Origin of the sequence: Pseudomonas sp. MAG002Y (assembly GCF_019400845.1) — a bacterium.
Taxonomy (GTDB): Bacteria; Pseudomonadota; Gammaproteobacteria; order Pseudomonadales; family Pseudomonadaceae; genus Chryseomonas; species Chryseomonas luteola.
Map to the genome: position 1 here is coordinate 343973 of NZ_WOEJ01000002.1, position 55349 is coordinate 399321.

At 56.6% G+C, this 55349-nt stretch carries 63 protein-coding genes, 1 tRNA gene and 1 riboswitch (2 of these 65 running past the window's edge); of the genes, 41 read left to right on the forward strand and 23 right to left on the reverse strand.

Features of this window, described 5'->3' with window-relative positions; genetic code table 11:
- From GM154_RS04465 to GM154_RS04535, 16 genes are all read left to right on the forward strand, one after another.
- Positions 1-27, forward strand: the 3' portion of a protein-coding gene (locus GM154_RS04465) for a CoA-acylating methylmalonate-semialdehyde dehydrogenase (RefSeq protein ID WP_219651116.1). 1476 nt of this gene lie to the left of the window's left edge; only the last 27 of its 1503 coding nucleotides appear in the window; its start codon lies beyond the left edge, outside the window; its stop codon occupies positions 25-27.
- A 50-nt stretch (positions 28-77) separates the two neighbouring features.
- Positions 78-920: a TIM barrel protein gene (locus GM154_RS04470; protein ID WP_219651117.1), complete on the forward strand. Its 843-nt coding sequence runs from the start codon at positions 78-80 to the stop codon at positions 918-920.
- A gap of 90 nt (positions 921-1010) precedes the next feature.
- The gene (iolD, locus tag GM154_RS04475; protein ID WP_219651118.1) at positions 1011-2948 is read left to right on the forward strand and encodes a 3D-(3,5/4)-trihydroxycyclohexane-1,2-dione acylhydrolase (decyclizing); all 1938 of its coding nucleotides are present in this window, start codon (positions 1011-1013) and stop codon (positions 2946-2948) included.
- Between the two features lie 95 nt (positions 2949-3043).
- On the forward strand, positions 3044-4054 hold the full coding sequence (locus GM154_RS04480) for a Gfo/Idh/MocA family protein (protein ID WP_219651119.1): 1011 nt from the start codon (positions 3044-3046) through the stop codon (positions 4052-4054).
- 62 nt (positions 4055-4116) lie between these two features.
- Complete coding sequence (locus GM154_RS04485) at positions 4117-4974, forward strand: sugar phosphate isomerase/epimerase family protein (RefSeq protein WP_219651120.1); 858 nt, start codon at positions 4117-4119, stop codon at positions 4972-4974.
- 139 nt (positions 4975-5113) lie between these two features.
- Complete coding sequence (locus tag GM154_RS04490) at positions 5114-6136, forward strand: Gfo/Idh/MocA family protein (RefSeq protein ID WP_219651121.1); 1023 nt, start codon at positions 5114-5116, stop codon at positions 6134-6136.
- A 225-nt stretch (positions 6137-6361) separates the two neighbouring features.
- Positions 6362-6487, forward strand: coding sequence for a hypothetical protein (locus tag GM154_RS25575; protein ID WP_258019713.1), 126 nt, complete (start codon positions 6362-6364; stop codon positions 6485-6487).
- Positions 6488-6587: 100 nt separating this feature from the next.
- A complete protein-coding gene (locus tag GM154_RS04495) occupies positions 6588-7523 on the forward strand; it encodes a sugar ABC transporter substrate-binding protein (protein WP_074822314.1) in 936 nt (311 codons plus the stop codon).
- Positions 7524-7659: 136 nt separating this feature from the next.
- A complete protein-coding gene (locus GM154_RS04500; RefSeq protein WP_219651122.1) occupies positions 7660-7812 on the forward strand; it encodes a hypothetical protein in 153 nt (50 codons plus the stop codon).
- A 187-nt stretch (positions 7813-7999) separates the two neighbouring features.
- On the forward strand, positions 8000-8140 hold the full coding sequence (locus tag GM154_RS04505; RefSeq protein ID WP_244322544.1) for a hypothetical protein: 141 nt from the start codon (positions 8000-8002) through the stop codon (positions 8138-8140).
- Positions 8141-8529: 389 nt separating this feature from the next.
- Positions 8530-9441, forward strand: a complete 912-nt coding sequence (locus GM154_RS04510) for a sugar ABC transporter substrate-binding protein (RefSeq protein ID WP_219651123.1) — start codon at positions 8530-8532, stop codon at positions 9439-9441.
- A 62-nt stretch (positions 9442-9503) separates the two neighbouring features.
- Complete coding sequence (locus GM154_RS04515) at positions 9504-11072, forward strand: sugar ABC transporter ATP-binding protein (RefSeq protein WP_219651124.1); 1569 nt, start codon at positions 9504-9506, stop codon at positions 11070-11072.
- Between the two features lie 101 nt (positions 11073-11173).
- Positions 11174-12196, forward strand: coding sequence for an ABC transporter permease (locus GM154_RS04520; RefSeq protein WP_219651125.1), 1023 nt, complete (start codon positions 11174-11176; stop codon positions 12194-12196).
- Between the two features lie 155 nt (positions 12197-12351).
- Positions 12352-12591: a hypothetical protein gene (locus GM154_RS04525; RefSeq protein ID WP_019364850.1), complete on the forward strand. Its 240-nt coding sequence runs from the start codon at positions 12352-12354 to the stop codon at positions 12589-12591.
- A 303-nt stretch (positions 12592-12894) separates the two neighbouring features.
- The gene (locus GM154_RS04530; protein WP_019364851.1) at positions 12895-13674 is read left to right on the forward strand and encodes a type IV pili methyl-accepting chemotaxis transducer N-terminal domain-containing protein; all 780 of its coding nucleotides are present in this window, start codon (positions 12895-12897) and stop codon (positions 13672-13674) included.
- Between the two features lie 246 nt (positions 13675-13920).
- Positions 13921-14097: a hypothetical protein gene (locus tag GM154_RS04535; protein ID WP_219651126.1), complete on the forward strand. Its 177-nt coding sequence runs from the start codon at positions 13921-13923 to the stop codon at positions 14095-14097.
- 79 nt (positions 14098-14176) lie between these two features.
- Here GM154_RS04535 and ychF read toward each other — a convergent pair whose 3' ends face one another.
- The 8 genes from ychF to GM154_RS04575 form a co-directional block, all read right to left on the reverse strand.
- Positions 14177-15277 carry a redox-regulated ATPase YchF gene (gene ychF / locus GM154_RS04540; RefSeq protein ID WP_010795625.1) on the reverse strand — a complete coding sequence of 367 codons (1101 nt, stop codon included), beginning with the start codon at positions 15275-15277 and terminating at the stop codon, positions 14177-14179.
- Positions 15278-15300: 23 nt separating this feature from the next.
- On the reverse strand, positions 15301-15885 hold the full coding sequence (pth, locus tag GM154_RS04545) for an aminoacyl-tRNA hydrolase (RefSeq protein WP_219651127.1): 585 nt from the start codon (positions 15883-15885) through the stop codon (positions 15301-15303).
- A gap of 152 nt (positions 15886-16037) precedes the next feature.
- Entirely contained in the window at positions 16038-16655 is a 618-nt protein-coding gene (locus tag GM154_RS04550; RefSeq protein WP_010795623.1) for a 50S ribosomal protein L25/general stress protein Ctc, read from the reverse strand.
- 107 nt (positions 16656-16762) lie between these two features.
- Complete coding sequence (locus GM154_RS04555; protein WP_019364854.1) at positions 16763-17704, reverse strand: ribose-phosphate pyrophosphokinase; 942 nt, start codon at positions 17702-17704, stop codon at positions 16763-16765.
- A 44-nt stretch (positions 17705-17748) separates the two neighbouring features.
- Positions 17749-17823: transfer RNA gene (locus GM154_RS04560), tRNA-Gln, on the reverse strand.
- 31 nt (positions 17824-17854) lie between these two features.
- Complete coding sequence (gene ispE / locus GM154_RS04565) at positions 17855-18703, reverse strand: 4-(cytidine 5'-diphospho)-2-C-methyl-D-erythritol kinase (protein ID WP_019364855.1); 849 nt, start codon at positions 18701-18703, stop codon at positions 17855-17857.
- Positions 18700-19311 carry a lipoprotein insertase outer membrane protein LolB gene (gene lolB, locus GM154_RS04570; protein WP_308460589.1) on the reverse strand — a complete coding sequence of 204 codons (612 nt, stop codon included), beginning with the start codon at positions 19309-19311 and terminating at the stop codon, positions 18700-18702. The genes ispE and lolB overlap by 4 nt, the downstream gene beginning before the upstream one ends.
- A gap of 8 nt (positions 19312-19319) precedes the next feature.
- Positions 19320-21050 (reverse strand): tetratricopeptide repeat protein, encoded by a 1731-nt coding sequence (locus GM154_RS04575; protein WP_219651129.1) that lies wholly within the window; start codon positions 21048-21050, stop codon positions 19320-19322.
- Between the two features lie 133 nt (positions 21051-21183).
- Between GM154_RS04575 and hemA the strand changes: the two genes are divergently transcribed.
- The 6 genes from hemA to GM154_RS04605 all read left to right on the forward strand — a co-directional run bounded on the left by hemA (position 21184) and on the right by GM154_RS04605 (position 26513).
- A complete protein-coding gene (gene hemA / locus GM154_RS04580; RefSeq protein ID WP_219651130.1) occupies positions 21184-22452 on the forward strand; it encodes a glutamyl-tRNA reductase in 1269 nt (422 codons plus the stop codon).
- A complete protein-coding gene (gene prfA, locus GM154_RS04585) occupies positions 22449-23531 on the forward strand; it encodes a peptide chain release factor 1 (RefSeq protein ID WP_122041743.1) in 1083 nt (360 codons plus the stop codon). The genes hemA and prfA overlap by 4 nt, the downstream gene beginning before the upstream one ends.
- A 1-nt stretch (position 23532) precedes the next feature.
- Entirely contained in the window at positions 23533-24363 is an 831-nt protein-coding gene (gene prmC / locus GM154_RS04590; RefSeq protein ID WP_219651131.1) for a peptide chain release factor N(5)-glutamine methyltransferase, read from the forward strand.
- On the forward strand, positions 24357-25115 hold the full coding sequence (locus GM154_RS04595) for a molybdopterin-synthase adenylyltransferase MoeB (protein ID WP_219651132.1): 759 nt from the start codon (positions 24357-24359) through the stop codon (positions 25113-25115). The genes prmC and GM154_RS04595 overlap by 7 nt, the downstream gene beginning before the upstream one ends.
- Positions 25105-25899 (forward strand): glutamate racemase, encoded by a 795-nt coding sequence (murI, locus tag GM154_RS04600; protein WP_010795614.1) that lies wholly within the window; start codon positions 25105-25107, stop codon positions 25897-25899. The genes GM154_RS04595 and murI overlap by 11 nt, the downstream gene beginning before the upstream one ends.
- An 89-nt stretch (positions 25900-25988) precedes the next feature.
- Positions 25989-26513 carry an acyloxyacyl hydrolase gene (locus GM154_RS04605; protein WP_019364858.1) on the forward strand — a complete coding sequence of 175 codons (525 nt, stop codon included), beginning with the start codon at positions 25989-25991 and terminating at the stop codon, positions 26511-26513.
- Between the two features lie 44 nt (positions 26514-26557).
- On the opposite strand, the gene phrB is transcribed toward GM154_RS04605, so the two are convergent.
- The 4 genes from phrB to GM154_RS04625 all read right to left on the reverse strand — a co-directional run bounded on the left by phrB (position 26558) and on the right by GM154_RS04625 (position 31059).
- Entirely contained in the window at positions 26558-27994 is a 1437-nt protein-coding gene (gene phrB / locus GM154_RS04610; RefSeq protein WP_219651133.1) for a deoxyribodipyrimidine photo-lyase, read from the reverse strand.
- The gene (locus GM154_RS04615) at positions 27991-28938 is read right to left on the reverse strand and encodes a MerR family transcriptional regulator (protein WP_258019714.1); all 948 of its coding nucleotides are present in this window, start codon (positions 28936-28938) and stop codon (positions 27991-27993) included. The genes phrB and GM154_RS04615 overlap by 4 nt, the downstream gene beginning before the upstream one ends.
- 1 nt (position 28939) lies before the next feature.
- Complete coding sequence (locus GM154_RS04620; protein WP_074822361.1) at positions 28940-29911, reverse strand: DUF523 and DUF1722 domain-containing protein; 972 nt, start codon at positions 29909-29911, stop codon at positions 28940-28942.
- Between the two features lie 161 nt (positions 29912-30072).
- Positions 30073-31059 (reverse strand): NAD(P)/FAD-dependent oxidoreductase, encoded by a 987-nt coding sequence (locus GM154_RS04625; RefSeq protein ID WP_219651134.1) that lies wholly within the window; start codon positions 31057-31059, stop codon positions 30073-30075.
- A 176-nt stretch (positions 31060-31235) separates the two neighbouring features.
- On the opposite strand from GM154_RS04625, the gene GM154_RS04630 reads away from it, so the two are divergent.
- Both GM154_RS04630 and hemH read left to right on the forward strand, forming a co-directional pair.
- A complete protein-coding gene (locus GM154_RS04630) occupies positions 31236-32144 on the forward strand; it encodes a TIGR01777 family oxidoreductase (protein WP_074822368.1) in 909 nt (302 codons plus the stop codon).
- Positions 32141-33166, forward strand: a complete 1026-nt coding sequence (hemH, locus tag GM154_RS04635; protein ID WP_074822371.1) for a ferrochelatase — start codon at positions 32141-32143, stop codon at positions 33164-33166. Before GM154_RS04630 ends, hemH begins: the two co-directional genes overlap by 4 nt.
- A gap of 46 nt (positions 33167-33212) precedes the next feature.
- Here hemH and GM154_RS04640 read toward each other — a convergent pair whose 3' ends face one another.
- A complete protein-coding gene (locus GM154_RS04640) occupies positions 33213-34478 on the reverse strand; it encodes a uracil-xanthine permease family protein (RefSeq protein WP_026003818.1) in 1266 nt (421 codons plus the stop codon).
- Between the two features lie 2 nt (positions 34479-34480).
- Positions 34481-35119: a uracil phosphoribosyltransferase gene (gene upp / locus GM154_RS04645; protein ID WP_010795605.1), complete on the reverse strand. Its 639-nt coding sequence runs from the start codon at positions 35117-35119 to the stop codon at positions 34481-34483.
- 175 nt (positions 35120-35294) lie between these two features.
- On the opposite strand from upp, the gene GM154_RS04650 reads away from it, so the two are divergent.
- The 3 genes from GM154_RS04650 to GM154_RS04660 all read left to right on the forward strand — a co-directional run bounded on the left by GM154_RS04650 (position 35295) and on the right by GM154_RS04660 (position 36708).
- Entirely contained in the window at positions 35295-35852 is a 558-nt protein-coding gene (locus GM154_RS04650; protein ID WP_010795604.1) for a hypoxanthine-guanine phosphoribosyltransferase, read from the forward strand.
- Position 35853: 1 nt separating this feature from the next.
- Entirely contained in the window at positions 35854-36330 is a 477-nt protein-coding gene (locus GM154_RS04655) for a WbuC family cupin fold metalloprotein (protein ID WP_219651135.1), read from the forward strand.
- A 90-nt stretch (positions 36331-36420) separates the two neighbouring features.
- Positions 36421-36708 (forward strand): PA4642 family protein, encoded by a 288-nt coding sequence (locus GM154_RS04660; RefSeq protein WP_010795602.1) that lies wholly within the window; start codon positions 36421-36423, stop codon positions 36706-36708.
- Positions 36709-36755: 47 nt separating this feature from the next.
- Here the strand turns inward: GM154_RS04660 and GM154_RS04665 are convergent, their stop codons facing one another.
- Positions 36756-37193, reverse strand: a complete 438-nt coding sequence (locus GM154_RS04665) for an acetyltransferase (RefSeq protein WP_219651136.1) — start codon at positions 37191-37193, stop codon at positions 36756-36758.
- Positions 37194-37346: 153 nt separating this feature from the next.
- Between GM154_RS04665 and GM154_RS04670 the strand changes: the two genes are divergently transcribed.
- Positions 37347-37931 carry a YajG family lipoprotein gene (locus tag GM154_RS04670; protein WP_074822384.1) on the forward strand — a complete coding sequence of 195 codons (585 nt, stop codon included), beginning with the start codon at positions 37347-37349 and terminating at the stop codon, positions 37929-37931.
- Positions 37932-37982: 51 nt separating this feature from the next.
- Here GM154_RS04670 and GM154_RS04675 read toward each other — a convergent pair whose 3' ends face one another.
- Positions 37983-39149 (reverse strand): 1-acyl-sn-glycerol-3-phosphate acyltransferase, encoded by a 1167-nt coding sequence (locus GM154_RS04675; RefSeq protein WP_010795599.1) that lies wholly within the window; start codon positions 39147-39149, stop codon positions 37983-37985.
- Between the two features lie 159 nt (positions 39150-39308).
- On the opposite strand from GM154_RS04675, the gene GM154_RS04680 reads away from it, so the two are divergent.
- The 4 genes from GM154_RS04680 to GM154_RS04695 all read left to right on the forward strand — a co-directional run bounded on the left by GM154_RS04680 (position 39309) and on the right by GM154_RS04695 (position 41375).
- A complete protein-coding gene (locus GM154_RS04680) occupies positions 39309-39491 on the forward strand; it encodes a CPXCG motif-containing cysteine-rich protein (RefSeq protein WP_010795598.1) in 183 nt (60 codons plus the stop codon).
- Positions 39491-39751, forward strand: coding sequence for a DUF2007 domain-containing protein (locus GM154_RS04685; protein WP_219651202.1), 261 nt, complete (start codon positions 39491-39493; stop codon positions 39749-39751). The genes GM154_RS04680 and GM154_RS04685 overlap by 1 nt, the downstream gene beginning before the upstream one ends.
- A 67-nt stretch (positions 39752-39818) precedes the next feature.
- Positions 39819-40436, forward strand: coding sequence for an SOS response-associated peptidase (locus GM154_RS04690; RefSeq protein ID WP_219651137.1), 618 nt, complete (start codon positions 39819-39821; stop codon positions 40434-40436).
- Between the two features lie 117 nt (positions 40437-40553).
- A complete protein-coding gene (locus tag GM154_RS04695; protein ID WP_219651138.1) occupies positions 40554-41375 on the forward strand; it encodes a M48 family metallopeptidase in 822 nt (273 codons plus the stop codon).
- 72 nt (positions 41376-41447) lie between these two features.
- Here the strand turns inward: GM154_RS04695 and GM154_RS04700 are convergent, their stop codons facing one another.
- The 3 genes from GM154_RS04700 to GM154_RS04710 all read right to left on the reverse strand — a co-directional run bounded on the left by GM154_RS04700 (position 41448) and on the right by GM154_RS04710 (position 44261).
- Positions 41448-42032, reverse strand: a complete 585-nt coding sequence (locus GM154_RS04700) for a TMEM165/GDT1 family protein (protein ID WP_010795594.1) — start codon at positions 42030-42032, stop codon at positions 41448-41450.
- A gap of 37 nt (positions 42033-42069) precedes the next feature.
- A riboswitch (yybP-ykoY riboswitch) is annotated at positions 42070-42215 on the reverse strand.
- A 56-nt stretch (positions 42216-42271) separates the two neighbouring features.
- Positions 42272-43267 carry a class I SAM-dependent methyltransferase gene (locus GM154_RS04705; RefSeq protein ID WP_219651139.1) on the reverse strand — a complete coding sequence of 332 codons (996 nt, stop codon included), beginning with the start codon at positions 43265-43267 and terminating at the stop codon, positions 42272-42274.
- A 28-nt stretch (positions 43268-43295) separates the two neighbouring features.
- Positions 43296-44261 carry a 2-hydroxyacid dehydrogenase gene (locus GM154_RS04710; RefSeq protein WP_219651140.1) on the reverse strand — a complete coding sequence of 322 codons (966 nt, stop codon included), beginning with the start codon at positions 44259-44261 and terminating at the stop codon, positions 43296-43298.
- Positions 44262-44343: 82 nt separating this feature from the next.
- On the opposite strand from GM154_RS04710, the gene GM154_RS04715 reads away from it, so the two are divergent.
- Entirely contained in the window at positions 44344-44928 is a 585-nt protein-coding gene (locus GM154_RS04715; protein ID WP_219651141.1) for an ACP phosphodiesterase, read from the forward strand.
- A gap of 63 nt (positions 44929-44991) precedes the next feature.
- Entirely contained in the window at positions 44992-45777 is a 786-nt protein-coding gene (locus GM154_RS04720; RefSeq protein WP_150346712.1) for an MBL fold metallo-hydrolase, read from the forward strand.
- Here the strand turns inward: GM154_RS04720 and GM154_RS04725 are convergent.
- On the reverse strand, positions 45759-46688 hold the full coding sequence (locus GM154_RS04725; protein ID WP_219651142.1) for an acyltransferase: 930 nt from the start codon (positions 46686-46688) through the stop codon (positions 45759-45761). The two genes, GM154_RS04720 and GM154_RS04725, sit on opposite strands and share 19 nt — an antisense overlap.
- A 109-nt stretch (positions 46689-46797) precedes the next feature.
- Positions 46798-47046 (reverse strand): DUF3565 domain-containing protein, encoded by a 249-nt coding sequence (locus tag GM154_RS04730; protein WP_219651204.1) that lies wholly within the window; start codon positions 47044-47046, stop codon positions 46798-46800.
- A 20-nt stretch (positions 47047-47066) separates the two neighbouring features.
- Between GM154_RS04730 and GM154_RS04735 the strand changes: the two genes are divergently transcribed.
- Together GM154_RS04735 and GM154_RS04740 are read left to right on the forward strand one after the other, a co-directional pair.
- The gene (locus GM154_RS04735; RefSeq protein WP_010795588.1) at positions 47067-47552 is read left to right on the forward strand and encodes a peptidylprolyl isomerase; all 486 of its coding nucleotides are present in this window, start codon (positions 47067-47069) and stop codon (positions 47550-47552) included.
- Positions 47553-47678: 126 nt separating this feature from the next.
- Entirely contained in the window at positions 47679-48161 is a 483-nt protein-coding gene (locus GM154_RS04740; protein WP_010795587.1) for a glutathione peroxidase, read from the forward strand.
- Positions 48162-48189: 28 nt separating this feature from the next.
- On the opposite strand, the gene cysZ is transcribed toward GM154_RS04740, so the two are convergent.
- The gene (gene cysZ, locus GM154_RS04745) at positions 48190-48960 is read right to left on the reverse strand and encodes a sulfate transporter CysZ (RefSeq protein ID WP_074822408.1); all 771 of its coding nucleotides are present in this window, start codon (positions 48958-48960) and stop codon (positions 48190-48192) included.
- Between the two features lie 236 nt (positions 48961-49196).
- Between cysZ and GM154_RS04750 the strand changes: the two genes are divergently transcribed.
- On the forward strand, positions 49197-49796 hold the full coding sequence (locus GM154_RS04750) for a peroxiredoxin (RefSeq protein ID WP_010795585.1): 600 nt from the start codon (positions 49197-49199) through the stop codon (positions 49794-49796).
- Between the two features lie 177 nt (positions 49797-49973).
- Positions 49974-50936: a thioredoxin-disulfide reductase gene (gene trxB / locus GM154_RS04755; RefSeq protein WP_219651143.1), complete on the forward strand. Its 963-nt coding sequence runs from the start codon at positions 49974-49976 to the stop codon at positions 50934-50936.
- 56 nt (positions 50937-50992) lie between these two features.
- On the opposite strand, the gene GM154_RS04760 is transcribed toward trxB, so the two are convergent.
- Complete coding sequence (locus GM154_RS04760) at positions 50993-52396, reverse strand: adenosylmethionine--8-amino-7-oxononanoate transaminase (protein WP_219651144.1); 1404 nt, start codon at positions 52394-52396, stop codon at positions 50993-50995.
- Between the two features lie 131 nt (positions 52397-52527).
- On the opposite strand from GM154_RS04760, the gene GM154_RS04765 reads away from it, so the two are divergent.
- The 3 genes from GM154_RS04765 to GM154_RS04775 form a co-directional block, all read left to right on the forward strand.
- Positions 52528-54102, forward strand: coding sequence for a flavin monoamine oxidase family protein (locus GM154_RS04765; RefSeq protein ID WP_219651145.1), 1575 nt, complete (start codon positions 52528-52530; stop codon positions 54100-54102).
- A 196-nt stretch (positions 54103-54298) separates the two neighbouring features.
- The gene (locus GM154_RS04770; RefSeq protein WP_074822414.1) at positions 54299-54847 is read left to right on the forward strand and encodes a cytochrome b; all 549 of its coding nucleotides are present in this window, start codon (positions 54299-54301) and stop codon (positions 54845-54847) included.
- Positions 54848-54877: 30 nt separating this feature from the next.
- Positions 54878-55349, forward strand: partial view of a YceI family protein gene (locus GM154_RS04775; protein ID WP_219651207.1) — the 5' portion only. The gene runs 107 nt beyond the window's last position; the window shows 472 of its 579 coding nt (coding positions 1-472); it begins with the start codon at positions 54878-54880; its stop codon lies off the right edge, out of view.

The window sequence follows — 55349 nt, forward strand, 5'->3', positions numbered from 1 at the left end:
GAATTCAGCATGCCGACTGCTAAATAACCCATACCCCAAACCAGCACTGCGTTTATCGAATCCTGGAGAACAACAAGATGAGCCAGCCCTTACGTTTTGCCCTTAACCGCATGGTTGCCCCACGCCTGCCGTTGGAAGAGTTCATTTCGCTTGCTATCACGCTTAACGCGGATGCCATTGAGATCCGCAACGACCTCAAAGGCATCGAAATAGAGGATGGCACTCCCGCTTCACGCGTACGTCAGCTGTGCCAGGAGAAGGGCATCCGTGTGCTGTCGATCAATGCGCTGTATCCCTTCGATGTGTGGAATGACGAGCGTCGTGCCCAGACGTTAAAGCTGGCCGCCTACGCCCGCGACTGCGGCGCCGAGGGGCTGGTGATGTGTCCGCTCAATGACCCCAAGGATCCACGCAGCGAAACCGAACGCGCTCGTGATCTGCGTACGGCGCTGACCGAGCTGGCGCCTATCCTGCGTGAGCACGGCATCCTGGGCTTTGTCGAACCGCTGGGCTTTGAGGAATGCTCGCTGCGCCGCAAGCGCGATGCCGTAGACGCTATCAATGCGGTTAGTGGGCGTGACGTGTTCCGTGTCGTGCATGACACCTTCCATCACCATCTGGCAGGCGAGCAGGAGTTCTTCCCTGAAATGACCGGCCTGGTACACATCTCGGGTGTGGAAGACGGTGCGTTGCCCTTGAATACCATCCGCGATGGCCACCGCGTGCTGGTGGGCGAGGCCGACATCCTGGGCAATGCCGCACAGGTTCGTGAGCTGCTCAAGCTGGGCTATAACGGCCACCTGTCGTTCGAGCCGTTCGCCGAAAGCGTCCATGCGCTGACGGATATTCAGCCGTCATTGCTAGCCAGCATGCAGCATCTGAAAGCACGTGTAGACGCTGCCGAAGGGCAGGCGGCCTAAGCAGAGACAGTACCTATAACAAAGGGCAAGGCAGGGCGGCACATGTCGCCCTGTACTCGACCCCAGGCGTGGAATTGAAAGGGTGACAACATGAGTACAACACGACTGACCATGGCCCAGGCGCTGGTGAAGTTTCTCGATAACCAGTACGTGAGCGTCGATGGGGTTGAAACCAAGTTCGTCAAAGGCATCTTTACCATCTTTGGGCACGGCAACGTGCTGGGGCTTGGGCAGGCGCTGGAGCAGGACGCTGGGGATCTAATCATCCATCAGGGCCGTAACGAGCAGGGCATGGTCCATGCCGCCGTAGGCTTTGCCAAGCAGAAGCTGCGTCGCCAGATTTATGCCTGCACCTCATCGGTCGGCCCAGGGGCTGCCAACATGATCACCGCGGCAGCCACTGCAACAGCCAACCGGATTCCAGTACTGCTCCTGCCGGGGGACGTCTACGCCAGTCGTCAGCCTGACCCCGTACTACAGCAGATCGAGCAGTCCCATGATCTCTCCATCAGCACCAACGATGCCTTCCGGGCCGTTAGTAAATACTGGGATCGCATCACCCGTCCCGAGCAATTGATGACCGCTGCCATCAATGCCATGCGTGTGCTGACCGACCCGGCCGAAACCGGTGCCGTAACCCTGGCCCTGCCGCAGGACGTGCAAGGCGAAGCCTACGATTACCCGAATTACTTTTTCCAGAAGCGCGTGCACCGCATCGACCGCCGCCCAGCCACTGAGGCCATGCTGGACGATGCCGTGGCGCTGCTCCAGGGCAAGCGCAAGCCGCTGCTGATTTGTGGCGGTGGGGTCAAGTACTCCGGCGCAGCCGAAGCCCTACAGCGCTTTGCCGAGCGCTTCGAAATTCCGTTCGCCGAGACCCAGGCGGGCAAGAGCGCCATCGTCTCGGCCCATGAATTGAACGTGGGGGGAATCGGCGAAACGGGTTGCCTTGCAGCGAATATGCTGGCCAAGGAAGCCGATCTGGTCATTGGTGTTGGCACGCGCTACACCGATTTCACCACTTCGTCCAAGTGGATCTTCCAGAACCCGGACGTCCAATTTATCAACCTCAACGCCAGTGCCTTCGATGCTTACAAACTCGATGCCGTGCAGGTCGTAGCGGATGCGAAGGTAGGGCTGGAAGCGCTAGGCGAAGCCCTGGGTCGTATCGGCTACAAGGCGCAATGGGGCGATGCACCGCAGCAGGCCCGCGCCAGGCTCAATGAGGAAATCGATCGCGTCTACAGCGTCGAGTACGGTACCGAAAACTTTGTGCCGGAGATCGACGATCACCTGCCACGTGCCGTGCTCGAAGAGTTTGTCGAGCTGACCGGCTCCAGCCTGACCCAAAGCCGCGTGCTGGGCGCGCTGAATGAAACCCTGGCCAACGAAGACATCATCGTTGCGGCTGCCGGCAGCCTGCCGGGCGATCTACAGCGGGCCTGGCGCAGCAAAGGCACCAACACCTATCACCTGGAGTATGGCTATTCCTGCATGGGCTATGAAATCAATGCAGCGCTGGGCGTGAAGATGGCCGAGCCCGCGCGAGAGGTTTATGCCCTGGTTGGGGACGGCTCCTACATGATGCTTCACTCCGAACTAGCAACGTCCATTCAGGAGCGCCAGAAGATCAACGTGATCCTGTTGGACAACATGACGTTCGGCTGCATCAACAACCTGCAGATGGAGCACGGCATGGACAGCTTTGGTACCGAGTTCCGCTATCGCAACCCAGAAACCGGCAAGCTCGATGGTGGTTTTGTCCCCGTGGATTTCGCCATGAGCGCCGCCGCCTATGGCTGCAAGACTTATCGTGTAAAAACGCTGGACGAACTGCACGCCGCGCTGGAAGACGCGCGTCGGCAGACGGTCTCCACGCTGATCGACATCAAGGTCCTGCCCAAGACCATGATTCACAAATATCTCTCCTGGTGGCGCGTCGGTGGTGCCGAAGTCTCCACCAGCGAGAAGGTCCAGGCAGTGTCACGCATGCTCAAGGAGAACACTGCCAAAGCACGACAGTATTGATTTGCAGGGCGGTGATGGGCTGAGTTCAGCGATGCCTATCACGCCCGGTATTACCCCAACGTTTTTCGAACAAGAATTCCAAACGGAGAATGACCATGACACTGCGTATCGGCGTAATCGGAACAGGGGCTATCGGACAGGATCATATTCGTCGGTGCAGTCATGCACTGGTGGGCAGTACAGTCGTGGCGGTCAACGACATCAATCAGGAGCAGGCCGCCAAGGTCGTCCAGCAGCAGGGCATTGAAGCCGAGGTTTATGCCAGCGGCCACGACCTGATCAATGCACCGGAAGTGGACGCCATTCTGGTTACCTCCTGGGGGCCAAGTCATGAAGAGTTCGTGCTGTCGGCCATCGCGGCCGGCAAGCCGGTCTTCTGCGAAAAACCGCTGGCCGTCACGGCAGAGGGCTGCAAGAAAATCGTCGAGGCTGAGATGGAGCATGGCAAGCGGCTGGTGCAGGTCGGTTTCATGCGTCCTTACGATCAAGGCTATCGCGCGCTCAAGGCCGTGATCGACAGCGACAAGATCGGTGAGCCGCTGATGATTCACGCGGCGCACCGCAACCCGACGGTAGGCGAGTCCTATACCACCGAGATGGCTATCGTCGACACGCTGATCCATGAGATTAATGTCTTGAGCTGGTTGCTGGATGACCAGTATGTGTCAGCCCAGGTCATTTATCCCCGCAAGACGTCCCAGGCCTTTGCTCACCTGAAAGACCCGCAGATCGTGCTGCTGGAAACTGCCAAGGGCACCCGCATCGACGTCGAAGTCTTTGTTAACTGCCAGTACGGCTACGACATTCAGTGCGAAGTTGTTGGCGAGCGTGGCATTGCCAAGCTGCCGGAGCCTGCTTCTGTGCAGATGCGCAGCGGCGCCAAGCTGTCCACCGAAATTCTCATGGACTGGAAGCAGCGCTTCATCGATGCCTATGACGTAGAGCTGCAAGCTTTTATCGACGGTATCAAGGCAGGCAAGATCACCGGACCGTCCTCTTGGGATGGTTACACTGCCGCCGTGACCGCCGATGCCTGCGTGGCTGCCCAGCGCAGCGGCGCCATCGAGCCGATCCGCCTGCCACAGCGTCCTGCCTTCTACGAGTAAGCCTTCCATAACAGATAAAAGGCCTCTTCTTCAGGGGAGGGGCCGCCACAGGAGAACAGATCATGCGTATTTGTCTGGACCCGAACATGTACCGTTTCCTGCCCATCCCCAAGATGGTAGATAAAGTAGCGGAGCTGGGTTACGAATACATCGAGCTGTCCCCACGGGACGATTTCCTGCCGTTCTACAAGTATCCACGCGTCGACAAGGCTCGGATCCGTGAATTCAGAAATGCACTGAGCGATACCGGTGTAAAGCTGTCCTCGCTGCTACCGGTCTATCATTGGGCTGCACCGGATGAGGAGCTGCGCAAGGCCGCGGTGCGTAACTGGAAGCGCGCTATCGAGATCTCCGTGGAAATGGACTGCGATCTCATGAACACTGAATTTAGCGGTCAGTCGGACCAGCCGCTGGTGTGCGAAAACCAGTTCATGAAGTCCATGGAAGAGCTCCTGCCAATCTTCGAACGCGAAGGCATCAAGCTCGACATCCAGGCGCATCCCTATGACTTCAGCGAGCGCAACAACGAGTCGGTCGACCTGATCCGTGGCCTCGACAAAGACTTCGTGAACTACCTGTACGCTGCGCCACACACCTTTTTCTACGATGACGGCAAGGGCGATATCGCCTCGATGCTGCATTACGCTGGGGACAAACTGACCCACGTGATCATTGCCGACACCTGGAATCATCGGGCTTCGTCGGGTCTGCGCTATATCGTCAACCCACCAGGCGTCAACGCCACCGTTCACCAGCACTTGGATATCGGGCAAGGCGAAGTGGACTGGGAGACCTTCTTCTCTACGTTGCGGGAAATGAAATTCGACGGTATCGCTACCGTCGCCGTCTTCGGCTTTGAAGACCGGGCCGATGAGTCGAGCCGCTTCATGCTGGAGCGCGTCAAGCAGGAACTCGGCTAATACGCCCTTCTGGCCGGGAGTGTTTGCAGGCTCCCGGCTTGCGCAGCCGTCATGCAAGACGGCTATTTCCCTACTAAAAAGGACCCTGACGCGCTTCGTGGTCGGACACAGGGTAGGCCTGTTATTGCTCGGAGGTTTTATGCGTGTTGGTTTGGTGGGTTATGGTAAGGGCGGACGGTTTTTCCATGCGCCCCTGATCACGTCAGTGTCACCTATCGCCCTGGTGGGTGTCGTGATACGTTCACCTGAGCGCCGCGCCGAATTGCAACAGGATTATCCCGGCGTACCCGCCTACGACACGCTAGCCGAGCTGATCGATGCCGGTGTTGATGCTGTGGTAATTTCCACGCCGCCCGAAATCCGGGAAGGCATGATTCTGGAGGCTGTCTCCAGAGGCGTTCCCGTCGTCAGCGACAAGCCGTTTGCCCTGGACGAATCGCGTGCTCAACTACTGATCTCAGCCGCCCGCGAAGGTGGCGTACCACTAACGGTTTACATGAACCGCCGTTGGGACTCGGACATCCGTACCGCTCGCCGGATGATTACGTCAGGCAAGTTGGGCGAAGTCCTTACATTCGAATCGCGTGTGGAAACCTTTGTATCCGGCACTCGGGGTAACGCCAGTGGTGGAGGTTTATTGCGGGATCTGGGCAGTCATCTGGTCGATCAAGCGCTCTGGCTGTTCGGATCGGTACGCTCGGTCTATGCCGAGGTCCGTTTCATGGATGAGCAGCAGCAACTCGATGAGGACTTCTTCCTGTCGCTTACCCATCAAAACGGTGTCATCTCACGTCTCTGGGGCAGTACGATTCAGCACAATCCAGGGCCTCGGCTCAAGGTTAACGGCACCGAAGGCTGCTATCGGATCGAGTGCCTGGATGGGCAGGATCAGGCACTCCTGGCGGGACGTTCACCCAAGACCGAGCGGGACCGCTGGGGCGTTGAGGACCACCTGCGCTGGGGCTGGATGCAGCATGGCGAAGAGCGTGAGCTGGTGCCCTCCGAGCGGGGCCGCTGGGACCTCTTCTATGAGCACCTGGCAGCTGCCCTGAGCGGAAAAGGCGAACTGCCTGTTTCGTTGGAAGACGCCCTGGAAACCACACGCATCCTTGATGCCGCCCGCCGCAGTGCTCAGCAGGGTCAGGTTATTACGCTGGGCTGATCATCTCGTTCTCATCCTTATAGAAGCCTGGAGCCGAGAATTGCTTCCCGGCTTTACAACGCCCTGCAAACTGCCATTTTCTACCACTGTTGCGATAAAAAAAGATAATTCTATATGCTGTTGCTTTGGAAATTAAATTCCAATACAGTCTGAATCAGATTGACGATTTCACGACCCGTACAGGGCTTGTACGGGCAGGCCGATAAAAACAAAAAGGTGCCGTCGATGAACGATAATCCTCTCTGCGCTCAAGCGGCCTTTCTGGCCGCGCCGCCTCGCTTTTCCTACCCGGTCTTTTGCCTGACTGGTTCCCGCTGCCTTCTGGCTTGCCTGGGTAATCGCCAAGAATGACGCGTTCCTGTTCGTAAGAAAGGGGAGTCCCGCCCTGGGGCTCTGCTTGATCGTGATGCACTTCCACCCATAACACTCACAATATCTGGAGTCATTCATCATGCAGATGAGCAAACGAATCGCCGCCGCAGCCCTGTCGCTGTTCATGGCTACAACCACTATGGCAGCCGATATCAAGGTCGGGGTCAGCATGGCGCAGTTTGACGACAACTGGCTGACGTACCTGCGCGAGTCGATGGCCAGGAAAGCCAAGGATGAAGGCGTTCAGTTACAGTTCGAGGATGCTCGCAGCGATGTGGTCAAGCAGCTCAACCAAGTACAAAGCTTTGTAAGCCAGAAGGTCGACGCCATTATCGTCAACCCGGTCGATACTGCAGCTACCCGCAATATCACCGAGGCGGCGACGAAAGCCGGGATTCCGCTGGTGTATGTCAATCGCCGCCCGGATGAGGAAAACCTGCCAAAAGGCGTGGTTACAGTGACATCCAACGACCTGGAAGCCGGACGCCTGCAGATGCAGTACCTGGCCGATAAAATGGGCGGTAAGGGGAATCTGGTCATCATGCTGGGCGATCTGGCCAACAACTCCACGCATAACCGCACCAAGGGGGTAAAGGAGGTTCTGGCCAAGTATCCCGAGATCAAAGTAGTAGAAGAGCAGACGGCCAATTACATGCGTGACAAGGGCATGGACCTGATGAGCAACTGGCTCCTGTCAGGTAAGGAGTTCGATGCAGTTTCGTCCAACAACGATGAAATGGCAATTGGCGCGGCCATGGCGCTACAGCAGGCCGGCAAGGCAAAGGGCTCGGTATTGATCGGAGGCGTTGACGGCACGCCGGATGGTCTAGCTGCGGTCAAGCGCGGCATGCTGGCGGCATCTGTCTTTCAGGATGCCAAAGGGCAGGCTGATGGCGCTGTGGAAGCGGCCGTAAAGCTGGCAAAAAAGGAGCCGGTTGAGCAAAACGTTTGGATTCCCTATGAGCTGATCACGCCCGAGAATGTGGATTCGTTCCAGAGCCGCATCAAGCACTAACACAACACCGTCTTTTGCGCCGCGTTCTGCGGCGCTACTCCCTCACTGATTCCAGTACGCACCATGGACTCGCTTTTGCTGCTGTGCATAGGGTGGGGCAGCGGCAACACCTTGGCAGTCCAGTACGGAGCCAGGTATGGCGCTAGGGTCTACAGGACCGACAGGTTATAACAAGGGCAGCGTCAGTTTCCGGGTTGTTGAGTTTTTCGACTGGCAGGTAGCCCAGTGCTTTGGCAGCCAGTTCCAGATGATATATCCGCGTGACAAACGCCGTTTCGATGGCACATAGCAGTGGTATTCCATTGACAGGCGCACCGTGTATGGACTGACCGGCAATAAGAGTTCGCCACGAAGATCGACCATGACCGGATCAATGTTGATGACGACCCCCGTACGCTGACCAAGCTGACCGTTGCGCCTATCTAATCGCCTAATGGCCCCACCTTTCGAAGGCCCGTCCTGAGGTGCATTTCTACGTGACCTATGCCGTCTGGAGCCGTGGTGCGCAACGGGCTGCTGATCCTCTGGCACCCGGCTCGGCATTATCGACCACAGGTGTCTTTGGCGCTGACCGGCACAGCGCTCATATAGGTGTTCAGCTGGAACGCTTATGGTAGAGCGGGTTATTTATATAATGAAAAATAAATTCGGAAATTGAGTTGTAATGGAAAATTTATTCTAGTAGATTCTGATCCAAGATTGACGACTGTAACGCACCTCCTCCACAGGAGGCGTGCACACCAACAAGAACAAACAGGTACTGTCGATGAAACCCTCTCTTCCTTACAGGGCGACTCCGAGCGGTCTACCAGCCGTAGACCGTCGCGTACTCGCTTCGAGCCTCAGCGTGCTCAGCGCACATGTCCTATCGTGCAACCAGCATGGCCCTTCGTCCTGCTCACGTCGCACTCCGAACAGAACCGTTCCGGCTCGGTGCTCTGCCTCGACGGGGTTTGCCTTTTTCGATGCCAGCATGATGCCGGTGCACAGGGCTTAAGGAGCCACCATGAAGCGCTGTCTGGGTTTGCTGTTCTGCCTGCTTATCTCTCCGCTGGCTTGGTCCGATATGAAAATCGGTGTGGCGGTTGCACAGTACGATAACTACATCGCCTACCTTGTACAGGCCATGCAGGCGCGTGCCAAAGAGATACCCGGTGGCGCCTCCTTGCAACTTGAGGATGCGGGTGGTGATGTAGTGCGTCAGCTAGGGCAGGTCGAAAACTTCATCAGCCAGAAAGTTGATGCCATCGTCGTCAACCCGGCTGATACGGCCGCGACCCGCAAGATCACTGAGCGCGTTACCCAGGCGGGTATCCCACTGGTTTATCTCAACAGCCGCCCTGAAGTAGACAGTTTCCCGGCAGGTGTCGTGTTTGTAGGCACGGATGAGCGTCGCATTGGCCAGATGCAAATGGAGTATCTTGCCGAAAAGATGGGCGGCAAGGGAAACCTCGCCATCATCCTTGGCCGATTGGCCCATGACGATACGCGCAAGCGCACGACTGGGGTGAAGGATGTTCTGGCTAAATATCCCGATATCAAAGTGGTAGAAGAGCAATCCGCCAACTGGGAACGTGACAAAGGCATGGACCTGATGAGCAATTGGCTCTTGTCCGGCAAGGCGATCGATGCTGTTGCGGCCAATAACGATGAGATGGGTATCGGTGCAGCCATGGCGCTGCGTCAAGCCGGTCGCAAGGACATCATGGTAGGCGGTGTCGACGGCACGGCCGATGGCCTGGCTGCCATCAAGCGCGGACTGCTGAGTGTAACGGTGTACCGCGATACCGTCGGTATCGGGGCCGGCTCGGTAGATGCCGCCGTCCGCCTCGTCAACAAGGAAAACCTGCAAGGCGACATCTGGGTTCCGGTGCAGCTGGTTACCCCCGAGAACTATCAGCAATTCCAGAGTAAATAACGATCAGACGCCAGCGCCCTGCTTCAGCTGGCGCTCACGAACGTTCCGAGGAGAAGAATAAGATGCTCGGCTCAACTACTGCTGTAACGCCCTCAACCTACAAACAGATCAATTACGAAGCCGACCCCATGGGTACGGAGTACCTGCTGGAAATCCTGAGCGTCAGCAAAGGCTTTCCAGGCGTTGTGGCTCTATCCGATGTGCAGCTCCGTGTTCGTCCAGGCACTGTGTTGGCGCTGATGGGAGAAAACGGGGCGGGTAAATCCACCCTCATGAAGATCATTGCAGGAATTCATCAGCCCGACAGTGGCGAGATTCGCCTGCGTGGCAAGCCCGTGACGTTCGAAACGCCGCTGGCCGCCCTGCAGTCAGGCATCGCCATGATCCATCAGGAACTCAACCTGATGCCTTTCATGACTATTGCCGAGAACATCTGGTTGGGCCGTGAACCGCTCAACGCCCTGCACATGGTCGATCATGGTGCCATGCACCGTAATACCGAAGCGCTGCTGGCGCGCCTGCGGATTGATCTCGATCCTGAAGAGCCGGTCGGCAACCTCAGCATTGCTGGCCGGCAAATGGTCGAGATTGCCAAGGCGGTCTCCTACGACTCCGATATCCTCATCATGGACGAGCCCACCTCAGCCATCACCGAAAAAGAAGTGGCTCACCTGTTCTCGATCATTGCTGACCTTAAGGCGCAGGGAAAGGGCATCATCTATATCACGCACAAGATGGATGAAGTTTTCCAGATTGCCGATGAGGTCGCGGTCTTCCGGGATGGTTCCTACATCGGCCTGCAGCGTGCGGAAAGCATGGATGGCGACAGCCTGATCTCCATGATGGTAGGCCGTGAGCTGACTCAGCTGTTTCCCGAACGTACCGCTCCGACCGACAAGGTCATGCTCTCGGTACGCAACCTGTCCCTGGACGGTATCTTCAAAGACGTATCGTTCGACCTGCGTGCGGGTGAAATCCTTGGCATCGCCGGCCTTATGGGGTCGGGGCGTACCAACGTAGCCGAAACCCTGTTTGGTGTCACGCCAGCCACCAGCGGGGAAATCTACCTGGACGGTGAAAGGATCACCATGAGCGACCCCTGTCTGGCGATTCAGAAAGGACTGGCGCTCCTGACCGAGGACCGGAAGGACACCGGCATTTTTCCATGCCTGTCGGTTCTGGAGAACATGGAGGTCGCGGTCCTGCCCAATTACAGCGGTAGCGGTTTTGTCCAGCAAAAAACACTGCGCGACCTCTGCGAAGACATGTGCAGGAAGCTGCGCGTCAAGACGCCTTCGCTGGAGCAGTGCATTGCCAACCTGTCCGGCGGTAATCAGCAAAAAGCGTTGCTGGCACGGTGGCTGATGACCAACCCGCGTGTCCTCATTCTGGATGAGCCGACGCGAGGGATCGACGTGGGTGCCAAGGCTGAGATCTATCGGCTGATCTCTCTGCTGGCCAGTGAAGGCATGGCTGTCATCATGATCTCGTCCGAACTGCCTGAAGTGCTCGGCATGAGCGACCGCATCCTGGTCATGCATGAAGGGGAAGTGACTGGCGTGCTCGACCGCGACGAGGCCACGCAAGAACGGATCATGCATCACGCATCCGGAATCAGAGCGATTCACTGAATAGGGGCGGAGGTTTTCTTCGCATATCGATACGCATAGCGGCCTGGCAGTAGTCAGCGGGCACGTTCGCCTGGGCGAAAGCAGGAGAAGAGGAAATCACTATGAATGCTATCACTGAAAACAAAACAGCTGAGGTACCCAGGAAGACCAGGCGGCGTATTCCTACTGAAGTGGGTATTCTGCTCGTACTATTGGGTATTGGCCTGGTGTTCGAGCTGTTCGGCTGGGTCATGCGTGATCAGAGCTTTCTCATGAACTCCCAGCGCCTGGTGCTGATGATTCTCCAGGTTTCCATTATTGGTCTTCTGGCCATTGGCGTTACCCAAGTCATTATCACCACAGGAATCGATCTGTCTTCGGGCTCCGTGCTTGCGCTTTCCGCAATGGTTGCGGCCAGCCTGGCGCAAACGTCCGATTTTGGCCGAGCGGTCTTCCCCTCATTGACCGACATGCCGGTTTGGGTGCCGATCATGGCCGGATTAGGCGTGGGACTGCTGGCCGGCGTCATTAACGGAAGCATTATTGCCGCTACCGGCATTCCTCCTTTCATCGCCACGCTGGGCATGATGGTGTCGGCCCGCGGTCTGGCGCGTTATTACACCGAAGGTCAGCCCATCAGCATGCTGTCCGACTCGTACACCGCCATTGGCAGCGGTGCCATGCCGGTCATCATCTTTCTGGTCGTGGCCGTCATCTTTCATATTGCCCTGCGGTATACCAAATACGGCAAGTACACCTATGCCATTGGCGGCAACATGCAGGCGGCTCGCATCTCGGGCATCAACGTCAAGCGCCATCTGATCATCGTCTATAGCATCGCTGGCCTTCTGGCAGGCCTCGCCGGTGTCGTTGCCTCGGCCCGAGCCGCTACAGGTCAGGCGGGGATGGGTATGTCCTACGAGCTGGATGCGATTGCCGCCGCCGTGATTGGCGGTACCAGCCTGGCGGGCGGCGTAGGGCGTATTACCGGAACGGTCATCGGCGCCCTGATTCTGGGCGTCATGGCCAGCGGCTTTACCTTCCTCGGGGTCGACGCTTACATCCAGGACATCATCAAGGGCATCATCATTGTGGTGGCCGTTGTCATCGACCAATACCGAAATAAGCGCAAGGTCAAGCGCTAAACGGCTTTCCACGTCTTGGCTCGCCGTTTCCAGGCGAGCCTTTTTTATTCTGCAATGTGTGCTCTGCAAGTCAGTTCCGGTCGCTGTTCGGAACCTTGATCGACCGGAAACTCTCCATTCATAAGAGACTTCAACGGTTATAAGGAGACTGCTTGATGAGTACCGCCGCCACGATCACTTTCGCACAGCTTTGCCCAGGAGACCGCTTCACCTTGCAGGATGACGATCGCCTGTTTACCAAACTGAGCAATACGAGTGCCCGAGAACACAGCACACATTCCATCAACCTGAAGGAGGAAGGGTTCGGCTATCAGGACGATCCTGTCCAAGACCTCCCAGGTGAGACACCTGTTGAGTACGTTCCGGTTGGCGGTCCTTTGCGGGTTAGCGGTTGATCATGTAAGCGGCCCGCTTCCAATGTGCCCTTGTTCCAGCGGAGGTGCTGTCGCTGTCACGCTTCTGGGCAGGGGCGACATTATGTCCTAGTAAAAACGTCCTATTGACTTTTCAAGACGCTACAATAGCGACCTCATGATTCGATGGCGTTATGACATCAGCTGTCATGACGATTCGCCTTCATACCAAATCCCGCACTAATTAAATCGATAACCGCGGAGCTTAACTATTCGCGGCGCCTTGCTGTTTCTAAAAAAGGCCCCGCTTTGCCTGGCCAGCGAATGGCCCTTTTGGAGAAGTAAATGCTAAAGGATTTTTTGCGTGTAGCCGTTTTGGGCGTCAGTCTTGTTAGTGCCTCTTGCTGGGCGGCCATTACCCCTGAAGAAGCGATGAACATGGCTGGCCTTCAGCGCACGCTGGGCCAACGCATGGCCAAGGATTACCTGATGATGGGGTCCGGTGTTCGCGTAGACGTTGCAGCCAAGCAGCTCAAGGACACCGTTACACTGTTCGACAACCATCACAAATTACTTGTCGAGTTCGCACCGAATACTGAAATTCGCAGCAAACTCAGCGAGATAGAGAAGACTTGGCAGGAATACAAGCAGCTGGTTCAGGCTAATCCTGACAAGGATCAGGCCGTCGCCATGCTGGGCGTCAGTGATCAGCTCCTGGATCAGTGCCAAAAGCTGACGGATCTCGTCGCAAAGAACAACGGTGGTGAGTCTTCCCGTCTGGTGAACCGTAGTGGCTGGAACCGAGTGCTAAGCCAGCGGATCGCCATGCTGTACATGGCCAAGAACTGGGGTGTGCAGGCGCCCGGGCTGGACGAGGCGTTTGACAAGTCCGTCGGTGAGTTCGATACCGTCATGACAGAACTCAATACCGCGGGCACGCCTAATTCTGAAATTGCCACTTCGCTGCGTAAAGCCGAAGCTCAGTGGAAATTCACCCGTACGGCGGTAGATCTAACCACTCCCGACAACTATGTCCCCACAGCAATGGCCTCCAGTGCCGATACGCTGTTCAAGCAGATGAACGAGCTGACACGGCTGTACGCAGGGCTATCTGCCGGCAACTGACCGATACCTATGCTGAGGACCATTCTGCTCGTACCGGCAGAATGGTCCTTATTGCTTCGTCCTCCATTTTGCTCACGCTACCTTTATTTCTTCCTGAAAGATTAACGCAGCACTTCTGTAAAAGCGCTGAAGTGAGCTTGTCGTGATGGAGTCGTTATGAGCAACTGTGCCTGATCTGGAAAGAGCATTCGAGGCATTGGTAAGAGACTTTGAAGCACTATTTGGCAAGCAGGAACGCCAAATCAAGTGACTGCTGTTGCCTTATGCAAGGTTAAGGCGCAGTGGAAATTTACCACCATGGCTGCTGGTTTTTCCCAGCCTAACCAGTTTGTGCCTACCACCATGGCTACCAGTACCGACAAGCTATACGACAAGGTCAACGAGCTGACTCAACTGCATGCGGCTTTGCCAGTCAACCAGTAGACGTAAGTTGCTGCTGTCTTGAGCATGTGCAGGTAGAAGGGAAGGGGGGCGGACCTGCATCGTAGGTCCGCTGAGCAGATCAGACGTTGAAGCGGAAGTGCATGACGTCGCCATCCTTGACGATATAATCCTTACCTTCCAGGCGCCATTTGCCTGCTTCCTTCGCGCCATTTTCACCCTTGTACTGAATAAAGTCGTCATAGGCGACCACTTCGGCGCGGATGAAGCCTTTCTCAAAGTCAGTGTGAATCACGGCAGCTGCCTGTGGTGCGGTAGCACCTACCTTGACCGTCCAGGCACGAACTTCCTTCACTCCGGCAGTGAAATAGGTCTGTAGATTCAGCAGTTCATAGCCAGCGCGGATTACGCGGTTCAGGCCGGGCTCTTCCAAGCCTAGCGACTCAAGGAACATGTCCTTTTCCTCACCATCATCCAGCTCGGCAATTTCAGCTTCGATTTTGTTGCATACCGGAACAACAATTGCGCCTTCTTCGGCAGCAATGCCTTTGACGATATCCAGATGAGGATTGTTTTCGAATCCGTCTTCAGCCACGTTGGCGATATACATGACCGGCTTGCTGGTCAGCAGATGAAAGCCGCGTACCATGCGCTTCTGTTCGTCATCCATGTCCTTCAACAGGCTGCGCGCAGGCTTTCCTGCTTCGAAATGAGGAATCAGCTTTTCAAGAAGTGCTTTTTGAGCTACTGCCTCCTTATCGCCGCCCTTGGCGTTGCGAACCACTCGCTGCAATTGCTTCTCACAGCTTTCCAGGTCCGCAAAGATCAGCTCAAGGTCAATGACCTCAATGTCTCGCTTGGGGTCAACGGAGTTGGCTACGTGAATAACGTTTTCGTCTTCAAAGCAGCGAACCACATGAGCAATGGCATCAGTTTCGCGGATGTTGGCCAGGAACTTGTTTCCAAGGCCTTCGCCTTTGGATGCGCCTTCTACCAGACCGGCGATATCCACGAACTCCATGGTTGTAGGGATTACGCGCTCGGGCTTGACGATCTCGGCCAGTGCATTGAGTCGAGCATCAGGCATTGGCACTATGCCGCTGTTCGGCTCGATGGTGCAGAACGGAAAGTTTTCTGCAGCAATGCCGGACTTGGTGAGGGCGTTGAATAGAGTGGACTTGCCAACGTTGGGCAAGCCGACGATGCCACAGTTAAATCCCATGAAATTGTCCCTCGCGGAGTAGGTTAGGCCTTCTGGCTATGCAAGCGCTGCATGGCACGGGTCCAATCCCCGGCCAGAATGTCCGGCAGCACGCCGAGGGCAAAATCGATGCTGGTATCCAGCAGTTCCTGTTCGGCACGTGGCGCGCGGCCCAATACGTAGCCGGAGACTAGACTGCTATGCCCCGGATGGCCAATGCCAAGCCGTAGGCGATGAAAACCGTTTTGGTTGCCCAATTGGGCAATGATATCGCGCAAGCCGTTATGACCACCGTGCCCGCCACCTTTTTTCAACTTGGCAACACCTGGCGGCATATCCAACTCATCGTGGGCGACCAGAATGGATTCCACAGGAATACGGTAAAAACCTGCAAGCGCCGCAACAGCTTGGCCGCTACGGTTCATGTAGGTCGTAGGAATCAAGAGGCGAACATCATGGCCGTCATGTGTAAATCGGCCCGTCAGGCCATGATACTTGCGATCAGCGGCCAGATTGACATGATGTTGAGCAGCAAGACGCTCAACAAAAAGGGCCCCCGCATTATGCCGCGTCTGTTCGTATTCAGCGCCTGGATTACCCAAGCCAACGATCAGTTGTACGGCAGTCATAACGGGAGCCCTTCTTCCTAAGTTTGTCTATGAGGTTAAGGCAGCGACTATACAGACAGAGTAACCCTATCGAGAAGCGCATCAGGGCGATGCGCTCATAATAGTCTGCTGTAGAGGCGTTACCTTCTCCTCAACAAGCCTTAGGCAATGCCTTACTCAGCAGAACCTTCGCCTTCGCCCTCAGCCGGAGCCTGGACGCGGGACAGGTGGATGCTTGCTACTGGCAGGTCGCTGCCATGAGCCAGGGATACCAGCTCAACGCCAGCTGGCAGCTTCAGGTCGCTCATGTGAACAATCTGGTTCAGCTCGACCTTGGACATGTCGACTTCGATGAACTCAGGCAGGTCTTTTGGCAAGCAAGAGACTTCTACTTCGTTCACGTTGTGCGAAACTTCACCGCCGCCTTGCTTAACGCCAATGGCAGCTTCCTGATTGATGAAGTGCAGCGGAACGGTTGCGGTCAGCTTTTGGCCAGCCACTACACGCAGGAAGTCAGCATGCATAACGTAGCCCTTGGCAGGGTGACGCTGCAGTGCCTTGATCAGAACGCTTTCGTTCTGGCCGTCAACGTTCAGGTTGATTACGTGGCTGAAAGCAGCCTCGTTGTTCAACAGCTTGGCCAGATCCTTGCCTTCCAGCGTAACGGATACAGGCGCTTTTTCACCACCGTAAATTACGGCAGGAACTTGTTCGGCATTACGACGCAGGCGGCGGCTCGCACCTTTCCCCAGATCGGAACGCGCTTGGGCATTCAGAGTAAAGTCGACCATTTGTAGTCTCCTAAAAAAGACAATTGCCTGAGTCACTTGCGACCAGCGATCAGACCATTGACTAAAAAGCCCCGCATGATGCGGGGCCGTTATACCAGCACCAGTTCTTAACGGAACATGGCGCTGATGGATTCCTCATTGCTGATACGACGCACAGCTTCGGCTACCACTGGAGCAATGTCCAACTGGCGGATACGAGTGCAGGCTTGCGCAGCAGCAGAAAGCGGAATGGTGTTGGTAACGACAAGCTCATCAAGAACGGAAGTGTTGATGTTCTCGATTGCGCGTCCGGAAAGCACGGGGTGCGTGCAATACGCCAATACCTTGGATGCACCATGCTCTTTCAGAGCCTTGGCGGCATGGCAAAGTGTACCGGCTGTATCAACCATGTCGTCGACTAGCACGCAGGTGCGGCCTTCGATGTCGCCAATGATATGCATCACTTCGGACTGGTTGGCTTTCGGACGGCGTTTGTCGATGATCGCAAGATCTACGCCCAGGCTTTTAGCCACGGCGCGTGCGCGAACAACACCACCAATGTCGGGAGAAACAATCATCAGGTTCTCGAAACGCTGGTCTTCGATATCGTCAACCAGAGCGGGGGAGCCATAGATGTTATCAACGGGAATGTCAAAGAAACCCTGAATCTGGTCGGCATGAAGATCGACAGTCAGAACTCGGTTGACACCGACAACGGTAAGCATGTCAGCCACTACTTTAGCGCTAATAGCAACGCGTGCGGAGCGCGGGCGGCGATCCTGACGTGCATAGCCGAAGTAGGGGATAACAGCAGTGATTCGGGTAGCTGAGGAACGACGGAAGGCATCAGCCATCACGACCAGTTCCATCAGATTATCGTTCGTAGGTGCACAGGTCGGCTGAATCAGGAAGACGTCCTTACCACGAACGTTTTCGTTGATCTCGACGCTGATTTCGCCATCGGAGAATTTACCGACGGAAACATCACCTAGAGGAATGTGCAGCTGACGCACAATGCGCCGTGCCAGATCGGGGTTAGCGTTCCCCGTAAAGACCATCATCTTGGACACGCTGCAGTACCTGCCGGCTGAGGGTGGACCTGATGAAAAGGAAATGGCAGGGGCGGCTGGATTCGAACCAACGCATGGCAGGATCAAAACCTGCTGCCTTACCGCTTGGCGACGCCCCTGTGACGTTTCAGATACAGTTGTATCTGTTTCTCAGAACAAACTTCCCAGTTTACGGTGCAACATTGAAGTGTTGCTTCCTTTAGCTACGAAGCTTGGCAGGGTAGCTGGAAGTTGGTCCGCAACTTTAACAGCTTCGGTCTGATTTGGGAACCCCCCAAATATGCAACTGCCAGTGCCGGTTAATCTAGCTGAAACAAATTTGTTTAGCAAGATCAAAGCGTTACGTATTTCTGGATAACGCTTTTCTACCACGCTCTGGCAATCGTTTCGACCGCCCCACTCGAGAACGGGGCGAACTTTACTGGGAGGCGTGTCACGTGTCAACAGGGGATCGTTAAAAATTTCTGCTGTACTTACAGACACTTGCGGAACAGCCACCAGATACCAGGGCTCTTCTATCTCTACCGGCGTCAGTCGCTCACCAATCCCTTCCGCCCAGGCTGCCTTGCCTCGCACGAATACCGGAACGTCCGCGCCAAGGGTAAGGCCAAGCTCTGCCAGGGCCTCTTCGCTGACGTTGAGCTTCCAGAGGTAATTCAGCCCGAGCAGGGTAGTCGCTGCATTCGAGCTGCCGCCTCCGATACCACCGCCCATAGGCAGCCGCTTATCCAGCCAGATATCCGCTCCAAGAGAGCAGTGAGTTGTCTGTTGGAGAAGCCGAGCGGCACGAACGATCAGGTTGGAATCATGTTCAACACCGGGAAGGACGGTATGCAACCGGATCTGACCGTCATCACGCAGCGCAAACTTGAGCTCATCGGCATAGTCCACGAACTGAAACAGTGTCTGCAACTCGTGGTAGCCGTCGTCGCGCCGACCCAGGATATGAAGGAAAAGGTTCAGCTTGGCTGGGGCCGGTAAGGTCAACACGTCTTTCATTGGCCTAGCTGGCGTGGCTGCCAGTCCTTGATAACCAGTGTCACATCGAGGTCCTGACCTTTGAGCTTCAAGCGCTCGGGCAGGCTATAGCCATTCTGTTCGGTGTAGCGGGTGTACTCCACGGTCCAGCCGTCCTGGACGAGGCGGGACAGGTGACTGTCGCCGTCCAGTGTAAGTTGGCTGCGGCTGTCTGGAGCTGGAAGTCCACGCACCCACCAGAGCAAATGGGAAACGGGTAAGCGCCAGCCGAGCTGCTGCTCAAGAAGCGCCTCGGGGGAGTCTGCGTGGTAACGCCCCTGATTGGCTACCTCCAGCGTGACGTCGTCTGGGCGTCCTGTCAGACGAGCTGCGCCACGGCCTAGAGGTCCCGACAGGCGTATATCGAAATACCCTTGCCGCTGAAGCCAGAATAGGGTGCCACTACCGGAATCATTGGGAGCACGGATACCTACCTTGCCGTTGATCTGCCAACCGTCCAGCGTCGTAATGCGTGCCTTGTGAGCCTTCCAGGCTGCGCTGTTGCCATGCCCTTCGACCGTTTCATGGGGCACTTGACCCGCGCACCCGGCCAGGAATGCCAGAAATGCCATTATGAGGATAAAGCGGATATTGAATTTCACAGTGTTTCTGAGCCTGTCAATCGTTTGAGCGTGCTACGTAGCACGGCGTTATCAGGGGACTGTTCAGCCGCCGCCGCCCATACCTTGCGTGCTTCCTGCTTCTTGCCTCGCGCCCAGAGAACTTCGCCCAGATGTGCGCCGATCTCGGTATCGGGGAAGCGCTGAAGGGCTTGGCGTAGATACTGCTCTGCAAGATCAAACTTGCCCTGGCGGTAATTGATCCATCCCATGCTATCGAGGATAGCGGGATCATCAGGATTGATCTGATGAGCTTTCTCGATCAGCGTGCGTGCTTCGACGTAGCGGGTCGTACGGTCGGCCAGGGTGTAGCCGAGCGCATTGAGCGCCATGGCATTGTCGGGATCCTGCTTGAGAATAAGGCGTAGATCCCTTTCCAATTGACCAAGGTCTCCGCGCTTCTCCGATACCATGGCACGGGTATAGAGTAAATTGAGGTCGTTTGGATACAGCTTGAGGCCCTGCTGAATGGTATTCCAGGCCGCCTCCGACTGATTGTTGTTGGTCAGGCTTTCGGCCTCGAGCAGGTAGAGCTGGACCGCATAGTCAGGCTGGCGTTGGCGAGAGGCTGCAAGAAGCGATTTGGCTTCTTCGAATCGCCCCTGACCCATCAGGATTTCAGCCTGACGCTGCTGGGCGGGTAGGTAGTCGCTACCCGGGCCGACCAATGCGTATTGGGTCAGCGCCTGTTCGGGATCATTCAATTCTTCGGCGACACGCCCCAGGTTGAAGTGGGCCGCGTCCACGTGGCTGCCACGCTGAACCAGTTCTTCCAGATAGGTGCGTGCGTCAGCCCAGGCTTCGGCTTCCAGGCATACCAGTGCCAGGGAAAAGCGAAGATCGTCATCATCGGGAAACTGTGCGACCAGGTCCGCAAACTCCTGCTTGGCCTGATCAAGCTTGTTTAGCTCAACCAGCAGGCGGGCATGAGCGAGGCGCAGACGTTTATCGTCCGGATGCTCCTTGATTCCATTTTCCAGCAGCGGAAGGGCTTCCTTGCTACGACCAAGACTCTGAAGCATGCGGGCTCTGAGCAGCAGCGGTGCCACTTCATGTCTGGCGGCAGGGTGATCTTCCAGTAACGTCAGCGCCTCGTCGACTCGTCCGTCCTGCTGAAGCAGCAATGCCTTGCCGAACAACAGCTGGCCGTTCTCGGGGTACTTGGCCTGAAGGCGATCAAAGCTTTTGAGCAGGCCCGCGCGGGTGTCTGCGTCCGTCTCGGCTGCCGACAGGGCAAGAAAATCGAAATGGGTGTCGCCCTGGCCCTGCAGAACTTTCTCCATGTAGGTCATGGATTCGTCATATTGGCCGGCACGTGCCAACATGATGGCAGCAGCGCGTTGGGCATCAAGGTTGTCTGGCGCGTTCTTCGCCCATATAACAGAGGTATCCAAGGCGGAACTGTCTGCACCCAGGTATTCTGCGATGCGAAACGCGCGTTCGGCTACGCCGGGATCCTGAGTGCTCTGGGCCTGTTCGACGTAATTGGCCAATGCAATATCGAATCGATTGCGTTGCCCGGCCAGTTCTGCAACCAGCAGGTCATATAAGGTGTCTTCCCTGAAGGAGCCGTACTTTTCCGGCTGGGCTGGCGCAGCAGCAGGTGCAGCCTGTTCAGGTTTGGTTTGTTCAGAATTCGTGTGGCTGGCCAGGTTTTGGCAGCCACCCAATAGCAGCGCAGTGGTCAGCAGCGCGAGATATTTAGTCATGAGATCGAAACGGCCTCTCTGCATTCAGCCCATCATGCCACAAGGTATTAGGCAAGCACATGGGCCTGATAGTTGTCGTTCAATCGACGACGTAGGACAATTACCGGCTTTCCAAAAAACTTAGCGATTCTGCATGGCTTTCCTCGCGCTTGGCATCAATCACAAGACCGCCTCAGTGGATGTACGCGAACGCGTAGCGTTCACCCCTGAGCAAATGGTAGAGGCATTACGGCAACTGTGCCGGGAGACCGTGAGTCGCGAGGCGGCCATTCTGTCGACCTGTAACCGTAGTGAGCTCTATCTGGAAATGGAGCAGCCCCTTCCGGACAACGTTCTGGCATGGCTCGCCCACTATCATCATCTCTCGCTGGATGAGTTGCGTGCCTGCGCGTACATTCATGAGGATGACGAGGCGGTCCAGCACATGATGCGTGTAGCGTCCGGTCTGGACTCCATGATCCTGGGCGAGCCGCAGATTCTGGGCCAGATGAAATCAGCCTACGCGGTAGCACGCGAAGCGGGCACTGTAGGCCCCTTGTTAGGGCGTCTTTTTCAGGCAACGTTCAACACGGCGAAAAGTGTCCGTACCGATACCGCCATTGGCGAAAACCCGGTTTCGGTTGCCTTTGCTGCGGTAAGTCTGGCCAAGCAGATCTTCAGTGATCTCAATCGCAGTCAGGCGCTTTTGATTGGCGCAGGAGAAACCATTACGCTGGTGGCAAGGCACCTCTACGAGCAGGGCGTCAAGCGGATTGTGGTCGCCAACCGGACACTCGAGCGCGCCAGTCACCTGGCAGAGCAGTTCGGGGCGCATACGATTCTGCTTGCCGATATTCCGGAAGAGCTGCCCAATAGCGACATCGTGATCAGCTCGACGGCAAGCCAGTTGCCCATCCTGGGTAAAGGTGCCGTTGAGCGTGCGCTCAAGCAGCGCAAGCACAAGCCGATGTTCATGGTGGATATTGCAGTGCCGCGCGATATCGAGCCGGAGGTCAGCGAGCTGGACGATGTGTACCTGTACACCGTCGACGATCTGCATGAGGTCATCACCGAGAACCTTAAGAGCCGGCAGGGCGCTGCCCAGGCTGCCGAAAAACTGGTGTTGGCTGGGGTCGATGAGTTCATGCATCGTCTGCGTGAGCTGGCAGCGGTGGATGTATTGCGAGCCTACCGGCAACAGGCCGAGCAGATGCGTGATGACGAACTGGCTCGTGCTCAGCGGCAGCTCGCCAATGGTGTTGCGCCTGATCAGGTGCTGGCCGCGCTGGCACGTAGCCTGACCAACAAGTTGTTGCACGCGCCTAGTGTGCAACTCAAGAAATTGTCTGCTGAAGGGCGCATCGATGCGCTGGCTTTGGCTCAGGAACTGTTCGCTCTCGACGAGGGCGTGGATAAAAAATGAAAGCCTCTCTGCTGCAAAAGCTCGATGGATTAAATGATCGTTTCGAGGAGCTGACAGCGCTGCTCGGTGATGCCGATGTAATCAGTGACCAGACCCAGTTTCGTGCTTATTCGAAGGAATATGCGGAAATCGAGCCGGTCATCATGGCGCTTCGGGAATTTCGCAAGGTGCAGGCCGATCTGGAAGGCGCTCGTGCCCTGCTAAAGGACAGCGACCCGGAAATGCGGGCCATGGCCGAAGAAGAGGCCGAGCAGGCAGAAGCCGCGCTGATCGACCTGGAAAATCAGCTACAGCGAATGCTGCTGCCTCGCGATCCTAATGACAGTCGCAACGTTTTCCTTGAGATTCGTGCCGGAACCGGTGGGGATGAGGCCGCCATTTTTGCCGGGGATCTGTTCCGCATGTATTCGCGCTATGCCGAGCGTCAAGGCTGGCGCATAGAGGTCATGTCCGAGAACCTGGGCGAGCATGGTGGCTACAAGGAAGTGATTGCCCGTGTAGAGGGCGACAACGTCTACGCCAAGCTCAAATTCGAGTCTGGCGCCCATCGTGTCCAACGGGTTCCCGAGACCGAGTCTCAAGGGCGAATCCATACATCGGCCTGTACGGTAGCTGTGCTGCCGGAACCTGATGAGCAGGCAGCTGTGGAGATCAACCCGGCGGATTTGCGTATTGATACCTATCGCTCCTCCGGCGCCGGTGGTCAGCACGTCAACAAAACCGAGTCGGCCATTCGTATCACGCACCTTCCCAGCGGTATTGTCGTCGAGTGCCAGGAGGAGCGTTCACAGCACAAGAACCGCGCCAAGGCCATGGCGTGGTTGGCGGCCAAGCTCAATGACCAGCAACAGGCGGCACATCAGCAGGCTATCGCCAGCACCCGTAAATTGCTGGTAGGCTCAGGGGATCGTTCCGAGCGTATCCGGACCTATAATTTTCCACAGGGCCGTGTGACCGATCACCGTATCAACCTGACCTTGTACTCTCTGGGTGAAGTCATGGAGGGCGCGGTGCAACAGGTCATCGAGCCTCTCCTGCAGGAATATCAGGCCGACCAACTGGCGGCCTTGGGGGACTGATATGGCCACTATCGGGGCATTGCTCAAGGAAGCGCGCCTGCCGGATTCACCCAGCGAGCGTCTGGATGCCGAATTGCTGTTAGCGGCTGCGCTGGGAAAGCCGCGTAGCTTCCTGCGTACCTGGCCTGAACGTATTGTGACGCGTGAAGCCAAGGATCTTTACAGCACCTTTATCGAGCGTCGTCGAGATGGGGAACCGATAGCTTATATCCTGGGCCATCAAGGGTTCTGGTCGCTCGATCTCGAGGTCTCGCCTGATACCCTGATACCGCGCCCTGACACGGAGCTTCTGGTTGAAACTGCGCTGGCTCTGACAGGTGCCGAACGCAGACGCGTACTTGACCTGGGAACAGGTACTGGTGCCATCGCCCTGGCGCTGGCCCATGAGCGTGCGCAGTGGCAGGTAATAGGGGTGGATCGTGTAGACGGTGCGGTAGTGCTCGCTGAGCGAAATCGGGCACGACTGGGCATTTCGAATGCCTCTTTTCAGCAAAGTCATTGGTTCGCTGCGCTTTCCGCAGAGCGGTTTGACGTCATTGTCAGCAATCCTCCCTATATTCCACACAATGATCCGCACCTTGATGAAGGGGATGTTCGCTACGAGCCTGCCTCTGCATTGGTTGCGGGTGACGATGGTCTGGATGATATTCGCCTTATCGTTCGGCAGGCCCCGGAACATTTGTTACCCAGTGGATGGCTGCTTCTGGAGCATGGGTTCGATCAGGCTCCAGCGGTCAGGTCGCTACTGACTGAGCAGGGCTTCATATCGGTTGAAAGCCGTCGCGATCTGGGTGGACATGAGCGCGTGACACTGGGGCAGCGGCCGTGCTGAGCGATGCGGAGCTGTTGCGCTACAGCCGGCAGATTCTGTTGCCTCAGATCGATATAGAAGGGCAGCTGCGTCTCAAGCAGGGCAGGGCGCTGATCATAGGCCTGGGTGGCCTGGGCTCCCCGGTTGCGCTGTATCTGGCCGCCGCGGGTGTGGGTGAGTTGCATCTTGCCGATTTCGACACGGTCGACATGACCAATCTGCAGCGGCAGGTCATCCATGACACGGCCCAGGTAGGGCGTAGCAAAGTCGATTCGGCGCTGGATCGGCTGCAGGCGATCAATCCTGAAATCACCTATAACGCTTACCGAACTGCCTTGGATGCCGACTCCCTGGCTGCAGCGGTCGAACGCGTAGACGTCGTGCTGGACTGCTCCGATAATTTTTCCACTCGAGAGGCCGTGAATGCCGCATGTGTATCCGCGGCTCGGCCTTTGGTAAGTGGTGCCGCCATTCGACTTGAAGGGCAGCTCAGCGTATTCGACCCAAGACATGAAGACAGTCCGTGTTATCACTGCCTCTACGGTCATGGTAGCGAGACGGAGCTAACCTGTAGTGAAGCTGGGGTCGTAGGGCCCTTGGTAGGGCTGGTAGGAAGCCTTCAGGCGTTGGAAGCCTTGAAACTGCTTGCAGCGTTCGGCTCTCCTCTGGTGGGGCGCCTGCTGTTGATTGATGCGCTCACGTCACGCTTCAGAGAGCTGAAAGTGCGCCGTGACCCTGCTTGTGAGGTATGTGGAAAACGCCATGCCGAGTAATGCACCTATTGGTGTTTTTGATTCTGGCGTAGGCGGATTGTCCGTCCTGCGTGAAATTCATGGGCTTCTACCGGGTGAGTCGCTGTTATATGCAGCGGATTGTGCTCATATTCCTTACGGGGAAAAAGATCCGGCTTTCATTCGTGAGCGTTGCCAGCAGGTAGCTGAGTTCTTTCTCGAGAAAGGCGCCAAGGCAATGGTGCTGGCGTGCAATACAGCTACCGTAGCGGCTGTAAACGACCTGCGCGAATGTCATGCACAGTGGCCTATCGTGGGTATGGAGCCTGCGGTGAAGCCGGCGGCTGCAGCGACAAAGTCGGGTGTGGTGGGGGTTCTGGCAACCACTGGGACGCTTCAAAGCGCACGATTTGCCGCCTTGTTGGATCGCTTCGCCAGTACGGTCAGGGTCGTCACTCAGCCTTGTCCGGGGCTAGTGGAGCGGGTAGAGATCGGAGACCTGACTGGCCCCGTGACCCGGGCGTTGCTGAAAGAGTATGTAGCACCACTGCTGGCAGCTGGCTGTGACACGATCATTCTGGGGTGTACGCATTATCCCTTCCTGAAGCCATTACTAAGGGAACTGCTGCCTGCTGAAATTACTCTCATCGACACCGGCTCGGCGGTTGCACGTCGACTGAGCTCGTTGATCCATGAAAAAGACCAGATGGCAACGGACACTCCTTTGGAATGCCGTTTCTGGACAAGTGGGGATGTCGAGCAGTTTTCAACGGTGTTGCCTAGCCTATGGGGCAAAGTTGCGTCAGTGGAAACGCTGCCTTTCTGAAATCAGTTAGTTTGCTATCTTTTCAGGATGAGAAGTGTCTCCCATAATGTAACGTTGTACGTGTTACAAAATAATACAAGGACTTTCAGATGAAAAAATTGCTTCCACTGGCCATTGTGGCCGCGCTTTCTGCCGGATCCATTCTTTCCGCTCAAGCGGCTGAGGTGTCCGGCGCAGTAGGTGTAACGGGCCAAGGCGATATGACGTATCGTCTGGGAATGGGCTTCGACTGGAACAAGAGCTGGTGGGAGACATCCACGGGACGCCTGACAGGTTACTGGGATGCTGGCTATACCTACTGGGAAGGCGCTGACCATTACTCTTCTGCCAAGCATTCCCTGTCCTTTGCTCCGGTATTCGTATACGAGTTCGGTAACGGTTCTGTTAAACCCTTTATTGAAGCCGGTATCGGTGTGTCTGTCTTTTCAAGCACTCGTGTCGGTGAACAGGATCTGGGCTCAGCCTTCAACTTTGAAGACCGCATTGGCGCAGGCGTAAAGATCGGCGAAACCCAGCGAGTAGGCATTCGCGCGACGCATTACTCCAACGCAGGTATCAAGGAGCCTAACGACGGTATCGAATCGTACGCGCTGTTCTACAGCCACACGATCTGATTCATAGTCGTTTCGCCAGAGCCGGACCTTGAAGTCCGGCTTTTTCATGCCTGGCGTTTGGCAGGCTTGGGCAGGTTTCTGAACGCCATCAAGGCGCGTTCACGGCTCTCCTTGACTTCGACGATAGGCGCTGGGTAGTCCTTGATGGCACGCTGCCACCGCTTGAGCGGGTTATGAATAGCCTTGTCATCGAGCGAGGCCAGCTCTGGAACCCAGGTACGAATGAAGCGTCCCTTGGGATCAAACCGCTCCGATTGCGAATAGGTATTGAATATTCGGAAATAGGGCACTGAGTCAGTGCCAGTCGAGGCGCTCCACTGCCATCCACCATTATTGGCAGCCAGATCGCCATCGATCAGGTTTTGCATGAACCAGCGTTCACCTTCGCGCCAGTCAATTAACAGATTCTTGCTCAGAAACATGGCAGTGATCATGCGCAGCCGGTTGTGCATCCAGCCTGTTTCACGCATCTGACGCATGGCTGCATCAATGATCGGAATACCGGTTTTGCCGTATTTCCATGCGTCAAGATCGTCTGTATCCCGCCGCCAGGGTAGCGCCTCGGTATGCCTGTGAAACGCTCTGCTCATCGAAACATGGGGATAACCTACCAGAATGTGCTTGTAGAACTCTCGCCATAGTAGCTCGTCGATCCAGGTCGATGCGCCTGGCGCTCCGGTCGTCAGCTCGCCCCGGTTGGCGCTCAACACCGCGTGCAGACATTGGCGAGGGGAGAGCACGCCTGCTGCAAGATAAGCGGATAACTCACTGGTACCAGGGCGAGAAGGAAAGTCCCGGTCGTCGTGATATACCTCCATGCGCTCATCGACAAAGCGACGCAGTCTGGCATGCGCTTCATTTTCGCCCGCAGGCCATTGCTGCTGTATCACGCTCGAGACTGCCGCATAGGAGGGGATCTGGTTAGGTACGGGATCCGATTCGATGGAGCGCATAGCCTGGACATGGGGCGGCGGGCTAAGCGGTGGAAGGCTATGCTGTAGGAGATTGATGCAGGTTTTACGAAACTGGCCGAAGACCTTGAAGTAACCCTCACTCTTCGTAAGCACCGAGCCAGGCTCGAAAAACAGCTGATCCAGATGACGCTGAAAGCCTATTCGATTGCAGTCCAGCGCTGCCTTTACTGCATCATCACGACGTTGTTCGTTGACACCATATTCAGCATTGACATGAACGGTCTGAATACCATGTTGTTGGCTTAGCTTGGCGACAATAGCGGCCGCATCAGCCCAGCGAGCCACTTGCCGAATCAACAGGGGGATGTTGAGCGTATGCAGCGTCTCGGCCAAGACTTTCAGGTTCCGGCGCCAGAAGTCGACCTTGGCAGGAGAGTCGTCGTGTTCCTGCCATTGTTCGGGTGTAATCAGATAAAGGGCCAGCACTGGTCCGGCTGCGCAAGCGGCAGCCAATGCCGTATTGTCCCGTACACGAAGATCGGTACGGAACCAGACGAGTTGGGTCATACGTGTTCTGCCATCAACCCCAATGCTTGAAGACGACTGAAGACATCCAGAGGATCATAGGCCACATTCAATGCAGTCTTGCTAGCGTCATCCAGCAATTTGGCTGCCGGACCGGCAATGATGACGGGAACAGGGCATGTCTCAGCCAACCTGCGCAGCTGTTGTATCTGCTGTGATTCCAGCGGAGCATTTAAATACAGTACAAGACAGCGCGGCGACATGCGTTCGGCGGCCAGTGCGTAGGCATCCAGCGCAAGCGGCCATTCCAATGTTTCAATTGGACAGTCGGCGTTGCTCAATAGCCAGGCGCTGAGCCAGAGTCCGGCATTCATTGGTGTTTCAGCCAGACTGGCCAGCAGAACGGACTGCCCTTTGAGTTGATAATTATTGTGGTAAATCCGTGCCCCAAGCTTGCTACGCAACCAGGACAGAAAAAAGGATTGCTCCAGGGAGCCAATCAGAGGCGCCTTGCGGTGCTGTTCAAGATGCTCGACCAGCGGCATCAGCAATTGTTCGCACAGCACCCGGGGCGGGTAAAGGGCTGCCGTTCGGTTATAAGCTTCATCCAGACGTCGCCCAGCCAGCTCACGCACAGCGTCCAGCATTTCCTGGCGCAGCGCGACCCAGGGGGTGTCATTGGGCGATGAAAGCGGGCGCTGACTGTCCAGCAGTGCCTTGACCTGGCCGACAGCAACGCCACGGTTGATCCAGGCCAGAATATTTTTAATGCGCTCGATATGGCTTTCACCATAAAGGCGGTGCCCTTTAGGTGTTCGCTTGGGAATGATCAGCCCGTAGCGTCGCTCCCAGGCTCGAAGTGTGACGGCATTGACCCCCGTGCGTCGGGCAACTTCACGTATGGGAAGCCAGCCTTCATTCAAGGCGGCCTGATAGTCACCGTCCCCTTCGATTTCTGTTGGGGACTTGCTGGGTATGGACTGCATGTCAGATGGCATTTCTCAAGCTCAAATCTTCCGGGTGCGGTTGCAGGTAGGATTGCTCGATTACGTAGTCATGGGGATGGCGGCGGAAGTGATGCTTGAGCAGTGTCAGGGGCACCACCAATGGAACAATACCGCTGTGATACTGCTCGATCAGGCGCTGCATTTCTTCTTTATCCGCCGGGCTCAGCGCATTCTTCAAATAACCAAACAGGTGATACAGGACGTTGCAGTGGGTTCCCCGGGTAGCGCAACGCTTGAGTGCGCTCATCACACCCTTGAAGTAGTGAGGGCCCAGCTCCTGTGGATCGTGTAGCCCGATTTCACCCAACATGCGTCCCAGTGTTCTGAACTGCTCGGGGGCATTGGCCATCAGCTGGTACTTATAGCGGGAATGAAAGCCCAGGATCGCTTTGCGTGTCAGGCCTTCACGCAACAGCTGTTGCCACTGTGCATAGGCGAACACACGTGTCACGAAGTTTTCCCGGAGCACAGGGTCATTCAGCCGACCTGCTTCCTCAACCGGTAACTCTGGGCGAAGCTCACAGAAGACACGAGCAAATACACCCTGGCCTTCAGGCTGACTGGGCATGCCGTGTTCTGAATAGATCTTTACGCGCTCCATTCCACAGGAAGGCGATTTTTGCATGAAGATGAATCCGGATAGATCATCCAGCTCGGTCGCCATTTTCTTGCCATAGTTGGCCAGCGCATCCGTTACGTCGAGTTCCCGGTTGACTGTACCTACGGCTCGCGTTTGTTCAGGTGTACCAACCAGACGGATCGGTTCACGGGGCGTACCCAGGCCAATCGCCATTTCCGGACACACCTGTACAAAATCGAAATGTTCGGCAAACGTGTGGCTGCACAAGCGGGATTCCTTGTGGCCGCCATTGTAGCGGACCGGCTCGCCCAGCAGGCAAGCGCTGATTCCTAGCTTGGGACGAGGTAATGACGTCGATTGGCGAAAAGGCATGCGCCACCTCCAAAATTGAACGTACAAAACTTATACAAACTATTATTCTTGTACAAGTTCAATATCGTTATTGACCAGAGGTGGCGGTGATAATTCGACAAATCAGACGCAAGGTAGGTGTGCTGCGGAGCGCCGCGAGCCTTGCGCGGCGCTGGATGAGGTCATTCTAGATGATCAAGCAAACGACTGGCGGCATCAAAACCGCTCAGCCAGGCACCTTCTACACGGCCTGTACCACACCAGTCTCCACAGGCATAAATACCCAGGTCCGCGTCAGCCAGCGCGCCCCATTGATGGCCTTGCGCCGGACGTGCATAAAGCCAGCGATGAGCCAGCGTGAAGGCCGGTTCGGGTACTGCGCAACCGATGAGTTCGGCAAAGGCACCATGAAGCTGTTCGATAACCTGTTCCTTGGGTGCATCCAAGTGTTCTCGACTCCAGGCGCTGGTTCCATGGAGAACCCAGGTGTCGTAATCGGTTTCCCGGCCTGGCTTGCAGCGGTTGCGAGCAAACCAGTCCAGCTCACCTTCCTGAACGAAGCAGGCTTCAACAGGCGTATCAAGCGGCGTCTTGAAGGCCAGTGCAACCGACCAGGTCGGATCCATCACCACACCGGCCGCCACTGCGGCAAGCTTTGGCGCAGTGGCCAAGAGCGGCGTCGCCTGGGGTGCAGGTGTTGCGATGATAACGTGGCTGAACGGGCCGTGGTTGTGACCGTCGGCGTCCTGCAGAGACCAATGTTGGGGGCCACGGAATGCTTCGGTAATCCGGCAGCCAAAGGATGCCGGCAGATCCCCGACCATGGCTCGGGTAATGGCGCTCATACGGGGTATGCCGACCCAGCGCGGCTGTTCATCCTGAGAGGGTGCGAGCGCGCCCGCCCGGTACTGGTACAGGGCTGGGTCCCACTCCGCTACGCAGCCTTGGATGCGCCATTGGCTGACCGCATCGATGAAGCGGCGGTCACGGGCAGTGAAGTATTGGGCTCCCAGATCAAGCGAGCCGAAATCGCTCCGCTTGCTGGCCATACGGCCTCCACTTCCACGGCTTTTTTCGAACAGATGAACCTCATGTCCTGCCGCGTTGAGGACATGGGCGGCGGAAAGCCCGGCAATGCCGGCGCCGATGATGGCGATGGGTGCTGTCATGAAAGGCCTCGCTTGTCTTGGCAGAACCTGTCGACGAACGTTTTGCAATTAAGCAGGCTCTACGAGTACGACTGTGACAAAGCTGATCCAGTTGCACTATGACCTTAACAAACAAACCTGAAGAGGTCTTCAGCGCGACGCGTTAATGTGGCCCCAAATGAAGAAGGAACGACGACATGCATATAGTGCTGACCGGCGGTACAGGCTTGATCGGCCGGGCGTTGTGTCATGACTGGCTGACGAAAGGGCATAGCCTGACTGTGTTAAGCCGTTCGCCCGACAAAGTGGCCCGTGAGTGCGGCGCCTCGGTGCGTGCCATTGCCCGTCTGGACGAAATAAACGGCGAGCCGGTCGATGCGGTTATCAACCTGGCCGGCGCGCCTATAGCGGACAAGCCATGGACGTCATCGCGCAAGGCTGAGCTCTGGCGGAGCCGGATTGCGCTGACCGAATCCCTGGTGGACTGGATGAGGGCGCAGCCAAAACCGCCCAGGGTGCTGCTTTCCGGATCTGCTGTCGGCTATTACGGTGATGGGGGAGAGAAGCCGCTCAAGGAGGATGATGCGGTCCCTGGTCATGACTTTGCTAGCGAGCTATGTGTAGCCTGGGAGCAGGTCGCTAATGAGACAGAGGCTTTAGGTGTGCGTGTCGTCACGCTTCGGACAGGGCTGGTACTGGCTGCGGATGATGGCTTCATGCAGCGTCTTTTACCTATGTTTCGCCTGGGCCTGGGCGGGCGCTTGGGCAGCGGACGTCAATGGATGCCCTGGATTCATTTGAAAGATCAAATCGGGGCCATCGATTTTCTTCTGAACCAGGAGTCGGCCAGTGGCCCTTATAATCTGTGTTCACCACAACCGGTACGTAATGCCGATTTTGCACAGGCTCTAGGACGTGCACTGCATCGTCCCGCACGAATACCTGTTCCCGCCTTTGCCTTGCGCCTGATGGGAGAGATGTCGAGTCTGCTGCTGGGTGGGCAGAGAGCCTTGCCTCAGCGATTGCTGGATGCAGGTTATACCTTTCGCTTTACCGATTTGGACGCGGCACTGAACGACCTGCTGCGCGCTAAGGACTATTCATGACTGATCACGCATTATTGCTCGTCAACCTGGGCTCCCCGGCGTCGACGTCGGTACCTGATGTACGGCGCTATCTCAACCAGTTCCTGATGGACCCCTACGTAGTAGATCTGCCATGGCCCGCGCGTCGCCTGTTGGTCTCCCTGATCCTGGCCAAGCGGCCGGCGGCCTCGGCCCATGCTTATTCGTCCATCTGGTGGGAAGAGGGCTCTCCGCTGGTTGTGCTCAGCCGTCGCCTGCAGGATGCCATGCGCGCCAAATGGACCCATGGCCCGGTGGAGTTGGCGATGCGGTACGGCGAACCCTCCATTGAGTCGGTATTGACCCGGTTGGCGACGCAGGGCGTTTCCGAAGTTACTTTTGCGCCGCTTTATCCTCAATTTGCCGACAGCACGGTCACTACCGCTGTGGAGCTGGCTCGCAAGGTCATTCTGGAGCAGCGGCTGAAATTGAAGATGCATATACTGCCGCCGTTTTATGATCAGCCCGAGTATCTTGAGGCCCTGGTCAAGAGTACCGAGTCCTACTTACAGCAGCCGTTCGATCATGTATTGATGAGTTTTCATGGTCTGCCCGAGCGGCATCTGCACAAGTCCGACCCAAGCGGTACACATTGCCTGAAGGGCGCTGACTGCTGCCAGAATGCTAAGGGCGCCGTATTGGAAAGCTGCTACCGTGCGCAATGTATTCGCACGGCGGAAGGATTTGCCCGCGAGGCAGGCCTGAGGCCGGATCAGTGGTCCTTCTCGTTCCAGTCGCGCCTTGGCCGCGCCAAGTGGATCGAGCCTTACACCGAGGCACGTCTCGATGAGCTGGCTGCCCAGGGAGTGAAGCGTCTTCTGGTAATGTGTCCTGCGTTTGTCGCGGACTGTATCGAGACGCTGGAAGAAATCGGCATGCGCGGCAAGGAGCAGTTTGAAGAAGCCGGTGGTCAGGAGCTGGTACTGGTGCCGTGTCTGAATGATCATCCCGCGTGGGTTGATGCGCTCACCACCCTGTGTGAGCGGGTGCCCCGTGCGGTGTGAGTCTGGAATCTGAATATAAAAAGCCCCGCTTTAGCGGGGCTTTTTTTTACAGAAGACTATCCGGCGGCGGTGCATCCTTACGCCAGTGATTGTGTCCCGGTAGTAGCAGGTTGAGCCCAATGGCTACAATGCCGCAAAGCGAAATGCCCTTCAGACCAACCTCGCCATTACCGATCACGATGCCGCCGATCCCAAAGACCAGGGTCACCGATACGATTACAAGGTTGCGTGCCTCGGACAGATCGACCTGATGACGAATCAGGGTATTGAGGCCGACCACGGCAATCGAACCGAACAGCAGGCATAGGATGCCGCCCATGACCGGCACCGGAATGCTCTGCAAGGCGGCACCGAATTTACCGACGAAGGCGAGGGCAATGGCAAAGCCGGCCGCCCACAGCATGATCTTGGGGTTGTAATTCTTGGTCAGCATGACCGCGCCGGTTACTTCGGCGTAGGTCGTATTGGGCGGTCCGCCAAACAGGCCGGCCGATGAAGTGGCGATACCATCACCCAGCAAGGTACGGTGCAGGCCAGGTTTTTTCAGGTAGTTGTTGCCAGTGACGCCACCCACGGCAATAACGCCGCCCACATGTTCGATGGCTGGCGCCAAGGCGACCGGCACCATGAACAGGATCGCTCCCCAGTGGAATTCAGGGGCGACAAAATGGGGGACGGCCAGCCAGGGGGCTGCAGCAATCGCATCGGTATGCACCAGGCCAAACAGGAACGCAAGGGTGTAACCCACGATGATGCCTGCCAGGATCGGTACCAGCTTGAAAATGCCACGGCCGTAGATAGCCACAATCAGCGTGGTTATCAGCGCAGGCATGGAGACCAGCATGGCGGTGGCATAGGGGACCAGCTGCGCACTGCCATCGCCAGCCTTGCCCATGGCCATATTGGCTGCCACCGGGGACATGCCAAGACCAATGGAAATGATGACTGGTGCAATCACGACCGGGGGCAGGAGCCGGTCGATGAAGCCAATCCCCTTGAGCTTAACGGCCAGGCCCAGGAAGGTATAAACGAAACCGGCCGCGACCACGCCACCCAGCACGGAAGGCAGACCGAACTCGGCCTTGGCCGCAATGATCGGAGCGATGAACGCAAAGCTTGACGCCAGGAAGACCGGCACTTGACGGCCTGTCACGAGGTGGAACAAGAGCGTGCCCAATCCGGCAGTAAAGAGCGCAACGTTTGGATCCATGCCGGTAATGAGCGGCATCAGGACCAATGCGCCAAAGGCGACAAACAGCATTTGTGCGCCAGACAAAATCTGTCGCCATAGCGGATCGTTATGAGACTGCACTATCAAGTGTCCTTTTGCTTGGTGCCGAAGATCTTGTCACCGGCATCACCAAGTCCAGGGAGGATGTAGCCATGCTCATCCAGACGCTGATCTACGGAGGCGGTATAGATGCTGACATCGGGGTGAGCCTTTTCGACCGCAGCAATGCCTTCCGGTGCAGCTACAAGGACCAGTGCACGAATTTCTTTGGCACCTGCTTTCTTGAGCATATCGATGGTGGCAATCATGGAGCCGCCCGTCGCCAGCATAGGGTCGATGATCATGGCCAGACGGCGATCGAGCTCGCCGACGAGCTTTTCCAGATAGGTATGGGCTTCAAGCGTTTCCTCGTTGCGCGCCAAGCCGATCACGCTCACCTTGGCGCTGGGAATGAGGCTGAGGACGCCGTCAAGCATGCCGATGCCGGCGCGCAGGATCGGTACGACTGTTACCTTCTTGCCAGAAATCTTCTCAACCGCTACGGTGCCACACCAGCCTTCGATGTCGACATTTTCGACAGGAAGATCCTTTGTAGCTTCATAGGTGAGCAGGGCGCTGACTTCTTGTGCCAATTCCCGAAAATTTTTGGTGCTAATATCGGCCCGCCGCATCAATCCAAGCTTGTGGCGGATCAGCGGATGTCGAATTTCATGGATGGGCATGGGAATGGTCTCCGGCGTACTGGCAAAATTACGCTAGATTAAATCATTAGGGTCCCTTTCGGGCAGATGTTTTGTCGCGATTGGCTTGCTCGCCGACGGTTAGCCCGGTAACTTTGCCGCCTTTTACCCAAGCCTGCCCCGCAGGCAGGTGTGTACCATGTCTGGAGAGTCCCCTATGTCCGCCGATCTCGATCATATCCGTAATGTCATGGCGGAGGCCGACTGCCTGTTCGACGAAAGCCAGGTAGAGGCAGCCATTGGCAAGGTGGCCGAGGCGATTACGGCTGATCTGGCTGACCGTAATCCTGTCATGTTCTGCGTGATGAATGGCGGTTTGATCTTTGCCGGCAAGCTGGCAACCAAGCTCAATTTTCCGCTGGAGATGTCCTATCTGCATGCGACCCGCTATCGCAATCAGACAACTGGCGGTGAATTGTTCTGGAAGGCCAAGCCGGAAATTTCCTTTATTGACCGTGATGTACTGATCGTCGACGACATTCTCGACGAAGGGCATACGCTCAATGCCATCATCGAATTCTGCAAGCATGCCGGTGCCAAGGCGGTGCATACGGCCGTACTGATCGATAAGGATCATGATCGCAAGGCCGTTCCTGGCCTGAAAGCTACTTATTCCGGGCTGTCCTGTATCGATCGTTACATTTTTGGCTACGGTATGGACTACAAGGGCTATTGGCGCAACGCACCCGGTATCTACGCGGTAAAAGGTCTCTGATATGCGGGGTCCGGCGTTCATCGATCAGGTACTGTTCGCCGGGCTTACCCAACAGGCGGCAGACAGTCCTCGCCTGCGCTACCACCATGGTTTTCATACCATGGATGAGCCCTGTCATCGCCTGTCAATCGGCATGCAGCCAGACACCTACATTGCGCCTCACCGGCATATGGACCTGACCAAGGCCGAAACGCTGCTAGTGCTCAAGGGACGTATTGGTGTCCTGTTCTTTGATGAAGAGGGAGCGCTGACCGGACAGCGTCTGCTTGAAGCGGGTGGTGATTGTGTGGGGGTCGATTTTCCTCCAGGCCTCTATCATTCGCTGGTAGTGCTTGAGACCGATACTGTTATCTTCGAATGCAAGGCAGGCCCTTTCCGCGCCTTGCAGGATAATGAGTATGGTCCCTGGGCGCCGCGCGAGGGCGAGCCGGGAACCCAGGCCTATCGAGACTGGATGGCGGCCCGCTTCGAGTCCTGACCGCTCGGCTGAGCATGATTTTGGGCGTTGAGTGACGGGGTGGGGCGGAGTAATATGCGGCCCTCTCGTTTTCCGCACAGGTACTTTGCGATGCGTAAGGACAAAAAGCAGGTAATCGGCGAGGAAATCAGCGACGATAAGATCAAGCTGTTTCTCGCAGTCGAACCGGCCGATGATACGCCGCCTTCCCTGCATAAACTGGTAAAGGCATACCGTGGATTGAGAGCTGACGACTTTGAACGTTTCGTTGGTTTCTTCGTTGAAGCAGGTTATGACCTGGACGCTCGTGATGCGGAGGGTCAGGACTTCATCGATCTGATCCGTGCCCATCGCAAGGCTGAGCCGTACGTGGATGCGGTGCGTGGCGCTCACGCCTGATCACCTGTTCTGAAAAGCCCGCCTCCTTGATAAGGACGCGGGCTTTTTTACGCCTTTTGCTTGAGATGCAGAATAGGGTAAGGCTTGCCGAGGCTATCTACGGCAGAGCGCCCTGTCACGGTGAACCCTTGTGCCAGGTAAAAGCCTTTGGCCCCATCGTTCTGCTCGTTGACGTCTACCGTTAGTCGGCCGTGCAGCCCGGCCGCATGGCGCAAAAGTCGCCTCCCATGTCCTTGACCATGTCGGGCTGGATCAACAAAAAGCATGTCTACGCTGGCCTGGGTAAGACCGATGAATCCTGCAGGTTGATCGTCATCGGACAAGCTGACCCACGTTTCCAGGCTGGGCAGGTAGCTGTCACGCACCAGCGGGCGGAAAAAGTCGATGTCGTCCTCAGGTAGAAACTGATGGGTTGCCCTGACGGCCTGTTCCCAAATCTCGACCAGCAAGGGAATGTCTGTATGCGTTGCGCGTCTTATGGACATGGTATGCCTCGTGTATACGTGATGCATTTATTTGAGCACGTCGCCCTGCTGTTTGCAGCGTTTCGCTTGCGGCGGCTCATACAGTGCTGTCAGGCATTCACGGGCTGGGTATACTGCCTGCCATCAACGACCCACATGAAGATGGAGTAGAGCATGCGCAATCGCTTGTTGCTTGGTCTGATCGCTGTTGCCGGACTGGCTATTGCCGGCTGTGCCAGCAGTCCACAGCAATTGAGTCCGCAACCCAAATTGACAGCCCCAATCGCTGCGGTCGGGCACGGGCAGCCTGTTTCGGTACGTGTCGTGGACGGTCGCTCGTCATTCTCGCTGGGAACTCGGGGCGGTTTGTATCCCGAAACCAGTACCGTGTCGGTCCAGAGCAACGATGTCATTCCAAAACTTCAGGCTGAAGCGGAATCAGCGGTTCGTTTGCTGGGCTTCACGCCAACGGCCAATGCCTACAATGCTCCCCAGCTGACGCTGACCTTGGCAGAGCTGAAGTATCAGTCGCCCAAGGAGCTGTACGTTACCTCGGCCAATATTGGCGCAACCTTCAAGGTAGATGTACGTAACAGCATGCGTGGCTACAGCGGTCGCTATGGCGCCTCGCTGGAGCAGCGTTTCGGTATGGCACCCAATACGGCAACCAATACCAAGCTGGTAAGCGATGTGCTGAGCGATGCGCTGACCCGCGTCTTCAAGGACCAGACCATCGCCCAGGTTCTTAACGGGCAGTAAGCCTGTTATCTGAAAAAGCCCCGGCAACGGGGCTTTTTTGATTCAACCAACTTAATCCAGTGGTCGCCCTGCCAGGAGCCGATACTTGTTCAGTACAGGCTGGGCATATTGGCGGATCATCTGCAGGCGGTATTCGGCAGGGCAGTTATTGAGTCGCTCCTGCCACTTCTGCCGAGCTTCAGCCAGCTCGTCTGCTGGGAACAGGCTTTCTGCCGAGGGTACGGTCAGCGATTCGTCACGGCCGTCCCAGCGCTCATAGGCCAGGTGGTTGGCAGGGAAAAGTCGATAATTGGTCAGGATGCGGCGGTCCATTTCGGTTGCCAGCTGCTTGGCATCGCTGAATTCGCCGGTCAGCATCTCGCCAAACTCCACATGCACGCGTCCCTTGTAGCCCGTGATGCCCAAGGCGATGCTGACGTCATCCTCGCCAGGCGCCTTGGCATAGGTGCCGGTGGTTTCACGAATATAGAGTTCACGGGCCTTGGCCAGATCGCAGGGATCGTACTCATAGCTGATCGACACAGGCACGATGTGCAACGCCTTTACCATATCGGCAAAGGAGTCGTCTTTGCAGCCCATGTGAAACATCTTGAGGATGGCTGAGTCGGTGCGGTCGTCTCCATCCTTGGCCCGGCCTTCGGCCTGGGCGATCCAGACGGACTGGCCATCCTGGCGAATGGAGTAATTGATATAAGCCGAAAGCGTCTGATACGCCGCAAGCTTTTCACGCCGTCCGGTGATGGAGCGGTGGACGATAAAGCTCTTGTTCAAGCGCATGAGGTCGCTGACGAAGGGCTTCTGCAAGAGGTTATCGCCAATGGCGATGCGCGGGGTTGGCAGCCCGGCATGATACACGGCGTAATTTACAAAAGCCGGGTCCATGACGATGTCACGGTGGTTAGCCATGAACAAGTAGGCACAGCCGCTACGTAGATTATCCAGGCCCGAATAAGTCACACCATCGGTGGCTTTCTCGATCGTACGATCGACATAAGGCTCCAGTTTGTCCTGAAGCATGCTGACGCTGGTGATACCGGACACTTCCTGCCTCAGCCGATGGCGCAGCATAGGCTTGAGCAGCCATCCAAACGGGCTGGACAGCTTGGGGAAACGGTAGCGGGTCAGGATGTCGATGAACTGCTCATCATTGATGAGTCGGGCCAGGACGGCAGGGACTTCTGTATCGTTGAAGGGTCGAATGGCTTCGAACTCGCCCATATCGTTCTCTTTTTAATAACAAGTGGCGACACGTGTCGCAAAGTGGCGGCCATAGTAGAGCGCGCAGCGAGAGATGCAAGCCGAATACGGCGTTAATGTCGCCCCTGGCGATTCCAATCATCGCAAAAACACGGTGCCGGAGCCTATTAGGAGCCCATTATGCTGGAAAGCCAACCGTATGAGTGTCCTTACTGCGGAGAACCTGCCGAGGCGGTGGTAGACCTGTCGGGTGGCGATCAGTCGTACTATGAGGATTGCCCCGTCTGTTGCAGACCTATCTTTTTTATCTTACACACAGAGGGTATGACATGGTCTCTCGAAAGTCGGCGAGAGGATGAATGATGCTCCGGATCTATGAGCCGCGAGATCTCCTGGAGGCAGAAATGCTGCTGGCCATGCTGGACAGTGAGGGTATTGACGCGCATTTGGCGGGGCGCCATTTGATAGGCGCCATTGGCGAGTTGCCTGCTATTGGGCTTTTGGGAATTGCCGTGCATGACGCAGATGCTCCGCGCGCCCGCGAGCTGATTGCCGATTACAACGCTGCTCAGCCATTGCCTTATGAGAACCCGGACAGCGGGCCGGCCGTGTTATTGTGCTGAAGCGGTAGTCGACTTTGCCTGAAAAGGCGAACCGAATCGCCCTGTTTGTTTTCTTGCCTGGTTGTGTATGTCTGGACGCTACGCCTTGTTTCGCTGGCCTCCCGAGGTAACTCGGATGACCGGTTTTCCAGCGGACTATCAGCCGCGCTGGAACATCTCTCCCCATGCCCAGGTGCTATTCATGCGGCACCATGAGGGCGAGTGTCGTATCGACAGTGGCCGTTGGGGCCTGACGCCCGCCTGGCTCACGGATCTCTCACGCACGCCCACCCATGCCCGGGCGGAAACGGTAGCGGATCAGCCTATGTTTCGTGAAGCATTTGCCCAGCGCCGCTGCCTGTTGCTGGCCAATGGGTTTTATGAATGGCGAGGGACTTCGCGCAAGCGAGCCTTCTGGATGATCAATGGCGAGCCGCTGGCTTTCTTTGCAGGCATCTGGGAGGCCTATCCGGTCATGGGGCAGGTCTATTTGAGTGTGGCCATGCTGACTCAGCCCGCTGGAGGACTCCGTCGCCCGCTGGTGCTGGCCGAGGCCGAACGGGACGCCTGGCTGTCGCCCACAACAGAGCCGCGTGTCCTGAATGAGATCCTGCTGAAGCCCTCAATGCCGCTGCGTGAGAGAGTGCTTGCCGGTATTGTGAATGATCCCTCGGTAGACGGGCCGGAGTGCCTGACGCCGCTTTAGGCGTTGGGCTGGCAATGCCGAACTGCTAGCCGTGTCACTCGTCGCTTGGTCGGTAGGAGTTGTCGAGACTGGCGGGGCGACCTACCATCTGCGCAGTCGCGCAATCAGGAGAGTGTCATGCGTCGTGTTTTACCCATCGTCGGTCTTTCGCTTTCAGTACTGCTCAGCGCATGTCAGGCGGTGAATACCACTAGCGGAAATGCTGTTGGGGTTGAGCGTAAGCAGTATATGTTCAGCATGTTGTCGGCTGATCAGGTCAACCAGATGTACTCGCAGTCGTACCAGAAGACGGTTACCGAGGCGAAAAACGCCGGCAAGCTGGCCAACGATACGGCTCAGGGCAAGCGAGTACAGGCAATAGCCAAGCAGTTGATTGCTCATACGTCTGCGCTGCGGGCGGATGCGGCCAACTGGGATTGGCAGGTCAACGTGCTCCAGAATGATGAAGTGAATGCCAACTGTGGCCCGGGTGGAAAGATCTTTGTCTACACCGGCCTGCTTGATCAGCTAAAGCCTACGGACGACGAACTGGCAGCCGTGATCGGGCATGAGATTGCCCATGCACTGCGTGAACACAGCCGCGAGCAGATGTCCCGCGCCTATGCCATCGAGATGGGTCAGAATATCGGCGGGGCGCTGCTGGGTATTGGCCAAGGTGGTATGCAGGTGGCGGATCAGGTTACCCAGGTTAGTCTGACTTTGCCGTTCAGCCGTTCCAACGAGAACGAGGCAGATCTCATCGGGCTCGAACTGGCCGCGCGCTCGGGCTATAACCCCAATGCCGCCGTGACGCTCTGGCAGAAGATGGCCAGGCTGAGTAATGGTAACCAGTCACCAGAGATACTCAGCACCCACCCGTCCGATGACAAGCGGATGAGCAATCTGGAGGCTGCCATTCCCAAGGTCATGCCGTTCTATGAGGCCAGCCGTAAGTCGTGACAGGTCGGCTATCGAGAACCAGAAGCCCCGGCTGCTGATAGCCGGGGCTTTTTTATGCTCAGAAAGGAATAATTAGAACATACCGCTTAGCTGAAGCGCGTGATAAGCCGCCGCGAGAGCCAGAATGCCGAATGCTGTAGCGGCAAGTCGGCGGATCAACACCAATGGCAGCCGGTCAGCGGCAAAGTTGCCTGCGAGTACAACGGGTACGTTGGCCACAAGCATGCCCAGTGTCGTGCCCATGACGACCAGAATGAAATGAGGGTATTGGGCCGCCAGCATCACCGTGGCGACTTGTGTCTTGTCTCCCATTTCCGCCAGGAAGAACGCCACCAGCGTTGTCAGGAAAGGTCCATAGCTCTTTTTAAGGCCTGATGCCTCATCTTCGTCCAGCTTGTCCGGGATCAGCGTCCAGAGGGCGACGGCTACAAATGAAATCGCCAGAATCCAACTCAGGGCCGTCTCGCTGAAGAAGCGGCTGACCCAGCTGCCAACGGCGCCGGCAACAAAGTGGTTGGCCAGCGTCGAAGCCACCATTCCCATGATGATAGGCCAGGGCTTACGAAATCGGGCAGCCAGCAGCAGAGCAAGCAGCTGAGTCTTGTCACCTATTTCTGCAAGGGCGACGACCAGCGTAGGGACTAACAGGGATTCCATCAGGTTTCCAAAAGGGGCGGGCATTAATTAGACAAATGACATGCATGCCTTCCCACCCCGGGTAAAGGCTGCATGTCATAGGTCTTGTCAAACCCGCAGGTCGCGAACGCCATGGTCGAGGACCAAGTATGTTGACGGACGCCTGGCGCTGATGGCCAGAGACTACTCCCCTAGGACGGCGCGCATTCTGCCCAAACATCCAGACAGGTGCAATTCAAAAGAGCGATACGCTGTCTCTATCAGCGGCGGAAGGCCTGGTAGATACGAAAGCCGTCACGCTCTGCCAACACCTTGCAGGGCCCCAGATATTGCTCGATCAGCGGGGGATACCTGAGAAAGCTGTTGGCCACAATACGCAGCTCGCCGCCTGGGCGCAGGTGATGGACGGCTTCGCGTAGCAGGGTCTCGCTGGCTTGATAATGAGTGTGTACGCCCTGGTGAAACGGCGGGTTGCTGATAATGGCGGCCAGCCCAATGGGTGCCGCAGCGATACCGTCGCCAGCCAATACGGTGCCGTTCAGCCTGTTGGCAGCCAAGGTCAGGCTGCTACTCTCTACCGCAAACGCATCCACGTCGAGCATATGAAGGTCATTGTGGGGATAGCGCTGTTTGAGCGATGCACCTACTACACCTGCGCCGCATCCGAAATCCAGCAGCGCACCAGCAGGTAGATTATCGAGGTGTTCGAGCAGAAGGGCGCTCCCCTTGTCGAGCCGCCCGTGGCTGAACACACCTGGCAGGCTGACTACATGAAGCATTGAACCGGCAACATCCAGCTCGAAGCGCTCGGCCCGCTCATGCAGCATGACGGGGGCTGCCTCGGGATGTGAGACCTTCCACAACTGACAGTGCCGAGCATTGTCCAGCTTGCTGGCGGCGCCCAGCAGAGCCAGCTGTTTGGCAGCCCGCTCGATTCCACCCCGCTTTTCGCCTACCACATACAGTGCCCCTTGAGGGACCATGGCCGCCAAGACGCTGAGCAGGTAATCCGTCAGCTCTCTGGACTTGGGCAGGAATAGTACGGCGGTATCGTATGGCTGAGCAGGTGTAGAGGTTCCGAAGTCGACTCTCCCGGAAAAGCGAGCCTGGAAATAGGCCTCATCGCCTGCATGCCAGGTCCAGCCATGTGCCTCCGGGAGGTGGCTCAATAGATCATCTGCAGGTAATCCTGCCAGCAAGGTTCGGCCTTGAAAATGCTCGGGCTGACGGAGCAGGACTTCGCTGCGTGGATCCATGGGCGTCCTCGGTAAAAAAGCGCGAAGCTTAGCAGACCGTGCGAGTCGGCGCGCCCGCAAAAAAGGCGGTTGCGTTATCGGTCAGCTGACCGATGATCCGCTGGCGAGCCTCCCGGCTTCCCCATGCATTATGAGGCGTCACGATAAGCCTGGGAATGTCGTGGGCGAGCAGGGGATTTCCGTCTTTTGGCGGCTCCTGGGTGAGGACGTCCGTGGCGGCGCCTCCCAGATGGCCGCTCCGCAGGCAGTCGGCCAATGCCTGTTCGTTCACGATACCGCCTCGAGCCGTATTGATCAGAAAAGCGGTGGGCTTCATGGCAGCCAGTTGCGGAGCATCGATCAGGTTGCGCGTGGCGTCGGTAAGGGGGCAATGCAGGCTCAACGCGTCTACCTGGGGCAGTAGCGCTTCCAGCGGTATGTAGCCTTCGCGCACTGGCCGTCCAGGCAACTGACCCAGCAGGATACGCATGCCAAATGCTTCCGCCAGGCGAGCAACTGCACCGCCAAGCTCACCGTGACCCAGGATGCCAAGCGTCTTGCCTTCCAACTCCATGATGGGATAGTCGAGCAGGCAAAACTGCTTGGCTTCCTGCCAACGTCCAGCCTGAACATCGCGCTGATAATCCGATAGTCGCGTGGCCAGGGCCAGCAGGAGCGCGAGCGTGTGTTGTGCAACGGAAGGCGTGCCGTACCCCTGACAATTGCAGACGGTTATCCCATGTTGGCGTGCTGCGTCCAGATCCACATTATTGGTGCCGGTGGCGCTGACCAGTACCAGCTTGAGCGATGGGCATGCAGAAAGGCAGTCAGCGGTCAGGCTGACCTTGTTCACGATAGCCACCTCCACGGCCTGCAGGCGCTCGATAATCTCGTCGGGCGCGGTGGCCGGGTAGACATGGAATTCGCTGAAGACTGCCTTCAACGGAGCTGGATCCAGATCTCCCAGGTCCAATGAGGCATAATCCAGAAAGGCGGCACGACGGGCTAGGCTCATAGGGTGTCCTTATGATTATTGGCCGGAACTGCCAGCCTAGCAGAAGCCCCTGGCGCAGGGGCAAGGTAGTAAGCTGACAGGCATGAATTATCTCGCTCATCTTCATCTTGGCGGTTCAGATCGTGAACAGCTGCTGGGAAGTCTTTACGGTGACTTCGTCAAAGGTCCTCTCGATAATCGCTGGCCCTTGGCTATCGAACAGGCTATCCGCCTGCATCGCCGTATTGATGCCTTTACCGACAGCCATCCCTTGATCGATCGTGCCCGTGCACGCTTTCCCGAGGCGCGCCGGCGCGTCAGCGGTATCCTGGTCGATGTCTTTTTCGATCACTGCCTCAGCCGGCATTGGGCTGCTTACGCCGACCAGCCGCTGGAGGCTTTTATTGCGCGGTTCTATCGTATTCTGCTGTCGGAGCCTGATTTGCCGCCACGGCTGGCGAGGATCGCGCCGCGTATGGCAGCTCAGGACTGGCTAGGCAGTTATCAGGAATTCGGGATCATCGAACAGGTCATCAATGGTATGGCGAGTCGACTGTCCCGGCCTGTACTCTTTGAGGGCGCCTTTGCGGAAGTAGAAGCATGTTATGCGCTGCTTGAGCAGGACTTCTTTGACTTTTATCCCGAACTGCTGGCGTTCGTTCGTCAGGCGCAGCGGGATCGCTATTGATTCAGGTCAACATGCGCAACGGCTTGTGCGCATAGAGTCACCGCGCTATTACGCGAGGTCCCTATGCGCCGCGATCCCATTGTGCTGTTTGATAACGGCTCCCATAAGTGTTTGTGCTTCGATAGCCTGGTTACAGGAGACGGAGTGCAATCCAACCAGTTTCTCATCATCGATCATGATGAATATCTACTATTCGATCCTGGCGGTGATCTGACCTATACGCCGCTGTCGCTGGAGCTGTCCAGGCACATTCCGCTGCAGGATCTGACCTATATCTTTGCATCGCACCAGGACCCCGACATTATCGCGGCGCTGGACAAATGGCTGCTGCATACGCGGGCTCAGGTCATCTGCTCGAAGCTGTGGGCACGCTTTCTGCCGCATTTGACGGCTGGCTATCTGTCCATTAGTCACAACCTGTCGGTCTTTGAGCGAACCATACCTTTGCCTGATCGAGGCCAGTCTTTCCGGCTGGGCCGATGCACCCTCATGGCCGTTCCCGCCCACTTTCTGCATTCAGTCGGTAATTTCCAGCTATACGATCCTGTCAGTCGAATTCTCTTTTCGGGCGATATGGGCGCCTCACTCGTGGATGACGCGGCACCGGTCGAGAATTTCGAGGCTCACATGCCCAGCATGGAGTGCTTTCATCGACGCTACATGGCCTGCAACAAGGCCTGCCGGCTATGGGCAGGCATGGTCAGGGAAATGAATGTTGCCATGATTGTGCCTCAGCACGGGCGGCCCTTTGCGTCGCCGCCCGTAATCAAGGCGTTTCTGGACTGGATCGAAACCCTGGAATGCGGGATCGACCTAATGACGCAGGAAGACTATCGCTTGCCTGCATGAAGGTAATGCTTGGGCGGATACTCCTGATGTAGCCGCTCCAGCAGTTCATCCTTGGCTGTCCAAAGCTGGTTAACCCAGGCCTGGAAGGCTGCGCGGTATTCGCTGTCCAGGTCGTAGCTCTTGCCCAGAAAGGCTGCGGGGATGGCAATCTCTTCGACACGCACGACAATGGCTGCAATCCGGCCGGAGAGCAGATCCCAAAGGCTCGGCGTTCCGTTGGGATAGTGGATGGTAACGTTGACCAGCGAATGCAGCTGCTCTCCCATCGCATCCAGCACAAAGGCGATACCGCCCGCACGCGGGCTCAACAAGTGACGATACGGCGCGTGCTGGGCGTCATGTTTGGCCTGGGTGAAACGGGTTCCTTCCAGAAAATTGAAGATTCCTACCGCCGTATCGCGAAAGCGCGCGCAGGCCCGGCGTGTAGTCTCAAGGTCCTTGCCACGCTTTTCAGGATGGCGGGCCAGATACGCTTTCGAATAGCGCTTCATGAAGGGAAAGTCGAGTGCCCACCAGCACAATCCAATGACAGGCACCCAGATAAGCTCTTGTTTGAGGAAGAACTTGAGCGGACGGATATGGCGATTCATCAGGTACTGGAGCGCAAAGATATCAACCCAGCTCTGATGGTTACTGGTCACCAGATAGGAGTGTTTGTAATCGAGGCTGGCGAGCCCGCGGACGTCCCAGTGGATGCGACCCGTCAGGCGAATCCAGAGATGATTACCACTGATCCAGGCCTCGTGGATGGCATTCATGAGGCGTCTGGACAGCCGTTGTGCAGTCGGGAAGGGCAGGCACAGCTTGAGTAGCGTTACGGCAAACAGCGGCCAGCACCAGAACAGCGTGTTGGCCGCCAGGAGCAGGCCGCCCACAAGACCACGGACCAGGCTAGGTAGATAATGAAGCATCAAGCATTCCCAACAGCAAAAGGGCGGCAAATCATAAAACAAGCCAGCGTCGGGAGACATGCTTCATAAGCGCTCACGGCAGGATTAAACCGGATTGGCCTCATGCTACTCAGCTTTTGGCGCACCAGCCGCATGGAAATGATTGCCCGATATGCTTCAAGCGCTGCGCCTCGTCGGTTACCCAGGTACGGGTTTGCCAGGGCGGGTCGTGGCGGAGGTGCTGGCTGTGCCCACAACTCAATAAAACTACCCAATGACCCTCTTCATCCTGATAAAAATCCAGAATGACACTCGTCTGCTTTGATGGCGGTGGGTCGCAATCGGAGCGATTGCCGCGTACACTTGACCTTTCATTCATCTTATTCAAAGGTTTTTACCATGCAGATTGCGGCCAACAAAGCGGTCTCCATCGACTATACCCTGACCAACGACGCCGGTGAGGTTATCGACAGTTCCGCTGGCGGCGCCCCGCTGGTATACCTGCATGGTGCAGGCAACATCATTCCGGGCCTTGAGCGTTCGCTCGAAGGCAAGCAGGCTGGCGATGAACTCAACGTTGCCGTCGAGCCTGAAGATGCGTATGGCGAGTACAGCCCTGAGCTGGTCGCTACCCTGAACCGCAGCATGTTCGAAGGTGTGGACGAGCTGGAAGTGGGTATGCAATTCCACGCTTCCGGTCCAGACGGCGGCATGCAGATCGTTACCGTGCGCGACATCGATGGCGATGACGTGACCGTTGACGGCAACCACCCGCTGGCTGGCCAGCGCCTGAACTTCAAGGTCAAGGTTGTGAACGTGCGTGATGCCTCTTCTGAAGAAGTCGCTCACGGTCACGTACACGGTGAAGGTGGTCATCAGCACTAAAACGCGACGGAAATCCTGGTGTGGCGGGAACGAACCCACACTAGAATGTCCAAGCGAGAGCGTCCGAAAGGGAACAGCCCGGTCGGACGCTTTTTTTACGCCTACTGTATTCACAAGGAGCACATCATGAGTGCGTTCCACGATCTCACCTTGCAAGGGCTGGATGGGAAGGATCTCCCCCTGGCACCTTACAAAGGCAAGGTGGTGTTGGTGGTTAATGTGGCATCCAAATGCGGATTGACCCCGCAATATGCGGGCCTGGAATCGCTGTATCAGACCTACCGCGACCGCGGGTTGGTCATCCTGGGCATTCCATGCAATCAATTCGCAGGCCAGGAGCCTGGAAGCGATGCGGATATTCAACAATTCTGTAGCACGAACTATGGCGTGTCGTTTCCTCTGTCGAGCAAGATCGAGGTAAACGGCCCGACACGTCATACCCTGTACCGGCAGTTGGCCGGTGAAGGTGCGGAGTTTCCCGGAGAGATCACCTGGAATTTCGAGAAATTCCTGGTAGGTCCCGATGGCCGGGTTCTGGCTCGTTTCAGCCCCCGAACTGCGCCAGATGATCCCAATCTGGTTCAGGCCATCGAGAAAGCGCTTCCCTAGCGCAAAGGCGGCGGGGCGAGCCGCGCAGTTACCGAGGCTCCCCCGCTGCAGGCAATGCCTTTGCGCCACCCTCTCTGACCCAAAATAGCGTCGCGCCAGCCACTGCTGCAGGCATGAACACCACATTCACGACCGGGACCAGAAGGGCCAGGTATGTAATTCCGCCAAATCCCAGGCAGCGTGTCCGCTTGCTACGCAACCAGGCCAGCATTTCGGTAAAGCCCAGCTTGTGGTTGTCCGCTGGATAGTCGATGTACTGCACCGCCATCATCCAGACGCCAAACAGCAGCCAAAGCGGTGGAGCAATTAGATTAAGTCCTGGAATGAACGAGAGCACCAATAACCCCAGTGCACGGGGTAGGTAGTACCGCAGTTTTTTGAATTCCCGCACCATGGTTCTGGGAATCATGGCAACTAACTCTCCCGTGCTGAACGGCGGGAAGTCGTCCTGGCCGCGTACCACGACCTCAACCTTCTCGGAGAGAAAGCCATTGAAAGGTGCCGCAATGATGTTAGCCACCATGGTGAACGTGAAATAGATCATGAACAGGACGAGTACGAAGAAAAAAACGTACAGCAACGGTACCAGTACATAATCCAGAAAGCTTAAGTATGAAGGAATGGAAGGCATCAGATGATGCACCCAGCCATTGAACTTGCTTAGCGCAAAGCTGATCGTTGCGATGAACAGGATGAGATTGATCGACAGGGGCAGTACGACAAAGCGACGCAGGCCAGGCCGCAGGATCAGTTTCAGGCCCTCACTGAAATACAAAGGGCCGGATAAAGGCTTGCTCATTCAAAACTCCGGTAGCGAGTAAGAGCGCAATAATGAAGCCTTATTACGGTCGAATGCCAATAGTGACCTGTAAACAGCCGTGACGTGATTCTAGGGTTGTGCGTTGTGGCGTACCATAGTGTCCGACATCAGGCGGGTCCGCATAGGTTATGCCTATGATTTGGATTGAAACTCGCCATTTTATCCAAAGCGGCAAGCCGCGTAGGCTGCTGCCTTATCGCGTTAAGGAGAGGCTAATGAGCGTTCTGGTAAACAAGCAGGCCCCGGATTTTACAGCTCCAGCTGTTCTAGCTAACGGTACTATTGTCGAGAACTTCCAGCTGTCCACTTTGCGTGGCAAATACGTTGTGCTGTTCTTCTGGCCGCTGGATTTCACCTTTGTTTGCCCGTCGGAAATCATTGCCCACAATAACCGCATCGCTAAATTCCGTGAGCTGGGCGTAGAGGTCGTTGGTGTGTCCATTGACTCTACCTACACGCACTACGCCTGGCGTAATACGCCAGTAGAGAAGGGCGGCATTGGCCCGGTCGAGTTCACCATGGTGGCTGACGTCAAGCACGAAGTAGTTCGCGCCTATGGTATCGAGCATTCGGATGGCGTGGCGTTGCGAGCGTCTTTCCTGATCGACAAGGAAGGCGTCGTGCAGCATCAAGTGGTCAACAACCTGCCGCTGGGCCGGGAAGTGGATGAGATGGTGCGTCTGGTTGAGGCACTGCAGTTCACTGAAGAGCATGGCGAAGTCTGCCCGGCTGGCTGGCGCAAGGGGCAGAAAGGTATGAAGGCCGACGCAGAGGGCGTCGCCAACTACCTGGCTGAGAATGCTCATAATCTGTAACTATTGGGCAGGCAGGTCCTACATGGGCCTGCCATCCAGACAAGGTTCTGGACAATAAGCGGGAAATCCCGCACGGTTCGCGGGCTGTCGACTTTGTAAGCCTTCCCCTGGTGCTTCGACAGCCCTTTTTATTATTAGCACGTGTGCCGACGCCCTATGCGCGGCATGGAGACAAACATGTCTGAAGTTCGTCATGCTCGAGTCATCATTCTCGGTTCCGGCCCTGCCGGTTACACCGCGGCAGTCTATGCTGCACGCGCCAACCTCAAGCCGTTACTGATTACTGGCATGCAGATGGGCGGACAGCTGACTACCACGACCGAGGTAGACAACTGGCCGGGCGACCCCCACGATCTGACAGGGCCTGCGCTCATGGAGCGGATGCGTGAGCATGCCCAGCGCTTTGAAACCGAGATCGTGTTCGACCATATCAACGGTGTGGATCTGGCCAACAAGCCTTTCACCCTCAAGGGTGACAGTGGCACCTATACCTGTGATGCACTGATCATCGCAACCGGCGCCAGTGCCCGCTACCTGGGCCTGACCAGCGAAGAGAGCTTCATGGGCAAGGGCGTGTCGGCCTGCGCCACCTGTGACGGTTTCTTCTACCGTAATCGGGAAGTGGCTGTGGTGGGCGGTGGTAACACTGCAGTGGAAGAGGCGCTTTACCTGGCCAACATTGCCAGCAAAGTCACGCTGATCCACCGTCGCGATACGTTCCGCGCTGAAAAGATTCTGCAGGACAAGCTGAAGTCCCGTGTGGCCGAAGGCAAGATCGAGCTGAAGCTCAACGCAGCTGTAGACGAAGTGCTGGGCGACAATATGGGCGTTACGGGTGTTCGCCTGAAGAACAATGATGGCAGCACGGATGAAATTCAGGTCGCCGGCCTGTTTGTTGCAATTGGCCATACGCCAAACTCCTCGCTGTTCGAAGGTCAGCTTGAGCTGAAGGATGGCTATGTAGTGGTCAAGGGCGGCCGTGAGTCCAATGCTACGGCAACTAGCATTGAGGGTGTGTTTGCTGCCGGTGATATCGCCGACCACACTTACCGTCAGGCGATTACCTCGGCAGGCGCTGGCTGCATGGCTGCGCTGGATGTCGAGCGCTACCTGGATGGCCTGGGCGATAACCTCTGGTAAGCCCTGTGGTTTCATGAAAAAGCCCCGCTTGTGCGGGGCTTTTTTGTTTGGCTGAATCAACCCGGGTCGCGATGATTCGGATGAAAGCCGCTCACTGGAACCTGTACGGTTTCACGAGTGGCTATGTCGATTCCTTCACTGGCGACCTCGGCCAGGAAATCAATCTCTTCTGGCGTGATGATGTAGGGCGGCAAGAAGTAGACCACGTTACCCAGCGGACGAAGCAGGGCTCCCCGGGTAAGTCCATGCTGGAATACCTTGAGGCCACGTCGTTCCTGCCAGGGGAATGGCGTCTTGGTGGCTTTGTCCTGAACCATCTCGATGGCGAGAGCCATCCCGGTCTGGCGCACTTCGGCCACATTGGAATGATCCACCAGATGCCGGGTGGCCTGTTGCATCCGCGCAGCCAGTGCCTGATTGGCCTCTATTACCTTGTCGTCTGCAAAGATATCCAGCGTTGCCAGGGCGGCGGCGCAGGCCAGCGGGTTGCCTGTGTAGCTGTGGGAATGCAGGAACGCACGCAGGGTATCGTATTCATCATAGAACGCCTGGTAGACGTCATCTGTAGTGAGGCAGGCTGCAAGAGGCAGATAGCCGCCTGTAAGAGCCTTGGACAGGCACAGAAAATCCGGACGGATACCGGCCTGCTCGCACGCAAACATCGTTCCGGTACGGCCAAAGCCGACGGCGATCTCGTCGTGGATAAGATGCACGCCATAGCGGTCACAGGCCTCACGCAGTAGCTTCAGGTAAACCGGATGGTACATGCGCATACCACCGGCACCCTGAATCAGCGGCTCGACGATGACAGCGGCTACTTCCTGATGATGCTCCGCCAGGGTCTGCTCCATATGGGCAAACATGGCGCGGGAATGCGTTTCCCAATCCATGCCTTCCGGGCGCAGGTAACAGTCGGGGCTGGGAACCTTGAAGGTATTCAGCAAGAGCGATTTATAGGTTTCGGTGAAAAGCGCAACATCGCCTACCGACATGGCCGCTACCGTTTCGCCATGGTAGCTGTTGGTCAAAGTGACAAACTTGTTCTTTTCTGGCTTTCCACTGTTGAGCCAGTAGTGATAGCTCATTTTCAACGCAACTTCGATGCAGGACGATCCGTTATCGGCATAGAAGACGCGATCGAGGCCCGCCGGGGTCAGCTGTACCAGTCGTTCGGACAACTCGATCACGGGCTGGTGGCTGAAGCCGGCCAGAATCACATGCTCCAGTTGGTCAACCTGATCCTTGATCCGCTGGTTGATACGTGGGTTGGCATGACCAAATACATTGACCCACCACGAGCTGACCGCATCAAGATAGCGGTTGCCCTCAAAGTCTTCCAGCCATACACCACGACCAGATTTGATCGGGATGACTGGCAAGCGCTCATGGTCTTTCATCTGGGTGCAGGGATGCCACAACACATCCAGGTCACGCTGCATCCACTCGGCATTCAGGCCCATAAAGGTCATCCTCCAAACACATTTGGCTGGCAAGCCTATGCAATGCTCCGAACGGTAGCAAGGCGCGTCTAGTGGATGCCGCTTCGCTGGCGTATGCTGCGCACCGCCGTTGGGGCTGAGGAGTCTGAAAGATGTCGGTACGTGTAGCGCGTCTCGGAGCGCTTGCTGTTTATGGGTTGTTCAGCGTATCTGCGCTGGCTGCAGGCAAGGTGGAAAAGCATGTTGAAAAGCATGCGGAAAAACCGACCGCAAAGGAAGCGGAGCAGCCTGTTGCCAAAGGTAATGGTCGGTCGGCCATCGTAATCGGCGCCGGCATGGCCGGTCTGGCCTCGGCCTATGAGCTGCAAAAAGCCGGTTGGCAGGTGACGCTACTTGAAGCCAAGCCCAGTGTTGGCGGACGTTCAGCGCTGGCGACCAGTGAGTGGATCGGTAATGCCAAGGCTCAGCCGGCCCTCAATAGCTATCTGGATACCTTCAAGATCAAGACGGTCGATGCACCTAGCTATGTGCGCACACCGGGTTATCTAATCGACGGGCAGTATTATTCGCCAGAAGATCTTACCCAAAAAATGCCGGACGTGAGCGCTGCACTCAAGCGCGTCGACAAGGCGCTGGATGAGCTTGCGGCATCAATCAGCGATCCGCTCAAGCCGACCGCTGGAAAAGGCCTGTTCGCACTGGATCAGACGAACGTGGCCAGCTGGCTGGATAAGCAGAACCTACCGCCATTGGCGCGCAAACTGATCAATCAGCGTATCCGTAGCCGCTATGATGAGCCATCGCGCCTGTCGCTGTTGTATCTGGCTCAGCAGACCCGCGCCTACAGGAATATCAGTGACGCCGATTTGCGTGCGGCCCGTCTGCCGGGTGGTAGTACCGTGCTGGCCCAGGCATTTGTCAAGCAGATCAAGACGCTCAAGCCCAACTCCAAGGTGTCGGCTATCTCGCAGGACAAGGATGGCGTGACCGTCAAGGTAGGGCCTACGGGGTACCATGCCGATTATGTGGTCATGGCAGTGCCCCTGCGTGCCTTAAGCTCGATCCAAATGACGCCGGAACTGGCCGAGGCACAGCGAGCTGCGCTCAAAGGCACGAACTATGGATGGAGAGACCAGATTCTTCTGAAGTTCAAGACGCCGGTCTGGGACAGCAAATCTCGTCTGTCTGGCGAAATCTATAGTGATCAGGGGCTGGGCATGCTGTGGATCGAGCCGGCCGTGAAAGGTGGCGCCAACGTGCTGATCAACCTGTCCGGTGATAATGCCCGTGTAATGCAGGCGTTCGGAGATCGCCAGTTGGCAGATCAAGTCCTGATCCGTCTGAACGCTTTTTATCCCAAGGCTCGCGGTGCATTTTCCGGCTACGAAGTGCGTCGCTACAGCACCGACCCAGGTGTAGGTGGTTCCTATCTGGCCTATGGCCCGGGGCAGGTCAGCCGTTACTGGCGTGTATGGGAGCAGCCTCAGGGGCGCGTCGTCTTTGCTGGCGAGCATACCGATGCGCTGCATCCGGGGACATTGGAAGGCGCCTTGGCCAGCGGTCAGCGGGCCGCTCGACAGGTCGAAGATCTCGCAGCAGGCAAATCCGCTGCGCCTGAGACCAAGCCTACCGATGCCAAGCCTGCCAGCCTTGCGCCTGACGCAGCACCTAAAGCTACTGACGAGAAAAAGGGCTTCTTTTCTCGCATGTTCTCCTGGATGCATTGATTTACGACATGTTTCACCGCCTGGCATCCTGCCGGGCGGTCTTCTAGCCTTACCCCTCTAGCACCTACGTTTTCCGTTCAGCCAGAGTTGTCATCTTGTTCTATCTAATAAAACGATCGATTAAAGCAACTTTTTCCGCTTCATTTCGATACGTTTATCGCTAGGCTTGCTAGCAGCATGAACAAGGAGATTCATGATGAATTGGCGTAACGATCCGCATCGCTATGGGCTTGTCAGCGTAACCCTGCATTGGGTGATGGCGATCGCCATCGTTGCCCTCTTTTGGCTTGGACTGTGGATGCGGGGGCTTGATTACTACAGTCCCTGGTATCACCGAGCACCCGAGATTCACAAGGGCATCGGCATTCTTCTGCTGATTGCTCTGCTCATGCGTATCGTCTGGCGTTTCGTCAGTCGGCCGCCTGCCATCGAAGGAAGCCGAACGACTCAATTGGCTGCCACGTTTGGCCATCTGGCGCTGTATGCACTCATGTTGGGCGTTATGGTCGCCGGTTATTTCATCTCGACGGCTGAAGGCCAACCGATCAACGTATTTGGCTGGTTCAATGTGCCGGCTACCGTCAGTGGGTTGCGTGATCAGGCTGATTGGGCTGGGGCGATTCATCTCTGGTTGGCCTGGACGTTGATCATTCTGAGCGGGCTGCATGTACTTGCCGCGCTCAAGCACCACTTTATCGACCGCGATGCCACATTGTTACGCATGTTCGGCCGACGCCGGGCATGACGTGACCTATTTCAGAAGGGAGACATCATGATGTTGAAGAAAAGCTTCGCTGCTCTGGCATTGGGAACTGCACTGTTGACCGCCGGCCACGCCACGGCCGCCGATTACAAGATCGACAAGGAAGGGCAGCATGCCTTTATCCAGTTCCGTATTCAGCACCTGGGCTACAGCTGGCTCTATGGGACATTCAAGGATTTTGATGGCAATTTCACCTATGACGAAAAAAATCCGTCTGCAGACAAGGTGAAGGTTACGATCAAGACCGATAGCGTCGACACCAACCATGCCGAACGTGACAAGCATTTACGCAGCGCCGACTTCCTGAACGTATCAGCGCATCCGACGGCAACCTTCGAGTCCACCAAGGTGACGCCGACAGGTGATAATGCAGCTGACATCGAAGGCAATCTGACGCTCAACGGCGTGACCAAGCCTGTCGTGATCAAGGCCAAGCTGATGGGGCAGGGCAATGACCCGTGGGGTGGCTACCGCGCCGGATTTG

Coding starts and splice junctions, on each gene's coding strand:
- GM154_RS04520 (WP_219651125.1), top strand. CDS start 11,174: ATGAATGCTATCACTGAAAACAAAACAGCTGAGGTACCCAGGAAGACC.
- GM154_RS04495 (WP_074822314.1), top strand. CDS start 6,588: ATGCAGATGAGCAAACGAATCGCCGCCGCAGCCCTGTCGCTGTTCATG.
- GM154_RS04725 (WP_219651142.1), bottom strand. CDS start 46,688: ATGCTTCATTATCTACCTAGCCTGGTCCGTGGTCTTGTGGGCGGCCTG.
- GM154_RS04490 (WP_219651121.1), top strand. CDS start 5,114: ATGCGTGTTGGTTTGGTGGGTTATGGTAAGGGCGGACGGTTTTTCCAT.
- hemH (WP_074822371.1), top strand. CDS start 32,141: ATGACTGATCACGCATTATTGCTCGTCAACCTGGGCTCCCCGGCGTCG.
- GM154_RS04500 (WP_219651122.1), top strand. CDS start 7,660: ATGGCGCTAGGGTCTACAGGACCGACAGGTTATAACAAGGGCAGCGTC.
- GM154_RS04515 (WP_219651124.1), top strand. CDS start 9,504: ATGCTCGGCTCAACTACTGCTGTAACGCCCTCAACCTACAAACAGATC.
- GM154_RS25575 (WP_258019713.1), top strand. CDS start 6,362: ATGAACGATAATCCTCTCTGCGCTCAAGCGGCCTTTCTGGCCGCGCCG.
- prfA (WP_122041743.1), top strand. CDS start 22,449: ATGAAAGCCTCTCTGCTGCAAAAGCTCGATGGATTAAATGATCGTTTC.
- cysZ (WP_074822408.1), bottom strand. CDS start 48,960: ATGAGCAAGCCTTTATCCGGCCCTTTGTATTTCAGTGAGGGCCTGAAA.
- GM154_RS04660 (WP_010795602.1), top strand. CDS start 36,421: ATGCGTAAGGACAAAAAGCAGGTAATCGGCGAGGAAATCAGCGACGAT.
- GM154_RS04510 (WP_219651123.1), top strand. CDS start 8,530: ATGAAGCGCTGTCTGGGTTTGCTGTTCTGCCTGCTTATCTCTCCGCTG.
- GM154_RS04765 (WP_219651145.1), top strand. CDS start 52,528: ATGTCGGTACGTGTAGCGCGTCTCGGAGCGCTTGCTGTTTATGGGTTG.
- GM154_RS04605 (WP_019364858.1), top strand. CDS start 25,989: ATGAAAAAATTGCTTCCACTGGCCATTGTGGCCGCGCTTTCTGCCGGA.
- GM154_RS04770 (WP_074822414.1), top strand. CDS start 54,299: ATGAATTGGCGTAACGATCCGCATCGCTATGGGCTTGTCAGCGTAACC.
- GM154_RS04685 (WP_219651202.1), top strand. CDS start 39,491: ATGCTCCGGATCTATGAGCCGCGAGATCTCCTGGAGGCAGAAATGCTG.
- GM154_RS04625 (WP_219651134.1), bottom strand. CDS start 31,059: ATGACAGCACCCATCGCCATCATCGGCGCCGGCATTGCCGGGCTTTCC.
- GM154_RS04525 (WP_019364850.1), top strand. CDS start 12,352: ATGAGTACCGCCGCCACGATCACTTTCGCACAGCTTTGCCCAGGAGAC.
- GM154_RS04530 (WP_019364851.1), top strand. CDS start 12,895: ATGCTAAAGGATTTTTTGCGTGTAGCCGTTTTGGGCGTCAGTCTTGTT.
- GM154_RS04470 (WP_219651117.1), top strand. CDS start 78: ATGAGCCAGCCCTTACGTTTTGCCCTTAACCGCATGGTTGCCCCACGC.
- GM154_RS04710 (WP_219651140.1), bottom strand. CDS start 44,261: ATGAGCCTAGCCCGTCGTGCCGCCTTTCTGGATTATGCCTCATTGGAC.
- trxB (WP_219651143.1), top strand. CDS start 49,974: ATGTCTGAAGTTCGTCATGCTCGAGTCATCATTCTCGGTTCCGGCCCT.
- GM154_RS04680 (WP_010795598.1), top strand. CDS start 39,309: ATGCTGGAAAGCCAACCGTATGAGTGTCCTTACTGCGGAGAACCTGCC.
- GM154_RS04550 (WP_010795623.1), bottom strand. CDS start 16,655: ATGGTCGACTTTACTCTGAATGCCCAAGCGCGTTCCGATCTGGGGAAA.
- prmC (WP_219651131.1), top strand. CDS start 23,533: ATGGCCACTATCGGGGCATTGCTCAAGGAAGCGCGCCTGCCGGATTCA.
- GM154_RS04715 (WP_219651141.1), top strand. CDS start 44,344: ATGAATTATCTCGCTCATCTTCATCTTGGCGGTTCAGATCGTGAACAG.
- murI (WP_010795614.1), top strand. CDS start 25,105: ATGCCGAGTAATGCACCTATTGGTGTTTTTGATTCTGGCGTAGGCGGA.
- GM154_RS04700 (WP_010795594.1), bottom strand. CDS start 42,032: ATGGAATCCCTGTTAGTCCCTACGCTGGTCGTCGCCCTTGCAGAAATA.
- GM154_RS04720 (WP_150346712.1), top strand. CDS start 44,992: ATGCGCCGCGATCCCATTGTGCTGTTTGATAACGGCTCCCATAAGTGT.
- GM154_RS04655 (WP_219651135.1), top strand. CDS start 35,854: ATGCGGGGTCCGGCGTTCATCGATCAGGTACTGTTCGCCGGGCTTACC.
- hemA (WP_219651130.1), top strand. CDS start 21,184: ATGGCTTTCCTCGCGCTTGGCATCAATCACAAGACCGCCTCAGTGGAT.
- upp (WP_010795605.1), bottom strand. CDS start 35,119: ATGCCCATCCATGAAATTCGACATCCGCTGATCCGCCACAAGCTTGGA.
- GM154_RS04480 (WP_219651119.1), top strand. CDS start 3,044: ATGACACTGCGTATCGGCGTAATCGGAACAGGGGCTATCGGACAGGAT.
- GM154_RS04730 (WP_219651204.1), bottom strand. CDS start 47,046: ATGAATGAAAGGTCAAGTGTACGCGGCAATCGCTCCGATTGCGACCCA.
- GM154_RS04575 (WP_219651129.1), bottom strand. CDS start 21,050: ATGACTAAATATCTCGCGCTGCTGACCACTGCGCTGCTATTGGGTGGC.
- GM154_RS04740 (WP_010795587.1), top strand. CDS start 47,679: ATGAGTGCGTTCCACGATCTCACCTTGCAAGGGCTGGATGGGAAGGAT.
- GM154_RS04760 (WP_219651144.1), bottom strand. CDS start 52,396: ATGGGCCTGAATGCCGAGTGGATGCAGCGTGACCTGGATGTGTTGTGG.
- ispE (WP_019364855.1), bottom strand. CDS start 18,703: ATGAAAGACGTGTTGACCTTACCGGCCCCAGCCAAGCTGAACCTTTTC.
- GM154_RS04690 (WP_219651137.1), top strand. CDS start 39,819: ATGTCTGGACGCTACGCCTTGTTTCGCTGGCCTCCCGAGGTAACTCGG.
- ychF (WP_010795625.1), bottom strand. CDS start 15,277: ATGGGATTTAACTGTGGCATCGTCGGCTTGCCCAACGTTGGCAAGTCC.
- GM154_RS04650 (WP_010795604.1), top strand. CDS start 35,295: ATGTCCGCCGATCTCGATCATATCCGTAATGTCATGGCGGAGGCCGAC.
- GM154_RS04735 (WP_010795588.1), top strand. CDS start 47,067: ATGCAGATTGCGGCCAACAAAGCGGTCTCCATCGACTATACCCTGACC.
- GM154_RS04675 (WP_010795599.1), bottom strand. CDS start 39,149: ATGGGCGAGTTCGAAGCCATTCGACCCTTCAACGATACAGAAGTCCCT.
- GM154_RS04630 (WP_074822368.1), top strand. CDS start 31,236: ATGCATATAGTGCTGACCGGCGGTACAGGCTTGATCGGCCGGGCGTTG.
- iolD (WP_219651118.1), top strand. CDS start 1,011: ATGAGTACAACACGACTGACCATGGCCCAGGCGCTGGTGAAGTTTCTC.
- GM154_RS04705 (WP_219651139.1), bottom strand. CDS start 43,267: ATGGATCCACGCAGCGAAGTCCTGCTCCGTCAGCCCGAGCATTTTCAA.
- GM154_RS04615 (WP_258019714.1), bottom strand. CDS start 28,938: ATGCAGTCCATACCCAGCAAGTCCCCAACAGAAATCGAAGGGGACGGT.
- pth (WP_219651127.1), bottom strand. CDS start 15,885: ATGACTGCCGTACAACTGATCGTTGGCTTGGGTAATCCAGGCGCTGAA.
- GM154_RS04670 (WP_074822384.1), top strand. CDS start 37,347: ATGCGCAATCGCTTGTTGCTTGGTCTGATCGCTGTTGCCGGACTGGCT.
- GM154_RS04695 (WP_219651138.1), top strand. CDS start 40,554: ATGCGTCGTGTTTTACCCATCGTCGGTCTTTCGCTTTCAGTACTGCTC.
- GM154_RS04665 (WP_219651136.1), bottom strand. CDS start 37,193: ATGTCCATAAGACGCGCAACGCATACAGACATTCCCTTGCTGGTCGAG.
- GM154_RS04485 (WP_219651120.1), top strand. CDS start 4,117: ATGCGTATTTGTCTGGACCCGAACATGTACCGTTTCCTGCCCATCCCC.
- phrB (WP_219651133.1), bottom strand. CDS start 27,994: ATGACCCAACTCGTCTGGTTCCGTACCGATCTTCGTGTACGGGACAAT.
- GM154_RS04620 (WP_074822361.1), bottom strand. CDS start 29,911: ATGCCTTTTCGCCAATCGACGTCATTACCTCGTCCCAAGCTAGGAATC.
- GM154_RS04750 (WP_010795585.1), top strand. CDS start 49,197: ATGAGCGTTCTGGTAAACAAGCAGGCCCCGGATTTTACAGCTCCAGCT.